Origin of the sequence: Streptomyces griseoruber, from assembly GCF_001514205.1 — a bacterium.
GTDB classification, from domain to species: Bacteria; Actinomycetota; Actinomycetes; order Streptomycetales; family Streptomycetaceae; genus Streptomyces; species Streptomyces griseoruber.
The window spans coordinates 179,433-234,249 of the sequence record NZ_KQ948777.1 but is presented as its reverse complement, the minus strand read 5'-3'; the positions used below and the strand labels follow the sequence as shown (position 1 = coordinate 234,249).

52 protein-coding genes and 1 pseudogene (1 of these 53 running past the window's edge) are annotated in these 54,817 nt (G+C 73.4%); 25 read left to right on the top strand and 28 right to left on the bottom strand.

The window, feature by feature from the left end; genetic code table 11:
* Positions 1 to 859 carry the 3' portion of a methionyl-tRNA formyltransferase gene (locus AQJ64_RS32830; RefSeq protein ID WP_055631263.1) on the top strand. 89 nt of this gene lie to the left of the window's left edge, so only the last 859 of its 948 coding nucleotides appear in the window; its start codon lies beyond the left edge, outside the window; the stop codon is at positions 857 to 859.
* A gap of 217 nt (positions 860 to 1,076) precedes the next feature.
* Complete coding sequence (locus AQJ64_RS32825) at positions 1,077 to 2,657, top strand: serine/threonine-protein kinase (protein ID WP_059203230.1); 1,581 nt, start codon at positions 1,077 to 1,079, stop codon at positions 2,655 to 2,657.
* Between the two features lie 244 nt (positions 2,658 to 2,901).
* On the opposite strand, the gene AQJ64_RS32820 is transcribed toward AQJ64_RS32825, so the two are convergent.
* A complete protein-coding gene (locus AQJ64_RS32820) occupies positions 2,902 to 3,381 on the bottom strand; it encodes an NUDIX hydrolase (protein ID WP_055636048.1) in 480 nt (159 codons plus the stop codon).
* Between the two features lie 35 nt (positions 3,382 to 3,416).
* Complete coding sequence (gene lnt, locus AQJ64_RS32815; RefSeq protein ID WP_055636049.1) at positions 3,417 to 5,033, bottom strand: apolipoprotein N-acyltransferase; 1,617 nt, start codon at positions 5,031 to 5,033, stop codon at positions 3,417 to 3,419.
* 218 nt (positions 5,034 to 5,251) lie between these two features.
* On the opposite strand from lnt, the gene AQJ64_RS32810 reads away from it, so the two are divergent.
* On the top strand, positions 5,252 to 6,322 hold the full coding sequence (locus tag AQJ64_RS32810) for an O-antigen ligase family protein (RefSeq protein ID WP_079062081.1): 1,071 nt from the start codon (positions 5,252 to 5,254) through the stop codon (positions 6,320 to 6,322).
* Between the two features lie 18 nt (positions 6,323 to 6,340).
* On the opposite strand, the gene AQJ64_RS32805 is transcribed toward AQJ64_RS32810, so the two are convergent.
* Both AQJ64_RS32805 and AQJ64_RS32800 read right to left on the bottom strand, forming a co-directional pair.
* Positions 6,341 to 6,898, bottom strand: a complete 558-nt coding sequence (locus tag AQJ64_RS32805; protein WP_055636050.1) for a hypothetical protein — start codon at positions 6,896 to 6,898, stop codon at positions 6,341 to 6,343.
* 108 nt (positions 6,899 to 7,006) lie between these two features.
* Positions 7,007 to 7,792: a glutamate racemase gene (locus tag AQJ64_RS32800; protein WP_055636051.1), complete on the bottom strand. Its 786-nt coding sequence runs from the start codon at positions 7,790 to 7,792 to the stop codon at positions 7,007 to 7,009.
* A 39-nt stretch (positions 7,793 to 7,831) separates the two neighbouring features.
* Between AQJ64_RS32800 and AQJ64_RS32795 the strand changes: the two genes are divergently transcribed.
* Positions 7,832 to 9,025, top strand: coding sequence for a glycosyltransferase (locus AQJ64_RS32795; RefSeq protein ID WP_059203238.1), 1,194 nt, complete (start codon positions 7,832 to 7,834; stop codon positions 9,023 to 9,025).
* A gap of 16 nt (positions 9,026 to 9,041) precedes the next feature.
* Here the strand turns inward: AQJ64_RS32795 and AQJ64_RS32790 are convergent, their stop codons facing one another.
* The gene (locus tag AQJ64_RS32790; RefSeq protein ID WP_059203237.1) at positions 9,042 to 10,367 is read right to left on the bottom strand and encodes a TerD family protein; all 1,326 of its coding nucleotides are present in this window, start codon (positions 10,365 to 10,367) and stop codon (positions 9,042 to 9,044) included.
* Positions 10,368 to 10,675: 308 nt separating this feature from the next.
* Between AQJ64_RS32790 and AQJ64_RS32785 the strand changes: the two genes are divergently transcribed.
* From AQJ64_RS32785 to AQJ64_RS32770, 4 genes are all read left to right on the top strand, one after another.
* On the top strand, positions 10,676 to 11,107 hold the full coding sequence (locus AQJ64_RS32785; protein ID WP_055639136.1) for a DUF6643 family protein: 432 nt from the start codon (positions 10,676 to 10,678) through the stop codon (positions 11,105 to 11,107).
* A gap of 42 nt (positions 11,108 to 11,149) precedes the next feature.
* Positions 11,150 to 11,974 carry an MOSC domain-containing protein gene (locus AQJ64_RS32780; protein WP_059203229.1) on the top strand — a complete coding sequence of 275 codons (825 nt, stop codon included), beginning with the start codon at positions 11,150 to 11,152 and terminating at the stop codon, positions 11,972 to 11,974.
* Between the two features lie 182 nt (positions 11,975 to 12,156).
* Positions 12,157 to 12,762, top strand: coding sequence for an Rv1733c family protein (locus tag AQJ64_RS32775; RefSeq protein ID WP_055634129.1), 606 nt, complete (start codon positions 12,157 to 12,159; stop codon positions 12,760 to 12,762).
* Positions 12,763 to 12,877: 115 nt separating this feature from the next.
* Positions 12,878 to 15,322, top strand: coding sequence for a right-handed parallel beta-helix repeat-containing protein (locus tag AQJ64_RS32770; RefSeq protein ID WP_055634130.1), 2,445 nt, complete (start codon positions 12,878 to 12,880; stop codon positions 15,320 to 15,322).
* 5 nt (positions 15,323 to 15,327) lie between these two features.
* Here AQJ64_RS32770 and AQJ64_RS51275 read toward each other — a convergent pair whose 3' ends face one another.
* Positions 15,328 to 17,856, bottom strand: a complete 2,529-nt coding sequence (locus AQJ64_RS51275) for an alpha/beta hydrolase family protein (RefSeq protein WP_055634131.1) — start codon at positions 17,854 to 17,856, stop codon at positions 15,328 to 15,330.
* 263 nt (positions 17,857 to 18,119) lie between these two features.
* Here AQJ64_RS51275 and AQJ64_RS32760 point away from each other — a divergent pair, with 263 nt between their 5' ends.
* Positions 18,120 to 18,950, top strand: coding sequence for a DeoR/GlpR family DNA-binding transcription regulator (locus AQJ64_RS32760; protein WP_055634132.1), 831 nt, complete (start codon positions 18,120 to 18,122; stop codon positions 18,948 to 18,950).
* A 52-nt stretch (positions 18,951 to 19,002) separates the two neighbouring features.
* Complete coding sequence (locus AQJ64_RS32755; protein WP_055634133.1) at positions 19,003 to 19,479, top strand: SRPBCC family protein; 477 nt, start codon at positions 19,003 to 19,005, stop codon at positions 19,477 to 19,479.
* 15 nt (positions 19,480 to 19,494) lie between these two features.
* Here the strand turns inward: AQJ64_RS32755 and cds1 are convergent, their stop codons facing one another.
* A complete protein-coding gene (gene cds1, locus AQJ64_RS32750; RefSeq protein ID WP_055634134.1) occupies positions 19,495 to 20,619 on the bottom strand; it encodes an L-cysteine desulfhydrase Cds1 in 1,125 nt (374 codons plus the stop codon).
* 366 nt (positions 20,620 to 20,985) lie between these two features.
* Between cds1 and AQJ64_RS32745 the strand changes: the two genes are divergently transcribed.
* Both AQJ64_RS32745 and AQJ64_RS32740 read left to right on the top strand, forming a co-directional pair.
* Positions 20,986 to 21,309, top strand: coding sequence for a hypothetical protein (locus AQJ64_RS32745; protein ID WP_055634135.1), 324 nt, complete (start codon positions 20,986 to 20,988; stop codon positions 21,307 to 21,309).
* A 208-nt stretch (positions 21,310 to 21,517) separates the two neighbouring features.
* Entirely contained in the window at positions 21,518 to 22,057 is a 540-nt protein-coding gene (locus AQJ64_RS32740; RefSeq protein ID WP_206189699.1) for an ATP-binding protein, read from the top strand.
* Between the two features lie 41 nt (positions 22,058 to 22,098).
* On the opposite strand, the gene AQJ64_RS32735 is transcribed toward AQJ64_RS32740, so the two are convergent.
* The 3 genes from AQJ64_RS32735 to AQJ64_RS32725 are packed head-to-tail and all read right to left on the bottom strand — an operon-like array spanning position 22,099 to position 25,684.
* On the bottom strand, positions 22,099 to 24,660 hold the full coding sequence (locus AQJ64_RS32735) for an ABC transporter permease (protein WP_055634136.1): 2,562 nt from the start codon (positions 24,658 to 24,660) through the stop codon (positions 22,099 to 22,101).
* On the bottom strand, positions 24,657 to 25,406 hold the full coding sequence (locus tag AQJ64_RS32730) for an ABC transporter ATP-binding protein (RefSeq protein WP_055634137.1): 750 nt from the start codon (positions 25,404 to 25,406) through the stop codon (positions 24,657 to 24,659). The genes AQJ64_RS32735 and AQJ64_RS32730 overlap by 4 nt, the downstream gene beginning before the upstream one ends.
* Positions 25,403 to 25,684 carry an SHOCT domain-containing protein gene (locus tag AQJ64_RS32725; protein WP_055634138.1) on the bottom strand — a complete coding sequence of 94 codons (282 nt, stop codon included), beginning with the start codon at positions 25,682 to 25,684 and terminating at the stop codon, positions 25,403 to 25,405. The genes AQJ64_RS32730 and AQJ64_RS32725 overlap by 4 nt, the downstream gene beginning before the upstream one ends.
* A 272-nt stretch (positions 25,685 to 25,956) precedes the next feature.
* Here AQJ64_RS32725 and AQJ64_RS46780 point away from each other — a divergent pair, with 272 nt between their 5' ends.
* Positions 25,957 to 26,142, top strand: coding sequence for a DUF1272 domain-containing protein (locus tag AQJ64_RS46780; RefSeq protein WP_079062080.1), 186 nt, complete (start codon positions 25,957 to 25,959; stop codon positions 26,140 to 26,142).
* A gap of 28 nt (positions 26,143 to 26,170) precedes the next feature.
* On the opposite strand, the gene AQJ64_RS32720 is transcribed toward AQJ64_RS46780, so the two are convergent.
* The 3 genes from AQJ64_RS32720 to AQJ64_RS32710 form a co-directional block, all read right to left on the bottom strand.
* Positions 26,171 to 27,061 (bottom strand): NAD(P)-dependent oxidoreductase, encoded by an 891-nt coding sequence (locus AQJ64_RS32720; protein WP_055634139.1) that lies wholly within the window; start codon positions 27,059 to 27,061, stop codon positions 26,171 to 26,173.
* 522 nt (positions 27,062 to 27,583) lie between these two features.
* Positions 27,584 to 28,828 carry an ROK family protein gene (locus AQJ64_RS32715; protein ID WP_055634140.1) on the bottom strand — a complete coding sequence of 415 codons (1,245 nt, stop codon included), beginning with the start codon at positions 28,826 to 28,828 and terminating at the stop codon, positions 27,584 to 27,586.
* A gap of 27 nt (positions 28,829 to 28,855) precedes the next feature.
* The gene (locus tag AQJ64_RS32710; protein ID WP_055634141.1) at positions 28,856 to 29,560 is read right to left on the bottom strand and encodes an alpha-ketoglutarate-dependent dioxygenase AlkB family protein; all 705 of its coding nucleotides are present in this window, start codon (positions 29,558 to 29,560) and stop codon (positions 28,856 to 28,858) included.
* 78 nt (positions 29,561 to 29,638) lie between these two features.
* Between AQJ64_RS32710 and AQJ64_RS32705 the strand changes: the two genes are divergently transcribed.
* A complete protein-coding gene (locus AQJ64_RS32705) occupies positions 29,639 to 30,775 on the top strand; it encodes a methyltransferase (protein WP_055634142.1) in 1,137 nt (378 codons plus the stop codon).
* Here the strand turns inward: AQJ64_RS32705 and AQJ64_RS32700 are convergent.
* Complete coding sequence (locus AQJ64_RS32700; RefSeq protein WP_055634143.1) at positions 30,762 to 31,598, bottom strand: class II fructose-bisphosphate aldolase; 837 nt, start codon at positions 31,596 to 31,598, stop codon at positions 30,762 to 30,764. The genes AQJ64_RS32705 and AQJ64_RS32700 overlap by 14 nt on opposite strands.
* Before the next feature lie 20 nt (positions 31,599 to 31,618).
* Entirely contained in the window at positions 31,619 to 32,494 is an 876-nt protein-coding gene (locus AQJ64_RS32695; RefSeq protein ID WP_055634144.1) for an SIS domain-containing protein, read from the bottom strand.
* An 84-nt stretch (positions 32,495 to 32,578) separates the two neighbouring features.
* On the opposite strand from AQJ64_RS32695, the gene AQJ64_RS32690 reads away from it, so the two are divergent.
* Positions 32,579 to 33,358: a DeoR/GlpR family DNA-binding transcription regulator gene (locus AQJ64_RS32690; RefSeq protein WP_055634145.1), complete on the top strand. Its 780-nt coding sequence runs from the start codon at positions 32,579 to 32,581 to the stop codon at positions 33,356 to 33,358.
* Positions 33,359 to 33,449: 91 nt separating this feature from the next.
* Here the strand turns inward: AQJ64_RS32690 and AQJ64_RS32685 are convergent, their stop codons facing one another.
* Both AQJ64_RS32685 and htpG read right to left on the bottom strand, forming a co-directional pair.
* Complete coding sequence (locus AQJ64_RS32685; RefSeq protein WP_055634146.1) at positions 33,450 to 35,798, bottom strand: MFS transporter; 2,349 nt, start codon at positions 35,796 to 35,798, stop codon at positions 33,450 to 33,452.
* A 159-nt stretch (positions 35,799 to 35,957) separates the two neighbouring features.
* Positions 35,958 to 37,856 carry a molecular chaperone HtpG gene (htpG, locus tag AQJ64_RS32680; RefSeq protein ID WP_055634147.1) on the bottom strand — a complete coding sequence of 633 codons (1,899 nt, stop codon included), beginning with the start codon at positions 37,854 to 37,856 and terminating at the stop codon, positions 35,958 to 35,960.
* Positions 37,857 to 38,125: 269 nt separating this feature from the next.
* Between htpG and AQJ64_RS51840 the strand changes: the two genes are divergently transcribed.
* A complete protein-coding gene (locus AQJ64_RS51840; RefSeq protein ID WP_055634148.1) occupies positions 38,126 to 38,566 on the top strand; it encodes an SDR family NAD(P)-dependent oxidoreductase in 441 nt (146 codons plus the stop codon).
* On the top strand, positions 38,563 to 38,898 hold the full coding sequence (locus AQJ64_RS51835) for an SDR family NAD(P)-dependent oxidoreductase (protein WP_276206655.1): 336 nt from the start codon (positions 38,563 to 38,565) through the stop codon (positions 38,896 to 38,898). Before AQJ64_RS51840 ends, AQJ64_RS51835 begins: the two co-directional genes overlap by 4 nt.
* A 17-nt stretch (positions 38,899 to 38,915) precedes the next feature.
* Here AQJ64_RS51835 and AQJ64_RS32665 read toward each other — a convergent pair whose 3' ends face one another.
* Positions 38,916 to 39,659, bottom strand: a complete 744-nt coding sequence (locus AQJ64_RS32665; protein ID WP_055634150.1) for a GntR family transcriptional regulator — start codon at positions 39,657 to 39,659, stop codon at positions 38,916 to 38,918.
* A gap of 310 nt (positions 39,660 to 39,969) precedes the next feature.
* Between AQJ64_RS32665 and AQJ64_RS32660 the strand changes: the two genes are divergently transcribed.
* Together AQJ64_RS32660 and AQJ64_RS32655 are read left to right on the top strand one after the other, a co-directional pair.
* Positions 39,970 to 40,341, top strand: coding sequence for an alpha/beta fold hydrolase (locus AQJ64_RS32660; protein WP_055634151.1), 372 nt, complete (start codon positions 39,970 to 39,972; stop codon positions 40,339 to 40,341).
* Positions 40,342 to 40,368: 27 nt separating this feature from the next.
* Positions 40,369 to 40,659, top strand: a complete 291-nt coding sequence (locus tag AQJ64_RS32655) for an alpha/beta fold hydrolase (RefSeq protein ID WP_059203228.1) — start codon at positions 40,369 to 40,371, stop codon at positions 40,657 to 40,659.
* Positions 40,660 to 40,820: 161 nt separating this feature from the next.
* Here the strand turns inward: AQJ64_RS32655 and AQJ64_RS32650 are convergent, their stop codons facing one another.
* Together AQJ64_RS32650 and AQJ64_RS51265 are read right to left on the bottom strand one after the other, a co-directional pair.
* Complete coding sequence (locus AQJ64_RS32650) at positions 40,821 to 41,312, bottom strand: carboxymuconolactone decarboxylase family protein (RefSeq protein WP_055634153.1); 492 nt, start codon at positions 41,310 to 41,312, stop codon at positions 40,821 to 40,823.
* Positions 41,313 to 41,323: 11 nt separating this feature from the next.
* Positions 41,324 to 41,500: a hypothetical protein gene (locus AQJ64_RS51265; protein WP_240512626.1), complete on the bottom strand. Its 177-nt coding sequence runs from the start codon at positions 41,498 to 41,500 to the stop codon at positions 41,324 to 41,326.
* 466 nt (positions 41,501 to 41,966) lie between these two features.
* Here AQJ64_RS51265 and AQJ64_RS32645 point away from each other — a divergent pair.
* Positions 41,967 to 42,401, top strand: a pseudogene (locus AQJ64_RS32645) (maleylpyruvate isomerase mycothiol-dependent enzyme family protein); the annotation flags it as partial.
* Between the two features lie 43 nt (positions 42,402 to 42,444).
* Here AQJ64_RS32645 and AQJ64_RS32640 read toward each other — a convergent pair.
* The gene (locus AQJ64_RS32640) at positions 42,445 to 42,861 is read right to left on the bottom strand and encodes a MarR family winged helix-turn-helix transcriptional regulator (protein WP_055634154.1); all 417 of its coding nucleotides are present in this window, start codon (positions 42,859 to 42,861) and stop codon (positions 42,445 to 42,447) included.
* Between the two features lie 86 nt (positions 42,862 to 42,947).
* Here AQJ64_RS32640 and AQJ64_RS32635 point away from each other — a divergent pair, with 86 nt between their 5' ends.
* Positions 42,948 to 44,438, top strand: a complete 1,491-nt coding sequence (locus AQJ64_RS32635) for an MFS transporter (protein WP_055634155.1) — start codon at positions 42,948 to 42,950, stop codon at positions 44,436 to 44,438.
* Between the two features lie 71 nt (positions 44,439 to 44,509).
* Positions 44,510 to 44,794, top strand: coding sequence for a DUF6332 family protein (locus tag AQJ64_RS32630; RefSeq protein WP_055634156.1), 285 nt, complete (start codon positions 44,510 to 44,512; stop codon positions 44,792 to 44,794).
* On the opposite strand, the gene AQJ64_RS32625 is transcribed toward AQJ64_RS32630, so the two are convergent.
* From AQJ64_RS32625 to AQJ64_RS32615, 3 genes are all read right to left on the bottom strand, one after another.
* Positions 44,755 to 45,420, bottom strand: a complete 666-nt coding sequence (locus tag AQJ64_RS32625; protein ID WP_055634157.1) for a response regulator transcription factor — start codon at positions 45,418 to 45,420, stop codon at positions 44,755 to 44,757. The two genes, AQJ64_RS32630 and AQJ64_RS32625, sit on opposite strands and share 40 nt — an antisense overlap.
* Positions 45,417 to 46,676, bottom strand: a complete 1,260-nt coding sequence (locus AQJ64_RS32620; RefSeq protein ID WP_107120633.1) for a sensor histidine kinase — start codon at positions 46,674 to 46,676, stop codon at positions 45,417 to 45,419. Before AQJ64_RS32620 ends, AQJ64_RS32625 begins: the two co-directional genes overlap by 4 nt.
* Before the next feature lie 111 nt (positions 46,677 to 46,787).
* Entirely contained in the window at positions 46,788 to 47,246 is a 459-nt protein-coding gene (locus AQJ64_RS32615) for a MarR family winged helix-turn-helix transcriptional regulator (RefSeq protein ID WP_063788783.1), read from the bottom strand.
* Positions 47,247 to 47,393: 147 nt separating this feature from the next.
* On the opposite strand from AQJ64_RS32615, the gene AQJ64_RS32610 reads away from it, so the two are divergent.
* A complete protein-coding gene (locus tag AQJ64_RS32610) occupies positions 47,394 to 47,906 on the top strand; it encodes a MarR family winged helix-turn-helix transcriptional regulator (protein WP_240512748.1) in 513 nt (170 codons plus the stop codon).
* On the opposite strand, the gene AQJ64_RS32605 is transcribed toward AQJ64_RS32610, so the two are convergent.
* Positions 47,903 to 48,595 carry a TetR/AcrR family transcriptional regulator gene (locus AQJ64_RS32605; RefSeq protein WP_055635884.1) on the bottom strand — a complete coding sequence of 231 codons (693 nt, stop codon included), beginning with the start codon at positions 48,593 to 48,595 and terminating at the stop codon, positions 47,903 to 47,905. The two genes, AQJ64_RS32610 and AQJ64_RS32605, sit on opposite strands and share 4 nt — an antisense overlap.
* 148 nt (positions 48,596 to 48,743) lie before the next feature.
* On the opposite strand from AQJ64_RS32605, the gene AQJ64_RS32600 reads away from it, so the two are divergent.
* Entirely contained in the window at positions 48,744 to 49,196 is a 453-nt protein-coding gene (locus tag AQJ64_RS32600; protein WP_055635885.1) for a nitroreductase/quinone reductase family protein, read from the top strand.
* A gap of 199 nt (positions 49,197 to 49,395) precedes the next feature.
* On the opposite strand, the gene AQJ64_RS32595 is transcribed toward AQJ64_RS32600, so the two are convergent.
* Complete coding sequence (locus AQJ64_RS32595; RefSeq protein ID WP_055635886.1) at positions 49,396 to 50,646, bottom strand: geranylgeranyl reductase family protein; 1,251 nt, start codon at positions 50,644 to 50,646, stop codon at positions 49,396 to 49,398.
* Positions 50,647 to 50,847: 201 nt separating this feature from the next.
* Here AQJ64_RS32595 and AQJ64_RS32590 point away from each other — a divergent pair, with 201 nt between their 5' ends.
* Positions 50,848 to 52,203 (top strand): dipeptidase, encoded by a 1,356-nt coding sequence (locus AQJ64_RS32590; protein WP_055635887.1) that lies wholly within the window; start codon positions 50,848 to 50,850, stop codon positions 52,201 to 52,203.
* A 1,082-nt stretch (positions 52,204 to 53,285) separates the two neighbouring features.
* On the opposite strand, the gene AQJ64_RS32580 is transcribed toward AQJ64_RS32590, so the two are convergent.
* Positions 53,286 to 54,329 (bottom strand): NUDIX hydrolase, encoded by a 1,044-nt coding sequence (locus tag AQJ64_RS32580; protein ID WP_055635888.1) that lies wholly within the window; start codon positions 54,327 to 54,329, stop codon positions 53,286 to 53,288.
* Between the two features lie 157 nt (positions 54,330 to 54,486).
* Positions 54,487 to 54,681, bottom strand: coding sequence for a hypothetical protein (locus tag AQJ64_RS32575; protein ID WP_055635889.1), 195 nt, complete (start codon positions 54,679 to 54,681; stop codon positions 54,487 to 54,489).
* Positions 54,682 to 54,817: the final 136 nt, after the last annotated feature.

Sequence of the window (54,817 nt, the reverse complement as noted above, 5' to 3'; positions counted from 1 at the left end):
GACCCACCCCAAGAGCGAGCACGCGTACGAGAAGATCTGGAGCGACTCGGTCGCCGACCTCGCCGAGGAGAACGGCGTACCGGTCGTCATCCGCAACCGGCCGGACGACGAGGAGCTGTTCGAGCGCCTGAAGGAGGCCGACCCGGACATCATCGTCGCCAACAACTGGCGTACCTGGATCCCTCCGCGCATCTTCGATCTGCCGCGGCACGGCACACTGAACGTGCACGACTCGCTGCTGCCGAAGTACGCCGGCTTCTCCCCGCTGATCTGGGCGCTGATCAACGGCGAGCCCGAGGTGGGCGTCACCGCGCACATGATGAACGACGAGCTCGACGCCGGCGACATCGTGCGGCAGGAGGCGGTGCCGGTCGGGCCGGCGGACACCGCCACCGACCTCTTCCACAAGACCGTCGACCTCATCGCGCCGGTCACCATCGGCGCGCTCGGCCTCATCGCCTCCGGGCAGACGGAGTTCACCCGGCAGGACCGCTCCCGGGCCAGCTTCTTCCACAAGCGGTCCCTCGAGGACAGCCGCATCGACTGGGGCTGGCCGGCCGAGGACCTGGAGCGCCTGATCCGCGCCCAGTCCGAGCCGTACCCCAGCGCGTTCACCTTCCACAGGGGCAGGCGGCTGGAGGTCCTGGCCGCCGTCGTCTCCGAGGGATGCTACGGCGGTACGCCCGGCCGCATCTTCTACCGCGAGGGCGACGGTGTGGTGATCGTCGCCGGAGCCGACGCCCGCACCGGCCGCAACCACGGCCTGGCGATCACCCGCGTCCGCACCGAGGACGGCCGCGAGCTGCCCGCGGCCGAGTACTTCACCTCCATGGGCGGCTACCTGACCAACCGCCCCTGACCTCCACGTCCGGCGCGGCACCGGCCATCGCTGTCGGGCGGATCGACGATCCGCCCGAACGGCCCGGCGCACCAAGGCGGGTCGGGGAGACCGGAGTCCCCCTTTTTCCCCTCTCGCCCCCACCCGACGGGAAGTAGACTGACATGACTTGATCGCGCATACGGCCCTCATGCGGCCCGGGTAGGACTCGGAGAGGTTCATGAGGAGTCTGGATCCCATGGATCCCCCGGCCATGGGCGGCTATGCCCTGCTGGCACGGCTCGGCGCCGGGGGCATGGGGCAGGTCTTCCTCTCCCGTACGGCGTCCGGCAGGCCGCTCGCGCTGAAGACCGTGCGCAGCGAGTTCGGCGCCGATCCGGGGTTCGAGGAGCGGTTCGCCCGAGAGATCACCAGCAGTGAGCAGGTGCGCTCCGCGTGGACGGTCGCGGTCGTCGACTACAGCCCCGCCGGGCACAGGCCGCAGTGGCTGGCCACGGAGTACGTCCCCGCTCCCTCCCTCGCCGACTGGGTGGAGCGGCACGGCCCGCTGCCCGAGCCCGCGGTCCGCGCCCTCGTGGCGGAACTCGCCGAGGGACTGCGGGCGGTGCACCGGGCGGGCCTCTCCCATCGCGACCTGAAGCCCTCCAACGTGCTGCTCGCCCGCCGCCACCCCCTGCTCATCGACTTCGGCATCGCCCGTGCCGTGGACGACACCCGGCACACCCGGACCGGCGGTGTCATCGGCTCACCCGGATACATGGCGCCGGAGCAGGTGACCGGAGGGATCTCGGCCGGGCCCGGCGACCTCTTCGCCCTGGGCGCCGTACTCGTCTACGCGGCCACCGGGAAGAGCCCCTTCCTGCACCCCGGCGAGGATCCGTCGGCAGCGCAACTCCTCTACCGGATCGTGCACGAGGAGCCCGTGCTGGACGGCGTACCCCCCGCCCTTCTGCCGCTGGCGGCCGCCTGCCTGCACAAGTCCCCGGAGGCCCGCCCCACGACGGACGACCTGCTGAAACAGCTCGGCGGTGACCAGCTCCCCTGGGCGGGGGCACTGCCGGCGGGCCTGGAGACGGAGATCACCGCGAAGGAGGCCGAGCTGCGGTCGGCGCTGGACCGGCCGGCCTCCTCCTCCCCTCCCGCACCGGCGGGATTCGGACCGCCCCTCGCCCACTTCCGCCCTCCGGCCCTGCCGCCCGTCCCCGCTGCGGGACCCCCGCCCTTCGCCCCTCCCGGCACGGCCTCCGGCCGCCTGCCCGGCCGGCGTTCCCCGTACGTCCGTACGGCCGCCGTCCTCGCGGGCATCGCGGCGACCGCGGCGGCCGTCGCGGCGATCACCTGGCCGGACGACGACAAGAACGCGTCTCCCTCCCCGTCCGCCTCTCCCTCCGCCTCCCCCTCCGCGGCCACGGCGCCGGACGCCCTGCCCGCGTCCTGGGTCGGCACATGGCAGGGCACCGGCCCCGGCAGCTCCTCCGGTGACGGCATCGTCAACGCCCGTACGACCAAGGTGTCCGTCACCGTCACGTTCCACGCGGCGGACCGAGGCCAGATCGCGGGCAGACAGATCAGCAACGTGACCGACGCGGCCAGTGGCCGGGACATCGGCTGCACCGAAACCCTCCGCCTGGAGGAGTCCCACGGAACGACCATGGTCTTCCAGGCGGCCACCAGCACCGCCACCGACCCCTCCACCGGCGTGCTCTGCACACCCGGCAACCTCTACACCCTGACGAAAACCGGCACCGACGCCCTCACCCTGGAGGACGAGGGCAGCCAGACAGCGGGCTCACCGTCCCACCTGACCCGGTCCCGCTGACTCACGGCAGCGCATCTCGACGCCGCGTCTTCTCCGCGAGCGGTGGGCGACCATGCACGTCACCGCCGTCGGCGTCCTCGTGCCCCGGCTTTCGGAGATCGTGCGACGGTGCTCGCCCGCCGCGTCGACGGGCTGGTCATCGGCGACGCGCATCCGGACGGGGCCGCTCTGCACCCGCCGGACCTGCGCAACACACCCTTCGTCAGCCGAACGGGCGTTCAGTGCGCGCCGTCGAGGCCGCACCTCACTCGGCCGGTGTGGTCTCGAACCACGCGGGTTCGTCGGAGAGCGCCTGCTTGATGCGGAACACCTGGCGTTCGTGCATCGGCGGCAGGGCGTCCACCTCGAACCAGCCGACCTGGACGGACTCGTCGTCGTTGACCCGCGCCTCGCCGCCGACGGCCCGGCAGCGGAAGGTGACGTCCATGAACTGGCACTGGTCGCCGTTGGGGTACTCGACCCGCCGCCCGGAGCGGATCAGGACGACGCGTTCGGGCACGCAGTGCACGCCCGTCTCCTCCTCCACCTCCCGCACCGCGCAGTCCGCGGGCTGCTCGCCCGGGTCCGGGATGCCGGTGATCACGGTCCACTGACCGTTGTCCGCGCGCTGTCCCAGCAGTACGCGTCCCCGGTCGTCGAAGACGACGGCGCTGACGCCGGGGAGCCACAGGAGCTGGTGACCGGCGGAGGCCCGGATCTCGGTGATGAACTCAGGAGTCGGCATGGGACCGACCCTAACCGGACCGGTCCCCCGCCGGACTACGCCTGGGCGCCGACACCCCGCCGGGCGCGTACGCCCGCGGCGGCCGCCCAGCCCAGACCGCCCGCGGCGACGAGCACCAGGGCGATCTCCGGGAGGATCCCGAGCCGGGTCGCGGGCGTCTCGGAGGACCGCAGCGGCACCTTCTGCACCAGGTTGTCCGCGACGAACATGCCGGTCTTCTGGGTGATCGTGCCGTCCGGCATGATGATCGCGCTGACGCCGCTGGTGACGGGCACGGTCACGGTGCGGCTGTGCTCGACGGCGCGGACGCGGGACATGGCGAGCTGCTGGTAGGTCATCTCGCTGCGGTCGAAGGTGGCGTTGTTGCTGGGCACGGAGATCAGCTGGGCGCCGTCGGTGACCTCGGAGCGCACCGCCCAGTCGAAGGCGGCCTCGTAGCAGGTGACCAGGCCCACCTTCGTGTCGTCCATGGTGAACACGCCCGGCTTGGTGCCCCGGCTGAAGTCCTGGCGGACCATCGAGGTCCAGTCGCTGTTGATCGCGCCGATCAGGGAGCGCAGCGGGAGGTACTCGCCGAACGGCTGGATCTGGCGCTTGTCGTAGGTCTGGGTGGGGCCCGTCTCGGGGTCCCAGAGGATCTGCTCGTTGTAGAGCTTGCCGTCGCGCTCGACGACTCCGCCGACCGAGATGGGCACACCGATGGCCTTGGCGGCCTTGTCGATGACGGCGGCCGCGTCCGCGTAGGCGAAGGGGTCGATGTCGGAGGAGTTCTCGGGCCACAGCACGAAGTCGGGCTGCGGCTTCTTGCCCGCCTTGACCTCGGCGGCCAGCCGTTCCGTCTCCCGCGCGTGGTAGTCGAGGACGGCGCGGCGCTGGGAGTTGAAGTCCAGGCCGAGGCGGGGCACGTTGCCCTGGATGACGGCGACCGTCGCGGTGCCGTCCTCCGCCTTGTCGCTCACCAGGGAGCGCGAGGCCAGGGCGGCGCCGACGGGAACGGCCAGGCTGAGCAGGGCCACCGCGGCGGCGGACCTGCGCACCTCACCCGTGCGCCGGCGGTCCAGGATCAGCCGGACCGTCTCGTAGAGACCGAAACCGCACAGGACGACGGCGAAACCGAGGACCGGGGTGCCGCCGAGCGCGGCGAGCGGCAGGAAGACACCGTCCGCCTGACCGAAGGCGATCTTGCCCCAGGGGAAGCCGTGGAACGGCACACGCGCGCGTGCCGCCTCGCCCGCCGTCCAGAGGGCCGCCGCCCACACCGGCCAGGCCGGCAGCTTCGAGACCCTGGCGATTCCGACACCGACCAGGGCGATGAAGACCGCCTCGATGGCCACCAGGGCGAGCCAGGGGCCGGGGCCGACCTCGACGCCGGTCCACACGAGGAGCGGCAGCAGGAAGCCCAGGCCGAACAGGTAGCCGAGGCCCAGCGCCGCCTTCCAGGTGCGGCCGCGCAGCACCCAGCCGAAGACCGCGAAGGCGGGCAGGGCCAGCCACCACACGGTCCGGGGCGGGAAGCTGACGTAGAGCAGCACTCCGGCGAGCGCCGCCGCGGCGGCGGGCAGGAGGCGCAGCAGCCGCGCGCGGCGGGAAACCGGCGTGGTCTGGGGCTCGAGCTGGTCGGGCTGGCCCACGGAAGTTGCGGTGACGGTCACTCCGGGAGTGTACGGCGGGTCACCTTTTGGCCGACAGCACGGTCCACGGCGGCACCCTGTGGACCGTGCGTCGCGCACGACCCCGGCACAGCTCATCCACAAACCGCCCATCAGCCGTTACGGTGTGCCAGAACCCCGTTCGCACAGACGTCCGGGGTGGTACTGGCCGGGGGCGACCGGGTTCGGGGGGTCTGGTGGGGTCCACGGGTTCCACGGGGATGACGTCGGCGGCGGGCGCGGACGCCGAAGGAGAGAGACGCAACGTCTCCGACGCGGCCGGGGTGGCCGTGCTGGGGGCCTGCGCCGTGTGGTCGCTGGTCAGCGCGGCCGTGGACGGCGGACGGCCCGAGGGCGTCCTTCTCGCGGTGCTGGCCGTCGCGGCCGGCTATGCGACGGGGCGGATCTGCGGAGTGCTGCTGCCGGTGGCCGCGCCGTGCGCCGCGGCGCTGACCGGGCTCACCCTGACCGTGGCACTGCCCCGGCTCGCGCCGGGACCGGAGATCGCCTCGCCACTGGGCCACGCGGGTGCCACCGCCGCGGTGCTCGCGCTGTCGGCGGGTGCCGCGTGCTGCGCCGCCTGGGCGACGCCCGTGCCGCTGCTGCGGCTCGCCCTGCGGCTGCTGGCCTGCGGTGTCGTGGTGGCCGGGGCCGCCCTGGGCTCGGTCGCGGCGGTGGTGGCGTGCTGTGCCGTCCTGTTGTGCTCACTGGCCGCGGGGCGGATGCGCCACCGGGGTCCGGCCCTCGCCGGGCTGGCCCTCGCCACGGCCGCGGTGACCGGTCTGACCTGGGCGGTCGCCGGGAACGCGCTGCCCGCCGACCTGGTCTCGTCCCTGGCGGACCAGCTCACACCGCGACGGGTCGCCCTCTGGCGTGACGCCCTGCACCTGGCCCACGGCCACGGCGGGCTCGGTGTGGGGCCCGGCCGCTTCGGGGAGCTGAGCGCCACGGCGGCGCAGTCGACGCTCTCCGACGGCAAGCCGCACTCGGCGCCCCTGCAGCTGGCGGCGGAACAGGGTGCCGTAGGAGTGCTGCTGCTCGCGGCGGCGTACGGCTGGGTGCTGTTCGCGCTGTGGCGCGCGCCCCGTCCCACGCCGGTGGTCCTCACGGCGGGAGCCGCGCTCACCGCCCTCGCGGCGCTCTCCGCCGTCGGCAACGCGCTGAGTTTCACGACGGTGTCGGTCGGTGCGGGCCTCCTGGCGGGCCTGGCGACGGCCCGGCCGCTGGCCGACGAGCCGGTGTCCGGGCTGTCGGCCGGATCGAGCAGGGAACGCGACAGGCCTGTCGTCTGACGTCCGGGAGAACCAGGGTCACAGGGCCGGGCCGGGCGTCCGCGACCGCAGCCGGGCTCTGATCGCCTCCACGGCGGACTCGGCCTCGTCCACGGTGATCGTGAACGTATGGCCGTCCCACAGCCGCAGCACCACGCCCTCGCCACGGCGTACGACGACGGCGGTGCCCTTCTCGGGGCGCCAGCGGTAGCCCCAGCCGCCCCAGTGGCGCGGGGTGACGCAGGGGTCGAAGTCGGCGCCGGCGACATGCGAGAGCGGGATCCGGCGGCGGGGCACACCGATGTGGCCGCAGCGCACCTCCACCGCGTCCTGGTCGAGCTTGAGGTCGACGTGGACGAAGGCGAGGGTGCCGAAGAGAACCAGCAGTCCGGCGGCGATGCAGCCGACGACGGACATGACGAGGGGAGCGGTGCCGGACGTCCAGGCGGAGTCGACGGCCAGCTCGATGCCGAGCGCCATGCAGGCGGCGCCGGCCAGCGCGAGCAGCCACTGGAACCGGTTCGTGGCGCGCCCGGTCCAGACGTCGGGAGCCGGAGTGTCCTCGCCCGGAGGGTGAACGTGGGAGTGGTCCCTCATATACATGAGGTTACTCAGGTTTCCCTGCGCGGCCAGGGCGTCGCACAGGGTGACTGTGCCGAGTGGCGGCGGCGCACGGGACCGGGTGCTACTGCCGGTGACCGCCGGTCACGGGGCGGGAGTGACGGTCTGGAGCAGCCGGCCTTCCGCGTACGCCAGGGCGGGCTGCGGGAGGCCGCCCTCGCGGCCGCTGAGCAGAACGGTCACGGAGCCGAGACCGGTCGTCCCGGGCTCGGGCGCCGCCCCGATGCGGCGCAGGGCCTGTGCGGCGACGGCACCGGCCGAACCGTGCAGGACCAGGGGCGGCCGGCCGGGGCGCTGGACGGCGGTACGGATGCGGTCGGCGACCAGCTCGTAATGGGTGCAGCCCAGGACGACGGTCGTGACGTCCCCGGGAGTGAGGGCGGCGGCCGCGGCGACAGCGGAGGCGATCGCCGTCTCGTCCGCGTGTTCGACGGCCTCGGCGAGGCCCCAGCACGGGACCTCGGCGACGGTGACCCCGCCGGCGTGGTCCTCGATCAGACCGCGCTGGTAGGGACTGCCGGTGGTGGCGGGGGTGGCCCAGATGGCGACAGGGCCGCCGCCGGCCGCGGCCGGCTTGATCGCGGGGACGGTGCCGATGACCGGGATGCCCGGTTCGAGGCGGGCGCGCAGAGCGGGCAGGGCGTGCACGGTCGCGGTGTTGCAGCCGACGATCAGGGCGTCGGGGCGGTGGGCGGCCGCGGCCTCGGCGACGGCCACCGCGCGCGCGGTGAGGTCCTGCGGGGTGCGCGGGCCCCAGGGCATGCCGTCGGGGTCGAGGGAGAGCACGAGATCGGCGTCGGGTCGCAGACGCCGTACCGCGGCGGTGGCCGCCAGCAGCCCGATTCCGGAGTCCATGAGCGCGATCTTCACCCGGCCACCATAGACGATGTGCTGCTGCGGACCGGCGGGGTGGGGCAGACTGCGCGGGTGAGCGCCGTCGTGTGGATCGCCGCCGTGTCCCTGGCCGCCTGGGTGTGGCTGTCGCTCTGTCAGGGCTTCTTCTGGCGCACGGATGTCAGGCTGCCGGCCCGGCGCGAGCCGGAGGAGTGGCCACCGGTGTGCGTGGTCGTCCCCGCGCGCGACGAGGCGGCGGTGCTGCCCGCGAGCCTGCCGTCGCTGCTCGCGCAGGACTATCCGGGGCGCGCCGAGGTGTTCCTCGTCGACGACGGCAGCTCGGACGGCACCGGGCACCTCGCACGCGAACTCGCGCGGCGGCACGGCGGACTGCCGCTGACCGTGGGCTCGCCGGGCGAACCGCCGGCGGGCTGGACGGGGAAGCTGTGGGCGGTGCGGCACGGCATCGCGCTGGCACGCGCGCGTGGGCCCGAGTATCTGCTGCTGACGGACGCCGACATCGCGCACGCGCCCGACAGCCTGCGGCAGCTGGTCGCGGCGGCACGCACCGGGGGCTTCGACGTCGTGTCGCAGATGGCGCGGCTGCGGGTGGAGAGCCTGTGGGAGCGGCTGGTCGTGCCGGCGTTCGTCTATTTCTTCGCCCAGCTGTATCCCTTCCGCCGGATCGGGCGGCGCGGGGCGCGGACGGCGGCCGCGGCGGGCGGCTGTGTGCTGCTGCGCGCCGAGGCGGCCGAGCGGGCGCGGATCCCGGAGGCCATCCGCCATGCGGTCATCGACGACGTGGCGCTCGCGCGCGCGGTGAAGCGTTCGGGCGGCCACATCTGGCTGGGGCTGGCCGAGCGGGTGGACAGCGTGCGCCCCTATCCGAGGCTGCACGACCTGTGGCGGATGGTCTCGCGCAGCGCCTACGCGCAACTGCGGCACAGTCCCCTGCTCCTGACCGGTACGGTGCTCGGCCTGGCGCTGGTGTATCTGGTGCCGCCGCTGGCCCTGGCCGCCGGGCTCGCCGTCGGCGCCACGCCCACCGCGCTGCTCGGCGGCCTGGCATGGCTGGTGATGACGGGGACGTACATGCCCATGCTCCGCCATTACGGGCAGCCGCTGTGGCTCGCGCCGCTGCTGCCGTTCACCGCGTTCCTGTACCTGCTGATGACGGTGGATTCCGCCGTGCAGCACTACCGGGGGCGGGGCGCGGCCTGGAAGGGCCGCACCTACGCCCGTCCGGACGCCGTGACCGACGAGGGCTGAGGGTCTCGGGAAGGGGCTATTTGCGGCCCGGTGTCCAGTTCATGCCCCAGTTGTAGACGCGGTCGACGGTCCGCTGCGGGCTGACCCCGCGGTCGGGCACGAGATAGCGGGCCTCCCGCTGGACGATGAGATCGCCGCCCTGGTGGGTGATCAGCGCGAGCGCGCACACGGTCGAGGGGACGGTGCACTCGTCGAGGGAGAAGTCGACCGCGGCGCCGAACTGGGGTTGCAGGGTGACCGTCGCATGCAGGTCGGCGAAGGAACGGGCTCCTTCGTAGATGGTGACGAAGACGAGGATGCGCCGGAAGTCGTTCCGGTGGTCGAGGTTGATGGTGAGGTTCTCGCCGCTGGCGACGGCCCCGGTGCGGTCGTCGCCGTCGAGGTGGATGTACGGCGGCTGGTGCAGCGCGCCGAAGGCGTTGCCGAGGGCCTGGACGACACCCTTGCGGCCGTCGGCGAGCTCGAACAGGGCGCACAGGTCGAGGTCGAGGTCGTTGTGGAGGGCGACGGCACGGCCGCGCTTGCTGCCCCAGCCCGAGAACTGTCTGCGCACCTCCCAGTTGAGGTTCACGCGCATGACCCCCGAGGTGCCGCCCTGTTTGGCGAGGGACACCGCGGGGGCGGCCTTGGTGAGCGTCACCTTGGTCAGCCGGACCGGGCCGGCGGGCGGGGCCGGCGGCGGGGGCGGCGGGGCCTGGTGGACGGGCGGGGGCACGGTGACCGGCAGCGCGGGCATGGTCGGCTGGGCCGACGGGGGCGGCGGGGCCGGGACCGTGGGCGGCACGGGCGGCGGCGACGGGGGAACCGGGGGTGCCGCGTGCTGCGGCTCGTCGACGGTGATACCGAAGTCCGTGGCCAGTCCCTCGAGGCCGGTCGCGTACCCCTGCCCGACGGCACGGAACTTCCAGGCACCCTGGCGCCGGTAGAACTCGCCCAGCACGAATGCGGTTTCGACCGTGGCGCCGGTGCTGTCGAACCGTGCGGCGACGGTGCCCTGCGCCGCGTCCCGTACCTCGATGTAGAGGTCGGGCAGCCGCGCGAAGCTGCCGCCGTCGGCGGAGGCGGCCAGCACGACGGTCTCGATCGAGGGCTCCACGCGCGCGAGGTCGACGAGCAGGGTGTCGGTCACCCGGCCGCCGGCCGTGCTCTTGCCCTCGTGGCGGACCGCCCCCGAGGAGTGGGCCGGCTGGTTGTAGAAGACGAAGTCGGCGTCGGACCGCACCTTCCCGCCCACCAGCAGCAGCGCCGAGGCGTCCGCGTCGGGCACCCCGGGCCCCGAGCGCCAGCCCAGCTCGACCCGCAGCGCCGTGGTCGGCACCGGGGTGTTGGAACCCTTCGGCATCGACATGTCCGCCCCCTCGACTTTCGCTTCGGCTTTCGCTGCGCCGGGCCGCGCGCCGACGCCTGACGGTTGTCTACCCGGTCAACCTATTCCGCAGGACGGCGCAGGCCCAGGAAAGGCACAGGAACGACCGGCCCCGACCCTCCGGTAACCCGCCCGGAACTCGGCTTTTACACGATCAGGCCACTGCCCGACGCCCCTTTTCCCCATGTTCGCTCGCATTGGGGATCGGAGGGCACTGCCGACACGGAAATCAACCCTCTTATCGGTCTCCCCAACCAGCACATCGTGGGCTTAACTTATGTGCCATGACCTCCCCCCGCTCCACCTATGGCGGCTACTACTCCGCCTTCCCGGACACCCCGATCTACGACTCGCTCGTGGCTGAGCGAGGCACCCCGCAGATCGCCCCGATCCGGGTCCCCGCCGCCTACGACACGCCGAGCAGCAGCAACCTGCCCGCGCTGCCGTCGGCACTGCCCGCCCTCCCGGCGGGCCCGTCGCAGGCGTCCTACGGCTACCCGCAGGCGCAGCAGCCCTCGCCGCTGCAGCAGGCGCCCGCGGCGTACATCCCGCCGCAGGCCGCCGCGCCCCGCGGTTACCCGGGTCCGCAGATGCCGCAGCAGCCGCGCCCGGCGGCGCCCGGAATGGGCTACGAGGCCATGCGCCCCGCCGCTCCCCGGCCGGCCGCGCCGCAGTACCAGGACCCGTACAACAACCAGCAGTACCGCGGCTACTGATCCGCCCCGGGGGTTGTCGGTGCCACCTGGCAGGATGGCCTCATGCGGAACGCGCAACTGCTGTCCATCCATCACTATCCGGTCAAGGCGTGCCGGGGCCAGGCGCCCCGGGAGGCCGTCGTGGAGCCCTGGGGGCTGGCCGGAGACCGACGCTGGGCGCTGATCGACGACGGGGGAAAGGTCGTCACGCAACGCCAGCAGCCGCGCCTGGCGCCGGTCGCCGCCGAGCTTCTGCCCGGCGGCGGCGTCCGGCTGTCCGCACCCGGTCTGGAGCCGCTGACCGTGGCGGTGCCCGAGCCGGTGGGCTCGGTCGCGCTGGAGATCTTCCGGGACAAGGTGGAGGGGGTCCTCGCCGACGCCGAGGCGCATGCCTGGTGCAGTGCGTATCTCGGCGTCGACGTCCGCCTGGTCCACATGGACGATCCCGCGACGCGCCGGCCCGTCGATCCCGAGTACGCGCTGCCCGGCGAGACCGTCAGCTTCGCCGACGGCTATCCGCTGCTGCTCACCACGGTCGCCTCGCTCGACGCCCTCAACACCCTGGTCGCCGACGGCGATCACGCCGCCGAGGGCCCGCTGCCGATGAACCGTTTCCGGCCGAACATGGTCGTCGCGGGCACCGAGCCCTGGGCGGAGGACGACTGGTCGCGGGTGGAGATCGGCGAAGTCGCCTTCCGGGTGGCCAAGTCCTGCGGACGGTGTGTCGTGACCACCACCGACCAGACCACGGCCGGCCGCGGCCGGGAACCCCTGCACACCCTCGGCCGGCACCGCCGGATCGGCGGCAAGCTCGTCTTCGGCCAGAACCTGGTCCCCCTCACCCGCGGCACCGTCCGGATCGGCGACCCGGTCCGGGTGATCGCCTAGTCCGGCCGCGTTCCGCTCCGCCTCGACGTGCGGGAACCTCCACCGGGTGCCGAAGCGTTGGGCTGTCGTGAGAAGTTCATGAGAGGTCCCGGGCGCGGGTGATTTCGCTCTCTCTTCGCCCGGGTTCCCGCGTGAACGGCTCCGGTGGGGGTTATCACGGAGCGGGAAGGGGGTGCGGGACGGTGCGAGCGATCGGTGGAATCTGGCGCTGGCGGCACAATCCGCTGCGCCGCGGGACGGATCTGGTCGAGGCATGGGTGGCGCTGTCCGCGCTGCTGCTGATCCTCCTCGTCGCCCCCGTCGTGGGCTCCCTGATCGGCGCGGTCGCCCAGGACTCCCTGCAACAGGCGGTCCGTGAGCAGCGGCAGGCCCGGCACGAGATCACGGCCACCGTCGTGCGCAAGGCGGCCGCCTCGCCGCTGCAGGCCGACCCCGAGGCCGCCTCCGGGCGGGAGACCCGCAGCCGGGTCGTCGCCGACTGGACCGCCCCGGACGGCACCGGACGGCACGGCACGGTGCTGGCCGCCCTGAAGACGCCGCACCGCGGCGACCACTTCGAGATATGGACGGACGCGCACGGCACTCTCGTGGCCCGGCCGCTGGACTCCGCCACCGCGACGACACACGCGGTGCTGGCCGGATTCGGCGCGGCCCTGCTGACCGCCGGCGCGGTCGAGGGCGGCAGACGGCTGATCGTCTGGCGCATGGTCCGCCGCCGGTACGCCCGCTGGGACCAGGCATGGGACCGCGCGGGTCCGGACTGGGGCCGTACAGGTACCGGTAGCTGACGTCGTTCGGTCAGTGGTCAACTCACCGCCCGCGCGCACGCTACGGTGGTCCGGCCGGATGATGCATGATTCGGCATCAAACCCGCGTACGACGAGGTGGGGGCACATCAACGCCATGGCACAGGGCACGGTCCAGGTGACGCACACCGGCACATCGAGGTGGCGCCGCCGCACGGGTGAGTACGCATCGCTCGCCGCCGCCCTGGAGGCCGCGGCCGAGGGCGATGTCCTCACCATCGCTCCCGGCACCTACCGGGAGAACCTCGTCGTGCAGCGGTCGGTGACCCTGCGCGGCCCCGAGGGCTCGCCCGGCTCCGTACGGATCGCTCCCGTCGACGGAGTGCCGCTGACGGTGTGCGCGTCGGCGGTGGTGCAGGACCTGCACGTGGAGGGCCAGGACGCGGCCGCCCCGGCGGTCCTCGTCGAGGAGGGCACGCCCGAACTGCTGGACATGCGGATCGTCACGCGGTCCGCCACGGGCATCGAGGTGCGCGGCAACGCCCGTCCCACGGTGCGGCGGTGCACGGTCGACAACCCGGCGGGCATCGGGATCGCCGTGGTCGACGGCGGCGGCGGTGTCTTCGAGGAGTGCGAGGTCGTCGCGGCCGGGCAGGCGGGCGTCCTGGTCCGCGGGGGCGCGCACCCCCGCCTCGAGCGCTCCCGGATTCATCACGCCTCCGGTACCGGGGTGAGCGTCACCGGTGACAACTCCGGTCTGGAAGCGGTGGGTTGCGAGATCTACGAGGTCCGGGGCAGCGGGGTGCAGATCACCGCGCGGGCCACCGCCCACCTCACCGACTGCGCCGTGCACCGCACCACCGCCGACGGGGTCACGCTCGACACCGACGCGGTGCTGACGCTGGCCGACTGCCGTATCCACGACATCCCGGAGAACGCGATCGACCTCAGGTCGCGCTCCGTGCTGACGCTGACCCGCACGACGGTGCGTCAGTTCGGGCGCAACGGGCTGTCGGTGTGGGACCCGGGCACCCGGGTGGACGCCAACCAGTGCGAGATCTTCGACAGCACCGGCGACTACCCGGCCGTATGGGTCAGCGACGGCGCGACCGCCGTACTCGACTCCTGCCGGGTGCACGACGTGCCGGACGCGCTGTTCGTCCTCGACCGCGGCTCGCGCGCGGACGTCATCGACAGCGATCTGGCCCAGGTGCGCAACACGGCCGTGTCGGTGAGCGACGGCGCGACCGCGCAGCTCGACGACTGCCGGATCCGGGAGGCCGCGACCGGCGCCTGGTTCCGCGACCACGGCAGCGGCGGCACCCTCAACAACTGCACGGTGGACGGCGTCCAGACCGGTGTGATCGTCACCAAGGGCGCCGACCCGACGGTCGAGCGCTGCACGGTCACCTCCCCCGCCGAGGCCGGTTTCTACGTCTCCGCCGGGGGCCGGGGCAGTTTCCTGAACTGCCGGGTGACCGACAGCGGCGGCTACGGCTTCCATGTGATAGACGGTTGCCGGGCCACCCTGCGCAGATGCCGTACCGAGCGCTGCGCCCGCGGGGGGTACGAGTTCGCGGAGACCGGGGCCGACGGGGCGCCCGGTGCGGGGGCCGTGGTCGAGGACTGCACCAGCGACGAGAGCGCCGGTCTGCGGACCGCGGCGAGCCGGGAGACGGCCGTGCAGACGACCCCCTCCGCGGTGGGTCTGCTCGGTCCGGTCCCCGAGCAGCGGGTGACCGTGCCGGAGCCGCAGGCGGCGCCGGACGAGGCCGGGACGGAGATGTCGGTGCGGACCTCGAAGGACGTACTGGGCGAACTCGACGCGCTGGTGGGCCTGGAGAGCGTCAAGCGCGAGGTGCGGGCGCTGACCGACATGATCGAGGTGGGCCGGCGCCGGCAGCGGGCGGGCCTGAAGGCGGCCTCGGTCAAGCGCCACCTGGTGTTCACGGGTTCCCCCGGCACCGGCAAGACGACGGTCGCACGCCTGTACGGCGAGATCCTCGCCGCCCTGGAGGTGCTGGAGAAGGGCCATCTCGTCGAGGTGTCCCGGGTCGACCTCGTCGGCGAGCACATCGGCTCCACCGCCATCCGTACGCAGGAGGCCTTTCAGCGGGCGCACGGCGGGGTGCTGTTCATCGACGAGGCGTACGCGCTGTCGCCGGAGGACGCGGGCCGGGACTTCGGCAAGGAGGCCATCGACACGCTGGTGAAGCTGATGGAGGACCACCGGGACTCCGTGGTGGTGATCGTGGCGGGCTACACGGCCGAGATGGAGCGGTTCCTGACGGTCAACCCGGGCGTGGCGTCCCGTTTCTCACGGACCATCACCTTCGGCGACTACGGCCCGGACGAGCTGCTGCGGATCGTGGAGCAGCAGGCCGAGGAGCACGAGTACCGGCTGGCGCCGGGCAGCGCCGAGGCCCTGCGGAAGTACTTCACCGAGATCCCCAAGGGTGCCGCCTTCGGCAACGGGCGTACAGCACGGCAGACGTTCGAGGCGATGGTGGAGCGGCATGCCAGCCGGGTCGCGCAGCTCGCGGAGCCCAGCACCGACGATCTGACCCTGCTGTTCGTGGAGGACCTGCCCGAGCTGCCCTGACCCGCTCAGCCGCGCTGCCCGCGCTGCCCGGGCAGCTCCGGGCTCAGCCGGGCCAGCAGGCGGGCGCGTTCCTCGGCGAAGGCCGGGTCCGCCTGGTAGTCGGAGTGGCCCAGGACGGGCGCGGGCAGCGGGTGTTCGGCGGTGCGGCCGTACGCCAGGGGGTCCGCGAGGGGGGCGCGGTCCACCTCGGGGCCGCAGTCGTCGCCGGTCAGGCGCACCGGGCCGCCGATGGGGTCGGTGAGCCGGTACAGGTTGCGCCAGCAGTCGATGTCCCGGTGCAGGGCGGCGAGGGCGGCCGGCCCGAAGTGGGCCGGGAACCAGCGGCCGTAGAGGCGCTCGATCGGGGAGCCGTAGGTCAGCAGGGCGACCCGTTTGCGGTCGGACGGTTTCAGCTGCCAGGCGGCGGCCGCGGCGAGGACACTGCCCTGGGAGTGCCCGGAGATGACGAGCCGGCCGCCGGTGGCCCGGGTCCAGCCGGTCATCCGCCAGGTGAGGTCGGGCACCGCGCGCTCGGCGTAGCAGGGCGGGGCGAAGGGGTGAGCGGCACGCGGCCAGAAGGTGCCCACGTCCCAGAGGATGCCGATGGTGCGCCGTGCGGAGGCGTCCTTGTAGGCGCGCCGGCCCCAGGTGACGAACAGTATGAAGCCGAGGCCGATCAGCCAGGAACCGAGCGCCTGCGCGGCCTGGGCGGCGCCCTGCACGAAGGGGCCGGCCGCCGCCGTGGCCCGGACCGGGGTCCTACCGCTCGCGAACGCTCCGACGAGGGCGCCCGCGCCGAGGAGCAGGGTCGAGGTGGCGGTGACGGCGACGAGGAGGGGTGCGCGGTCGGTGAGCGTGGCCATCGACCGTGTACGGGCGATTCGGCCGGTGCGGGCCGGGTCGCCGGGGTCGGCCCGGTACTCCCGGACCACCGCCGCCCGCTCGGCCCGGGTGAGCAGCCAGGTCCGCCGGCCGAGCAGAGCGCACAGCACCGCCAGGACGACGAGCAGCACGGGGATCATGGACGCCTGCCAGGTCAGCAGCACCGGCGGACCGTCGAGCGAGGTCCCGGTCCCGTCCAGCCAGTCCGAGACCCGCTGGGCCACCCCGCCGGACATCACCCCGCCGAGCGCACAGGCCAGCATCACGACGGCGGGCCCGCCCAGCCCCCGCAGCGCGGACCGCTCGCCGTCCGCGGACGCGGCCTCGGCGGACCGGCCTGCCGACGGCCTTGCCGGCCCCGGAACGGCCCCGGCAAGGCCGTCGGGCGCATCCGTTCCGTCCGCGCACGGGACGGCCGGGGCTGGGCGAGCGGCCGGAGGTACGGAGGAGTCGGCCGCCCCTCCCTGCGGAGGTACGGCAGGGACGGTGCTCCTCCCGCGTCCCGTGCCGTCCTTCGGGCTCCGGTGCAGGGAGCGGGCGACGGTGGCCAGACCGAGTACGAGGGCGCCCTGGGCCAGGGCGAGGGCGCCGAAGGCCGTGTCGCCGGCCAGACGGCCGGAGGAGTGCCAGTGCGGGCGGCTCCAGGCGGCGTAGACGAGGGTGAGGGCGAGGAGGGCGAGGGCGGTGAGCGGGAGGCGGTGGACCAGGTGGGCGTCGAGGGTGCGGTCGAGGCGGTTCTCGCTGCGGCCGCGCCGGCACACCACCCAGACCACGGCGAGCGCTCCGGCGGCCAGGGACACCTCCAGCAGCCGGCCGAGGGCGTCCAGGACGGCGGGGCCACCGGGGCGGTGGTCCTCGCGGGCCGCCGCCGTGCCGACCGCCGCGGCCACCGTGAACAGGCCCGCCGCGGTGTGGGCGGCCCGCAGGCGGGCGACGAGGCGGCGGCCGTACCAGAAGCCGGGGCGGCTGAGCGCGGTGTGGGCGGGGCCGTGCTCCGGCTCGGGACCGCGGTCGAGGGGCTCCTGGGACTCGTACGCCCGCCAGGTGCGGTGGGAGAGGTACCAGAGGAGGCCGGTCAGGGCGGTCGGGACCAGGGCCGCGAGGGCGAGGCGGCGGCCCGGCGGGCTCCACCAGCCGCCGTGCGAGCCGCTGGGGGACAGAAAGCCCAGCCAGGAGTGGCGCGCGGCGCACGCGCGGGTGCCCGCGCACTGCCAGGCCGTGAGGTCGAGGGCGACCTCGCAGGCCGCGGCGACGAGCAGGACGGTCAGACTGAGGCCGGCGAGCCGGACGAGCAGGCCGTAGAGCCGGACCGCGCGGGTTCCCTCGCGGGCGGCCGGGCGCATCCAGTGGGCCAGGTTGACCACCATGAACGGCAGCAGCAGCAGCCACAGGGCACGGGTGCCGTTGCCGGAGGTCAGGTTGGACCAGACGTACGCCTCCGGGACCGGCCGCCCGTGGTGATCGCCGGAGGGCGCGTTGGCGTCGGCGGCCGGGGCGTCCGCGTCGGCGTCCCCGGCGCGTCGGTAGACCGCCGCCGTCTCGTCGCCGGTGATCCGCACCGTGCGCGGATCGTTCAGCATCTTCTCGGGCGTGGCGCCGCCCACGCCGTGGACCAGGAGTTCCAGGGCCGCTCCGCCCGTCGAGGAACGTTCCACCGTTCGCACTTCCCCCATGACACGCCGCTTCCCTGTCTTCGTGCGGGCACAGGATCTCCGCTCCGGAGGGCGTCCACACCTCGGCACACCGAATCTGCCCGATCCGTGCGGCACAGGAACATCACAGCCCCTTGCTGGCATGCACGCGTCGGGGTGCTGGCACGGTCGGGGTCCTGTCGTGCGAGGATGGGACGCCCGCGCACCTGGGACTGGCGAGAATTCTCCCGTCGCAGCAGGTGAACGGGCCTGTCGAGCCGTTCGAGGAAAGGACCGGAGCGTACGTGAGCGAGAATCAGAACCTCCTCGCGGAGCAGCGCCGCTCCCTGATCCTGGACGAGGTGCGCCGCCGGGGCGGCGTCCGTGTCAACGAGCTGACCCGCAAGCTCGGCGTGTCGGACATGACGGTCCGCCGCGACCTGGACGCGCTGGCCCGCCAGGGCGTGCTGGAGAAGGTGCACGGCGGCGCGGTGCCGGTGGTGGAGGCGAGCACGCACGAGCCGGGCTTCGAGGCGAAGTCGGGACTGGAGCTGACCGCCAAGGAGGACATCGCGCGGGCCGCGGCGGAGCTGGTCGCGCCGGGGAGCGCGATCGCGCTGTCGGGCGGTACGACGACCTACGCGCTGGCGCACCAGCTGCTCGAGGTGCCGGACCTGACCGTGGTGACGAACTCGGTGCGGGTGGCCGATGTCTTCCACGTGGCGCAGCGCACCTCGGGTCCCCGGCAGGGCGCGGCGACGGTGGTGCTGACCGGTGGGGTGCGCACCCCGTCCGACTCGCTGGTGGGGCCGGTCGCCGACCAGGCCATCGCGGCGCTCCACTTCGATCTGCTGTTCCTCGGTGTGCACGGGATATCCACCGAGGCGGGCCTGTCCACGCCGAACCTGGCGGAGGCCGAGACCAACCGGCGTCTCGTGCAGTCGGCGCGCCGGGTCGTGGTGGTCGCCGACCACACCAAGTGGGGTGTGGTGGGGCTGAGTTCGTTCGCGGCCCTGGAGCAGGTCGACACCCTGGTCACGGACGCCGGGCTGCCGGGCGCGGCCCGCGCGGAGATCTCCGAGCATCTGCGGCGGCTGGTGGTGGCCGGCGAGAACGGTGCGGGGGAAGACATCTGACGGGGTGACGGCTAAGGTGGCGCGACCGTCGACCGAGGGGGTCCGTGTCGCCATGGTCCGTCGTCTGCGTGCCGAGGGCCTCGACTTCGTCGGGGCCGCTCCCGTACGGCTGGGTTTCACCCGTGACCTGTCCGCCTCGCCGGAGCGGGTCTTCCACGCGCTGGCCTCGGACGTCTCCGGCTGGGCCGAGTGGTTCCCGGCGGTCTCCTCGGCCGAGCCGTTCGGCGAAGGGGCGGGACGGGACGTACGGCTGCGGGGCGGCACCCGGTTCCGGGAGACCGTGCTCGCGGCGAAGGAGCCCGAACTGTACGCCTACCGGGTGGACGTCACCAACGTGCCGGGGGTGCGGGCGCTGGTCGAGGAGTGGCGCCTGGCACCGGCCGGGGCGGGGACTCGGGTGCGGTGGACGTTCGCCGCGGACGGGTCCGCACCGGTGCGGGGCGCGCTGCGGCTGGCGCGGCCGGGGCTCGGGTTCTCGTTCCGGGACGCGATGGCCCGGCTGGAACGGCGGCTCGCGACGGGCTCGTAGAGCGGCGCGCCCGGCTCATTCCGGCCAGACGCCGGTCGCCAGCAGTGACTCGATGGCCGCCGTGTAGGGCGCGATGTCCAGGCCCTGTTCGGCCAGCCAGACGTCGGAGTAGTACTTGTCGAGATAGCGGTCGCCGGGGTCGCACAGCAGGGTGACCACGCTGCCGCGCCGGCCGTCGGCGACCATCTCGGCGACGATCTTGAGCGCGCTCCAGAGTCCGGTGCCCGTGGAGCCGCCCGCCTTGCGGCCGATCGCCTGCTCCAGGGCCCGTACGGCGGCGACGCTGGCCGCGTCCGGGACCTTCATCATGCGGTCGATGGCACCCGGTACGAAGCTCGGCTCCATCCGGGGACGGCCGATGCCCTCGATGCGGGAGCCGCAGTCGTAGGTGACGTCCGGATCGCCGGTGGTCCAGCCCTCGAAGAAGCAGGAGTTCTCGGGGTCGGCGACACAGATGCGGGTGTCGCGCTGGGTGTAGTGGACGTACCGGGCGATGGTCGCGGAGGTGCCGCCGGTGCCGGCCGTGGCGACGATCCAGGCGGGCTCCGGGAATCGCTCCGACTCCAGCTGACGGAAGACGGATTCGGCGATGTTGTTGTTCCCGCGCCAGTCCGTGGCCCGCTCGGCGTAGGTGAACTGGTCCATGTAGTGGCCGCCGGTGTCCGCCGCGAGGCGGGCCGACTCCTCGTACATGGTGCGCGGGTCGTCGACGAAGTGGCAGCCGCCGCCGTGGAACTCGATGAGGCGGATCTTCTCGGCGCTCGTGGTGCGGGGCATGACGGCGATGAAGGGCACGCCGATCAGCTTGGCGAAGTACGCCTCGGACACGGCGGTGGAGCCGCTCGACGCCTCGATCACCGGGCGGTCCGGCCGGATCCAGCCGTTGCACAGGCCGTAGAGGAACAGCGAGCGGGCGAGGCGGTGCTTGAGGCTGCCGGTGGGGTGGGTCGACTCGTCCTTGAGATACAGGTCGACGCCCCAGCCGTCGGGGAGCGGAAAGCGGAGCAGATGGGTGTCGGCCGAGCGGTTGGCGTCGGCCTGGACCTTGCGGACGGCCTCTTTCAGCCAGTCGCGGTAGAAGACATCACTGTGGTCGACGTCGAGGGTGGCGCCGGTCCTGGTCTGCTGGGGGGTGGTCACGGCAGAAGCTCCTTACACGCGTCGCGCCGACGGGCGCCCGAGGCGGCCGACACACCGATCATAAGCACCTTCCGTACCGCTTCTCACCTGCATAAACACACCTTTGGGGGCCTCAAAGGCGGCCCTGGGGAGGCAGTGCGGGCGCACGGGGGGCGCATTCGCGCGAGTGCTCCTGAAGGCCGTGGTCGGCGCGTCGTACGTACTGGTGCTCGACGCCGGGCGCGGGCAGACTGCACCGGGCGGGGCGCGGCTCCCGGTCAGGGCGTACGCCCTCGGTGCGGCGCGGGTCCCGGACGGGGGCGCACACTGGATCACGGAGACGACGAGTTCGCTCACGCGAGGACGACCGCAAGGGGGCGGGGAGGCATGGCGGAGCCGGAGTTCACGGCGACGGGCGTGCGGATCGGGAAGAGACTGCGTTCGCTCACCCGGGCCGGGCAGGTCCGGATCAGCGGCGGCAGGCTGGAGTTGCTCACCAGCTACGGCAGCGAGATCGACAGCGCGCCGGTGCAGGCGGTCCGCGCCTCCCGGCCCTGGTTCGCCCCGGAGGACCGGGCGCTGGCGGACCTCAACGGCAACCGGTATCTGCTGACTCTCGGCGAGCACGACCCCGCGCCGGGCGAGCCGGGGCCGCCCGCGGCCCGCCGGTTCATCGAGGCCGTACGGAAGGCGGCGGGTCACTCCCGCTGAAGCGAAGCAGCCGAGCAGGCCCGGGCCGTGCGAGTTGCGCCGCGGGATCCCCTGAGTCACGCTGTTCTCACGTCACTCTGGGTTTACCGGCGATAACGCTGCGAACCAGCCCGCCGGCCACCGCAGCAGGCGGCCGCCTTGCGCAGCAGCTCTGCTCGATCGATCCGAACTCCGTGTTCTTCCGGACCTCAGTCGGGGAGTCGCAGCCGTGATCAGCAACCCAAGCAGGCACTGCACGGTGGAGCTCCAAGCCCTGCCGTCGCGGATCGGCCAGGTCCGCAGAATCGTATCGGCGCAGTTGCGCTACTGGCATCTCGATCCCCTCATAGACCGGGCCGCGCTCGGTGTGACGGAGCTGTTGACCAACGTCCACCTGCATGCCCGGCCCGACAAGACGTGTGTCGTGGAGATGGAGCTGCTGCTGGACCGGCTCACCGTCTCCGTGCGGGACCACGATCCGCGGCTTCCGGTGCCGGCGGACGTCCCGGAGACCGGGACCCTGACCACCTGCGGGCGCGGGCTCGCCATGGTGGCCGCGATGAGCGAGAGCTGGGGCGCGCGGCCGGACGGGGAGTCCGGCAAGGTCGTCTGGTTCACGCTGCCCGCGTCGGCCGTCGTGCCGGAGCGGTCGGCGCGTCCGCCGCGCCGTACGCCCCGGGAGCAGGTCGTGTCCCCGTTCCCGGAGGTGGTCGCGGTGGACGTCCACCGTGCCTCCCATGCTCCCGCCCGGTCCGCCGTCGTCGGCTGACCGGGCGGTGACCTGCCTTCACCGGGGGACCTCCCGTGAGGTCATTCGGTGGCGACGGCCCGCAGCACGTCCAGGCGGGCCGCGCGCCGGGCCGGGCGCACCCCGGCGAGGGCGCCCGCGGCGAGGCCCACGAGGGCGACGACGGTGAGCCGGGCGGGCGGCAGTGCGAAGGCGAAGGCGCTGTCGCTCGCCCCGTCGGAGGCCCGCACCAGCACCCAGCCGAGGAAGCTGCCGAGCACCAGGCCGCCCGCCGTGCCGAAGGCGGCGACCAGGACCGACTCCCAGCGGACCATGGCCCGCAGCTGGGACCGGGTCTGGCCGACGGCCCGCAACAGGCCGAGTTCGCGGGTGCGTTCGTGGATCGCCAGCGTCAGGGTGTTGGCGATGCCGAGGAGCGCGATCAGGACCGCGAGGGCGAGCAGGGCGTAGACGAGGGTGAGCATCATGTCGATGCCGCCGGCCGACGAGGCCGCGTAGGCGGCGCGGGTCTGCACCTCGGGGTTGCCGTAATGCGCGGCGACCCTCTCGACGGCCGCCTTGCCCCGGGCGGTGCTCACGCCGTCCTTGAAGGAGACGGCGATCAGGGTGTCGGCGTCCTGGGTGCGGTGCGGGGCCCAGGCGGCGCGGGTGATGACGTAGTCACCGGCGAGTTCCGACTGCCCGTAGACCGCGCGGACGGTGAAGGTCCGCCGCTCCCCGTCGGTGAAGGCGAGCCGGGCCGGGTCGCCGACGTGCAGCCCCTGGCGGTCGGCTTCCGCGCGGGTGACGGCGAGTCCGTCGGTACCGAGGGCGCGCAGGTCGCCGCGTACGGTGCCGAGGTCGAAGGTGCGGGCCAGGGCCGCCGGGTCGGTCACGGTCAACGCGCGTCCCTCGCCGCCGACTTCGGCCACTCCGCGGCCGAGCCCGACGGCGGTGTCGACCTCGGGCAGCGCGCCGATCGCGGGGGCCAGCCTCGGGCTCAGCCCGCTGCCGCCCGCGCCGAAGGACGGGGTGCTGACGGCGACGTCACCCGCGAAGGACCGGGAGACGGTCTGGTCCATGGTGGCCTTCAGCGAGGCCCCGAACACGGTGAACAGGGACACCACGGCCACGCCGATCATCAGGGCGCTCGCGGTGGCGGCCGTCCGCCCGGGGCTGCGCAGGGCGTTGCGCCGGGCGAGGCCTCCGGTGACACCGCGCAGCCGGTCCAGGGGGCCGCCGAGGACACGTACGGCCGGGCCGGAGGCGGCCGGGCCGAGGACGACGAAGGCGACCAGGGCGAGGACGGCGCCGAGGCCGGCCGGCCAGACGGAGGGGGAGACGAGCACTCCGGTCAGGGTCGCCGCGAGGGCCAGGACGAGCAGGGCGGCGCCGAGGAGGGCACGCGGCCGGGAGGCGCCCGAGGTGTCGACGGCGCTCTCGCGGAGCGCGGCCAGCGGGGCGGTGCGCCCGGCCCGCACGGCGGGCAGCAGGGCGGAGCCCAGACAGACCAGGACGCCGACCGCGAGGGGGATGCCCAAGGACAGGCCGCTGATCACCAGGTCGCCTTCGGGGAAGGGGAATCCGATGGCCGGGAACAGTGCCTGGAGACCGGCCGCGATCCCGATGCCGCCGGCCAGTCCGGCCGCGGAGCCGGTCACGGCGACGGCGCTCGCCTCGGTGAGGGCGGCCGCGGTGACCTGGCGGCGGGAGGCGCCGAGGGCACGCAACAGGGCGTTCTCACGGGTGCGTTGGGCGACGACGATGGCGAAGGTGTTGTGGATGGAGAAGGTGGCGACGAGCAGGGCGACCCCGGAGAACACCAGCAGGAACGTGGTGAAGACCGTGAGGAACCGGCTGGCGATCATGTCGGTGTTCTCGCGCGCCGACTCCTGCCCGGTGATGGCCTCGACGCCCTGGGGCAGGACGGGAGTCAGCCGGTGGACCAGCTCCGCCTGGCCCACTCCGGGGTCGGCGCGGACCACGATGCTCGTGGCCTCGCCGGGCCGGGCGGTGAGGTACCTCTCGGCGTCGGCGCGGGTCATGCCGGTGAAGGTCACCTGGGCCATGCCGTCCTCGCCGCCGAAGGTGGCGAGCCCGACGATCGTCACGCGCACCGGGTCGGGGGTGCGCAGGACGGTCGTGTCGCCGATCCTCAGTCCGCCCTTCTCGGCGGTGCCGCGGTTGACGACGACCTCACCGGACCGGGCGGGGGCACGGCCCTCGGCGAGCCGGTACGGATTGAGCTTCGGGTCGGCGATCCAGTTGCCGGCGAGGGTGGGCGGGCCCTGGCCCCCGATCGGCTTGCCGTCGCTGCCGAGGAGCTGGCCCGCGCCCTGGATGTCCGGGGCGGCGACCGCCACACCCGGCACCTTCTCGACGGCCGCGACGAGGGAGGTGCCGACCGGTCGGCGTACGCCCTGGCTCTCGCCGGGGGTGGTGATGACGTCGGCGCCGCGGACGACGGCGTCGGTGCCGGCGGTGGCACCGCCGAACATCGAGTCGAAGCTCGCGCGCAGGGTGTCGCCCATGACGAGCGTTCCGGCGAGGAAGGCCACGCCGAGGAAGACCGCGAGGAAGGTGCCGGCGAACCGCCGCCCGTGGGCGCGCAGCGAGGTGAGGCCGAGGCGCGGGGACGCGTTCATGACGGCACCTCGAAGGCTTTCATGCGGTCCAGGACGAGGTCGGCGGTCGGGGACTCCATCCGGTCGACGAGCCGTCCGTCGGCGAGGAAGACGACCTCGTCGGCGTGGGCGGCGGCCACCGGGTCGTGGGTGACCATGACGACCGTACGGCCGGTGCGACGGACGGTCCCGGCGAGGAGCCCGAGCACCTCTCCCCCGGTGCGGGAGTCGAGGTTGCCGGTGGGCTCGTCGGCGAAGACGACATCGGGACGGCCGGCGAACGCCCGGGCCACGGCGACCCGTTGCTGCTGTCCCCCGGAGAGCTGCGAGGGCCGGTGGTGCAGCCGGTCGCGCAGACCGACGGTGTCGACCAGCGCGTCGATCCACTCGGCCTCGCCCGCGGCGCCCGCGAGATCCAGCGGCAGCCGGATGTTCTCCTCGACGGTCAGGGTGGGCACCAGGTTGAACGACTGGAACACGAACCCGACCCGGTCACGGCGCAGGAGGGTGAGGCGGCGGTCGTCGAGGGCGCCCAGTTCGGTGTCGCCGATCCAGGCGGCGCCGGAGGTGAGCGTGTCCAGGCCCGCCGCGCAGTGCATCAGGGTGGACTTGCCGGAGCCCGACGGGCCCATGATCGCGGTGAAGCGTCCGGCCGGGAAGGCCACGCTCACCCCGTCCAGGGCCCGTACGGCGGTGTCTCCGACGCCGTACACCTTCACGGCGTCGGCGACCCGGGCGGCCGTCGTGAGGGCGGTCGCGGTGGTCACCGCGCACCCCCCTTCCGGCCGAACTGCTCGTCCAGGACGGACAGCCGGCGCCAGTACTCGTCCTCGTCGATCTCGCCGGCGGCGAAGCGCCGGCCGAGGACGGCGAGGGGCGAGTCGCCGGCGGGCCGGTCGACGGGATGCCAGGGGCCGCGTCGGCCGCGCCACACCGTGCGGCGCAGCAGGGTGACGACGCCGACCACGACGGCCGCCCAGATCAGCGGGAGGAACAGGATCCAGGGGCCGGGGCCGCCGCCGTCCCCGTTCGCCAGGGTGTTCATCTCGGGTCATCTCCTCGGTGGGGTTCCTCGGTGCTGCGATGCCTCGAGAATCCCGCCGGGAGGGGGCCCGGGTCGTCGTACGGCCAGCGGCAGTGCGGGTACCTCCCGGGGAGTACGCACGGGGTCCCGGGAGTGCTTCCCGCGTGCCACGGGAGGGGCGCTGGATGGCCCGATCGTGTCGGTACCTGTCCCGCCGGGACGCTGTCGGCCGGCGTACGGTCCGCGAGCATGGCCCGTGACGGAGAGACCCGCGGGTGAGGAGGGGTACGGCCATGGCCCTGGAGATGCGTGAGCGCTGCGAGCGCTGTACGACGGCCGCCCTGCCGCCCGACGGACCGGCGCTGATCTGCTCCTACGAGTGCACCTTCTGCCGGCCGTGCGGAGCGGCGCTGGGAGGTGTCTGCCCCAATTGCGGCGGCGAGTTGGTGGCCCGGCCGCGCCGAGCCGTCGGGGTGTGACGGCTCGGGTCGCGGGCCCGGGGGCGTTTCAGGCGGACGGCTTCTCGTCGAAGCTCGCGAAGTAGGCCGCCGCCATGTCCTCGTGGGCGTGTCCCTGCGCGGCCGCCCGCTCCAGGCGTTCCGCGCTCGCGGTCGCCACGTCGAGGCGGACGCCGCCCGCGCGGCCGGCCTCGACGATGAGACGGGCGTCCTTGGCCGCGGTGTCCACCGCGAACTGGGGCGGGGAGAGCCGGCCGTCGAGGATCATCCCGGCCTTGGCCCGCAGATAGCCCATGTCCAGCGGGCCGCCCTCGATCAGCCCGAAGAACGCCGCCGGGTCGACCTCCAGCGACCGGGCCAGCGCGAGCACCTCACCCGTCGCGGCGGTCGCGGCGATCACCCAGCTGTTGGCGACCAGTTTCAGCCGGGTGGCGCTGCCCGCGCCGCCGTCCTCGCCGGTCCACACCGTGCGCGCGCCGACCGCGTCGAAGACGGGGGCGACCGCGTCCCGGTGCCCGGCCGGGCCGGCCGCGAGGACCGTCAGCTGCCCGGCCTCGGCGGGCTGGCGGGTGCCCAGCACCGGCGCGTCGAAGAAGACGAGCCCGTGCTCCCGGGCGAAGGCGGCCAGGTCGCCGATCGCCTCGATGCCGGCGGTGGTCGACTGCACCCAGGCGACGCCCGGGCGCAGGGCGGGAGCGGCCTCGCGCATGACGTCCAGGGCGGCGGGACCGTCGTAGAGCATGGTCAGGACGACATCCGCGCCCCGGACGGCCTCGGCGGGGGTGTCGGTGACGGTGACGCCGTCGGCGGCCAGCGGCTCGGCCTTGGCGCGGGTGCGGTTCCAGGCGCGGACGGGGTGTCCGGCGCGGACGAGGTTGCGGGCCATGGCGGCACCCATGATGCCGGTGCCGAGGACACTCACGGTGGTCTTGTCGGTCATGCCGTCAACCTACTTCGCCGCGGCGCTCACCAGGCCGTCCAGCCGGGCCTGGTGACCGCTGGGCTTCGGGTCGGGGCGTTCCTGCGCCGGCGCCGCGGCGGGCCGGCCGTGCTGCGTCTCCTGGGTGAGGACGCGGCCCCGGCCCGCGGGCGGGTCCTCGACCAGCCAGGCGTGCAGGACGTGCAGCCGCTCCTCGGGGCCGCCGTCCTGCTGCGCGGTCCAGGACAGCGGGCCGGGGACGCCGTCGCCGGGAGCCCGGAACTCGACGACGTGCGCGTCGAGGGGCGGGAAAGCCGAAGGTGCCGAAGCGGAGGACCAGGTCGGCCTCGCGCCGCGGGCCGCCGCCCCGCGGGCAGGAGATGCCGGCGACGTTGTCGTAGTAGCCCTCCCACTCGCAGGTGTCGGTCGGGAAGTGCCGGACGCGGGCGGCCGTGAGGCCCTGGACGATCACCTCGTTGGAGACGAAGTCGTCGCCGGTGCCGGGCGGGTACCTCTCGGGCCAGGCCCTGAGGGAGACCGCGGTCAGGCCGCGCTCAGCGCCCCGAGGGGATCGTCGAGCACCGGCTGCCAGGCGAGCTCGGCCGCTCCGACCAGGCTGTTGTGGTCGAGGGTGCAGGCGAGGATGGGCACGCCGCCGCTGCGGCCCCAGAGGCTGCGGTCGGCGACGACGGCGCGCAGCCGGTCGGGGTCGGCGTCGAGGAGGGTGCGGTGCAGTCCGCCGAGGATGATCCGGTCGGGGTTGAGGATGTTCACCAGGCCCGCGAGTCCGAGGCCGAGCCGGTCGATGAGGGCTTCGGCGGCCGTGCGGACGACCGGGTCGCCGTACTCCTCGCGGATCAGCTCGTTGGCCTGGTGGAGCAGCGAGCCCTCGGGTCCGGGCTCGCGGCCGGCGGTCGTCAGCAGGGCCAGCGGGTCGGCCTCGACGTCGAGGCAGCCGCGGCCGCCGCAGTGGCAGGGGCCGCCCTCGGGGTTGACGGTGAGGTGCCCGACTTCGAGGGCGAGTCCCGAACTGCCCGTGTGCAGACGGCCGTCGAGGACGAGCGCGCCGCCGACGCCCCGGTGCCCGGTGGCCACGCACAGCAGGTCGCGGGCGCCGCGTCCGGCGCCGTGCCGGTGTTCGGCGAGGGCGGCGAGGTTGACGTCGTTGCCGACGAAGGCGGGGCCGCTGATCCCGGCGGCACGGACGCGTTCGGCGAAGACCTCCCGCACCGGGGCCCCCACCGGCCAGGCCAGGTGCAGGGGGTTGAGCGCCAGGCCTTCCGGTTCGGTGACCGCCGACGGCACGGCGAGCCCCGCGCCCACGCACCGGCGGCCGGTGCGGCGCAGCAGGTCGGCACCGGCGTCCATGGCGGCGCCGAGCACCTTCGCCGGATCGGCGTCGACGGCCTCACAGCTCGGGGTGGTGGCGACGATCCGGCCGCCGAGGCCGACCAGCGCGGCGCGGAACCCGTCGGCGTGCACCTGGGCGGCCAGGGCGACCGGGCCCTCCTCGGCGAGTTCGAGCCGGTGCGAGGGCCGGCCCTGGGAACCGGCGGCGGCACCGGGCCGCGCGTCGACCCGGATCAGCCCGAGTGCCTCGAGTTCGGCGGCGACCGCGCCGGCCGTGGCGCGGGTGACGCCGAGTTCCGCGGTGAGCACGGACCGGGTGGGCGCCCGCCCGGTGTGCACAAGCTCCAACGCGGGCCCGAGCGCACCGCGCCCCCGGTCCAATCGCGCCCTCGAGGTGGTCCCTTCCCCCGCCGGCCGGGGGTTCGCGTCGCCGCTCATGAGGGGGAGTCTCCCATGATCCGTTCGTCAGCCGCCGCCGGGGAAGCGGGCGGGTGCGTCGACCGACCGCGGGGGTGCGCCGGTGAAACCGCTCACCCTCAGGGTGACGTTCAGCCGCCCCGTCAGACCCAGCCCCGCCGGTGCCGTGCCCGGCAGGACGCGCGGCACTCCGTGGTAGGCGAGCCGGGACGCTCCGCCGAACACGAACAGATCGCCGCTGCGCAGCTCCACGTCGGTCCAGGGCCGGGTGCGGGTCTCGGTGTTGCCGAAGCGGAACACACAGGTGTCGCCGAGGCTCAGGGACACCACGGGCGCGTCGGACTGCTCGTCGGCGTCCCGGTGCAGGCCCATGCGGGCGTCGCCGTCGTAGAAGTTGATCAGCGCGATGTCGTAGCGGGCCTCGGTCGCCGCCCGGGGGCCCAGCGCGTCGGCCACCGCGCGCCGCCCCAGCTCGCCCAGCCAGTCCGGGAAGGGCTTCACCGGCGTCCCGTCGCCGTCGACGACCGTGCGGGCGTAGGCGTACGGATACCAGTGCCAGCCCAGACAGACCTGGCGCGCGGTCATCGTGCCGCCGCCGGGTGTGCGGACCGTGCGCAGGCCGGCCGGGGGGCTCGCCCACGCGCGGCAGGCTTCGAGGAGGCCGGCCTGGCGGTCCGCGTCGAGCCAGTCGGGCACGTGCACCGCGCCCGGCGCGATCCGGGCCCGCTCCCGGGGAAACAGCTCGCCGTCCATGAGGCCATCCTCCCCCACCGTACCGACACCGGGTCTGAGCTGCGGCTGGGCTAGCCTTGGGGCACCATGAACGACCGTATGACGACGCCGTGGGGCGAGGTCGCCCTGGCCCGCTTCCCCGAGGATCCGCGCGACCGGCTGCGTGCCTGGGACGCCTCCGACGCGTATCTGCTCCGGTATCTCGCGGAGCAGGCTGTACCCCTGTCCGGCACCGTCGTGGTGCTGGGCGACCGCTGGGGCGCGCTGGTCACGGCGCTCGCGGCGCACCAACCGGTGCAGATCACCGACTCCTGGCTGGGGCAGGAGGCGACCCGGGTGAACCTCGCGCGGGCCGGTGTCGGACCCGGCACGGTGCGGCTGCTCACCACCCAGGACCCGGTGCCCGACCGGATCGACCTGCTCCTGGTCAGGGTGCCGAAGAGCCTGGCACTGCTGGAGGACCAGCTGCTGCGGCTCGCGCCCGCCGTCCACCCGGGCACGGTGGTGATCGGCACCGGCATGGTCAAGGAGATCCACACCTCCACCCTGCGCCTGTTCGAGCGGATCCTCGGCCCGACCAGGACCTCGCTGGCCGAGCAGAAGGCGCGGCTGATCTTCTGCGCCCCGGATGCGTCGCTGCCGCGCCCCGCGAACCCGTGGCCGTACCTCTACGACCTTCCCGGCGACGTCGGTTCGCTCTCGGGCCGCCCGGTCGTCAACCACGCGGGGGTCTTCTGCGCCGACCGGCTGGACATCGGCACCCGGTTCTTCCTGAAGCACCTGCCGGAGACGGACGGCCCGCGCAGGGTCGTGGACCTGGGCTGCGGCAACGGGATCGTGGGGACGGCGGTGGCGCTGGCCAACCCGGAGACCGAGGTGCTGTTCACCGACGAGTCGTTCCAGGCGGTGGCCTCGGCGGAGGCGACCTTCAAGGCCAACGGGGTGCCGGGACACGCCGAGTTCCGGGTCGGGGACGGGCTGACCGGGGTGCCGGACGGCAGTGTGGACGTCGTCCTGAACAATCCGCCGTTCCACTCCCACCAGGCGACCACGGACGCGACGGCCCGGCGGATGTTCACGGGTGCCCGGCGCGTGCTGCGGCCGGGCGGGGAGCTGTGGGTGGTGGGCAACCGTCATCTGGGCTACCACATGACGCTGAAGCGGCTGTTCGGGAACTGCCGGCTGGTGGCCGGGGACCCGAAGTTCGTGGTGCTGAGGGCGGTCAGGCGCGGGTGAGCAGGCGCAGGGTCCGCTCCACCGTGCGGGCCATCGCCTCGCGTCCCGCCGTCAGGTAGCGGCGCGGGTCCACGACGGCCGGGTCGGTGTCCAGGAACTCCCGGATCGCACCGGTGAGGGCCTGGTTGAGGGCGGTGCCGATGTTGACCTTGGTGATCCCGCCCGCGACGGCCGCGGTGAGCTGGTCGTCGGGGACGCCGGACGAGCCGTGCAGGACCAGCGGCACGTCGACGGCCTCGGCGAGCCGCGCCAGCAGGGCGTGGTCGAGGGTGGCCGTGCGGGTGGTCATGGCGTGCACGCTGCCGACGGCGACGGCCAGGGCGTCCACGCCGGAGCCGTCGACGAAGGCGCGCGCCCGACCGGGGTCGGTGCGGGCCCCGGGGGCGTGCGCCCCCTTGCCGCCGATCTCCCCCAACTCGCCCTCGATCCACAGCCCTCGGGAGTGCGCCCAGTCGACGGCGGCGCGGGTCGCGGCGAGGTTCGCGGCGTACGGCAGCCGGGAGGCGTCGTACATCACGGAGCTGAACCCGGCGTCGGCGGCCTGGTGGAGCAGGGTGTCGCTCCGGACGTGGTCGAGGTGCAACGCGACCGGAACGGCGGCCTGTTCGGCGACGGTGACGGCGGCCCGGGCCAGCGGGAGCAGCCGGCCCCGGCGGAACGTGACGGCGTTCTCGCTGACCTGGAGGACGACGGGCGCGCCGGCGGCCTCGGCACCGGCGGCCACGGCCTCCACGTGCTCCAGCGTGATGATGTTGAAGGCGAGGACGGCGGTACGGGCCGCGCGGGCGCGGGCGACCAGCTCGCCGGTGGTGGTGAGGGGCACGGCAGCTCCTGGTCGGCCGGTCAGAGGATCACGGAGCGGGTGAGATGGCGGGGCCGGTCCGGGTCGAGCCCCCGGGCGGCGGCGACGGCCACGGCGAGCCGCTGGGCGCGGACCAGCTCGGCGAGGGGGTCCAGTGCTCCCCGCACCCACAGCGCGCCGGTGTCGCCGACCTGTCGGGCCAGCCCGTCGGGCGCCTCGCCGATCATCCAGGTGGCCGTGCCGGAGGTGCTGACGCTGATCGGGCCGTGCCGGTACTCCATGGCGGGGTACGCCTCCGCCCAGGCGAGCGCGGCCTCGCGCATCTTCAGGGCCGCCTCGTGCGCCAGGCCCACGGTCCAGCCGCGCCCGAGGAAGGTGAACTGCCCGCATTCCACGAGCCCTTCGGGCAGCGGCTCGGCGAGCGCGGTGCGGCAGTCGGCGACGGCGCTGTCGGGGTGCAGACCGAGGTGGGCGCGCAGGAGGGTGAGGGCGGTGGTCGCGAACCTGGTCTGCACGACGGAGAGTTCGTCGGCGTGGTCGAGCACGACGACCCGGTCGGCCGCCTCCCCGACCGGGGTGCTCGGGTCGGCGGTGACGGCGGTGGTGGGCGTACGGCCCCGGAGGCGGGCGAGGAGGTCGAGCACCTCGGTGGTGGTGCCGGAGCGGGTGAGGGCGAGGACCCGGTCGTAGGGGCGGTGACGGGGGAACTCGGAGGCGGCGAAGGCATCCGTCTCGCCCTGCCCGGCACCCTCCCGGAGGGCGGCGGCCGCCCGGGCCATGAAGGAGGAGGTGCCGCAGCCGACGATCGCCACCCGCTCCCCCGGCCGGGGCAGGTCCGGCGCCCACCGGCCGGCTTCGGCGGCGGCCCGTGCCCAGCACTCCGGCTGGCTCCTCAGCTCGTCCTCGACGTGGGTCATGCCCCACCTCCCGCTGACGGTGATTGTTCCTGCAAGATAGAGCCTGCTTTCGAACAACTTCAAGCATGCGAACGGAGACGGCCCATGTCACGCGACGCCCGCTGGAAGGCGCTGCTGGAGCTGCTGGTCGAGCGGGGCCGGCTGGACGTGGAGGAGGCCGCGGCGGAGCTGGGGGTGTCGGCGGCGACCATCCGCCGGGACCTCGACCAGCTCGCCGAGCAGCAGATGCTGGTCCGCACGCGGGGCGGCGCGGTGGTGCACGGGGTGTCGTACGAGCTGCCGTTGCGCTACAAGACGGCCCGGCGTGCCTCCGAGAAGCAGCGGATCGCGCGGGCGGTCGCGGATCTGGTCGGGCCGGGCGAGGCGGTCGGGCTGACCGGGGGCACGACGACGACGGAGGTGGCGCGGGCGCTGGCGGTGCGCGCCGATCTGGCGTCCGGCACCCCGGCGCTGACGGTGGTCACCAACGCCCTGAACATCGCGACCGAGCTGGCGGTGCGCCCCCAGTTCAAGATCGTGGTGACGGGCGGGGTGGCGCGGGCGCAGTCGTACGAGCTGGTCGGGCCGCTGGCCGACGGGGTGCTGGGGCAGATCACCCTGGATGTGGCGGTGCTCGGGGTGGTGGCCTTCGACACGAGGGACGGTGCCGCCGCGCACGACGAGGCCGAGGCGGCCGTCGACCGGATGCTGTGCGAGCGCGCCGGGCGGGTCGTGGTGGCCGCCGACTCCAGCAAGCTGGGGCGGCGGGCGTTCGCCCGGATCTGCGCGGCCGACGCGGTGGACACCCTGGTCACGGACACGGGGGCGGACGCGGAGACGGTCCGGCGGTGCGAGGAGGCGGGGATCCGGGTCGTCCTGGTGTGAGACGGCCGGTGCGGACGTCCGTGCCGGCCGGGGTGAAGGACCGGCACCCGAGTGGGGCGGATGCCGGTCCGCTCGTGAGGCGGCGCGGGGACTACTCTCCCGCGTGGGCGAGTTCGATGTCGTGGTCGTCCACGTCACCGCCGCCGAGGCTGATCCCGGTCGCACGGGCCGGGTAGCCGGTCGCGATCACCGTGTACTGGCCGCCGTCCAGGTCGGAGAAGGCGTACGCGCCGTCGCTGCCGGTCGTCGTGAAGGCGACGACGTTCCCGGCGGCGTCCACCAGTGTCACCCGGGCGTCGCCGAGCGGGGCGCCCGCACCGCGTACCGTTCCCCGGACCTGTGCGCCGAACCGCAGCTCGACGTCGACCCGGGTGAGACCGGTGGCGCCGATCTCCACGGGCAGCGCCAGGGGTCGGTGCTTGGGCGAGCTGACGGCGACGGTCACCGCTCCCGGCACCAGGTCGGTCACCGCGAACTCGCCCATGCCGTCGGTCCGCACGCTGGCCAGCACGTCTCCGCGCACATCCGTGACGATCACGACCGCCCCGGCGACCGGAGCACCGCTCTCGGCCGAGCGCACCGCTCCGGCGAGCCCGCTGCTGCCGACGAGGAGGACGTCGTACGTCACCGGCGCCGCCCCCGCCAGGACCGTCGCCGCCTGCGGCTGATGACCGTCGGCGGCGGTGATCAGCACATAGGTGCCCTCCCCCGGCGCACGGAGGGCGTAGGCGCCGTCGGCGGCGGTGACCGCGCGGCCCAGCTGCCGTCCGCCCAGCGAGATCAGGGTCACCGCGGCCCCGGCGACCGGCGCGCCCTCCGCGCCCCGCACCTGCCCGCGCACGGGGTGAGCGCCGGCGCCCGGCTCGCCGTCGTCGAGCCCCGGCACCGTGGCGACCAGTTCGGCGACGGCACGGGCCAGCGGGACGGCGACGGCCGCGCCCACGGCCCGCTCGTCGGGCCCGGCGGTCCCGGTCGTCACCGGGGCGGGCTCCGTCGCCGCGCGCCCCCGCCCGGGGATGAACGAGGCGACCAGCAGCGCCAGCACCGCCGCCCCCGACCCCACCGCCATGACCACCTTGAAGCCGTTCTCGGACGGCAGGGCGACGGTGCCGAAGGTGGTGGTCATCCGGGCCAGGATCACCCCGGCGACGGCGCTCGCGGTGGAGGTGCCGATGGACCGCATCAGCGTGTTGAGGCTGTTCGCGGCGGCCGTCTCGGAAGGGTCCACCGCCCCCATGACGAGCGCGGGCATGGCGCCGTAGGCGAAGCCGATGCCGGCGCCGACGACGCAGGAGACCAGGACGAGCTGCCAGACGGCGTCCGTCAGCACGATGCCCAGCCCGTACCCGGCGGCCACGATCACGGCACCGATCATCAGGGTCGTCTTGGGGCCGCGCGCCCCGGACACCAGCGCGGACAGCGGCGCGGTGGCCATCATGACCAGGCCCGTGGGGGCCATGACGAGTCCGGCGGCCAGCAGCGACCTGCCCAGACCGTAGCCCGTCGCCTCAGGCAACTGGAGCAGCTGGGGAAGGACCAGGGACATGGCGAACATGGAGAAACCGAAGGCCATGGAGGCGAGGTTGGTCACCAGCACCTGACGGCGGGCGGTGGTCCGCAGGTCCACCAGGGGCTGTGGGACGCGGAGTTCGAACAGGCCCCACAGGAGGAGCACCACGGCCGCCGCGCCGAACAGCCCGAGCGTGGTGGCGCTGCCCCAGCCCCAGTCGGCGCCCTTGGAGATGCCCAGCAGCAGACAGACCAGCCCGGCCGCCATGCCGAGGGCGCCCACGACGTCGAAGCGTCCGCCGGCGCGCACCGGCGACTCGGGCACGTACAGCGGGACGAGCAGCGCGGCGACCACGCCCAGCGCGGCGGACGTCCAGAACAGCGCATGCCAGTCGAACTGGTCCGCGATCAGCGCGGCGGCGGGCAGCCCGAGGGCGCCGCCGACGCCGAGGGAGGCGCTCATCAGCGCGGTGGCCGAGCCGAGCCGCTCGGCGGGGAGTTCGTCCCGCATGATGCTGATGCCGAGCGGGATGACACCCGAGGCGAGGCCCTGGAGCGCCCGGCCGACGACCATCGGGGCGAGGGTGTCGCTGAGGGCGGCCGTGACGGATCCGGCGACCAGCATGACCAGGCCGGCCAGCAGCATGCGGCGCTTGCCGTACATGTCGCCGAGCCGTCCCATGACGGGGGTGGCGACGGCGGCGGCGAGCAGGGTGGCGGTGACGGCCCAGGTCGCGTCCGAGGCCGACGCGCCCAGCAGCCCGGGCAGTTCGGGGACGATCGGGATGACCAGCGTCTGCATGAGCGAGACGACGATCCCGCCGAAGGCCAGCACCGCGACGACGAGACCCGGCCGCCGGGCGGCGGGCTGCCCCGGCTCCGCGGACGCCGAGGCCCCCGCTCGGGCGGGCGTGGGATGCGCGTGGGACATGGCGGGGGGCCTCCGTGGGGGGATGCGTTCCAGCACGAACTGCCCAGCATCGTAGGCCCAGTTGATTGACTCAACCAATCAGAATGTTCGGTGTGCGGGCCGTGAAGATTCCGGGCGGGGGCCTCTACACCGTCCCCGCCCGCAATCACCCGGCGACGACTAGAGCGCGCGCTCCAGACGTTCCGCCACGAGCTTCACGAACCGGCCGGGGTCCGTCGGCCGGCCGCCCTCGGCGAGCACCGCGAGGCCGTGCAGCAGTTCGGCGGTCCCGGCGAGCCCGGTACGGTCCTCGCGCTCCTGGTAGGCCTTGTTCAGCCCCTGCACCAGCGGGTGTCCGGGGTTGAGTTCGAGGATCCGCTGGGCCTTGGGCACCTCCTGGCCCATGGCGCGGTACATGTTCTCCAGCGCGGGGGTGAGGTCGCCGGTGTCGGAGACGAGGCAGGACGGGGAGACGGTGAGGCGCGCGGAGAGGCGCACCTCCTTGATGTCGTCGCCCAGTTGCTCCTTCATCCAGCCGAGCAGGGCGGCGTACTCCTCGCCCTGCTTCTCCCGCTCCCCGTCGGCCCGTTCCTCGCTCTCGCCGTCGAGGTCGACCTCGCCCTTGGCGACGGACCTGAGCCGCTTGCCCTCGAACTCGCCCACCACGTCGACCCAGACCTCGTCGACGGCGTCGGTGAGCAGCAGGACCTCGATGCCCTTGGCGCGGAACGCCTCCATGTGCGGGGAGTTCTCGATGCTCTCGCGGGACTCGCCGGTCAGGTAGTAGATGTCCTCCTGGCCGTCCTTCATCCGCTCCACGTACGCCGTGAGAGTGGTGAGTCCGTCCTCGGCGTGGGTGCTGGCGAACGACGCGGCGGCGAGCAGGGTCTCGCGGTTGTCGGAGTCGCTGAGCAGGCCCTCCTTGAGGACGGAGCCGAACTCCCGCCAGAACGTGGCGTACCGCTCCGGGGCGTTCTCCCTCATCTCCTTGACCGTGGACAGGAGCTTCTTGGTCAGCCGGCGCTGCATCATCCGGATGTGCCGGTCCTGCTGAAGGATCTCGCGGGAGACGTTCAGCGAGAGGTCCGCCGCGTCGACCACGCCCTTGACGAAGCGCAGATAGGACGGCAGCAGCGCCTCGCAGTCGTCCATGATGAAGACGCGCTTGACGTACAGCTGCACACCGCGCTTGTAGCCCTGGGTGTAGAGGTCGTGCGGGGCGTGCGAGGGCACGAACAGCAGGGCCTGGTACTCGAAGGTGCCCTCCGCCTGGAGCCTGATGGTCTCCAGCGGTTCGCGCCAGTCGTGGCTGATGTGCTTGTACAGCTCGTGGTACTCGTCGTCGGACACCTCCTCGCGCGAGCGCGCCCACAGCGCCTTCATCGAGTTGAGCGTCTCGGCCTCGGGCACGGTGCCGTCCTCGCCCTGCCGCGGGACGGTACGGATCGGCCAGGTGATGAAGTCCGAGTACCGCTTGACGATGTCCCTGATCGTCCAGGCGGAGGTGTAGTCGTGCAGCTTGTCCTCGTCGTCGGCGGGCTTGAGGTGCAGGGTGACCGAGGTGCCCTGCGGCGCGTCGTCGACGGTCTCCAGGCTGTACGTCCCCTCGCCGCGCGAGGACCAGCGGGTGCCGTGGCTCTCGCCGGCGTGCCGGGTCACGAGGGTCATCTCGTCGGCGACCATGAACCCGGAGTAGAAGCCGACGCCGAACTGACCGATGAGCCCCTCGGCGCTGTCCGCGTCCTGGGCCTCGCGCAGCTCCTTGGCGAACTCCGCGGTGCCGGAGTGGGCGATGGTGCCGATGAGTTGGCCGACCTCGTCGTACGACATCCCGATCCCGTTGTCCCGCACGGTGAGCGTACGGGCCTCGGCGTCGGTGTCGATCTCGATGTGCAGGTCGGAGACGTCGGCGTCGAGCGCGTCGTCCCGCAGCTTGGCGAGGCGCAGCTTGTCCAGCGCGTCGGAGGCGTTGGAGACGAGCTCGCGCAGGAAGACGTCCTTGTTCGAGTAGACCGAGTGGATCATCAACTGGAGAAGCTGACGGGCCTCTACCTGGAACTCAAACGTTTCGGTCGTCATGATTCGGGTGTACCTCACGGGTTGCGGGGACTCCTGGAACGGACTGACGAGGGCCACTTTACAAAGGACGGGTCGGGCGGCGTTCCGTGTTGGCCGAGGTCGCGCCCGGCGCCCGCGCTGTCGGAGCACGAGCCAGAGACCCTCGGCCAACTGTCGGCAGAATGGCCTCTTGAGAGGCTCACACCCCTTGACCCGCTCACACTGTCGACACTAAGAGGGGAGGGCGAGTCGCGCCGCGTCTCGTGCGGACATACGAGACGGGGGTCCATGTGACCGGCAGGCTCTCCGGGAAAGTCGCTCTCGTCACCGGTGCGGGGGCCGGGATCGGCCAGGGCTGCACCCTGCTCTTCGCGGAGCAGGGCGCGACCGTGGTCGGCTGTGACATCGACGCGGCCGCGGCCGAACGCACCCGCGAGGAGGCCGCCGACCGGGGGCTGAGCGTCGAGATGCTCGCCCCGTTCGACATGACGGACCCGGCCCACGCCCGGCGCTACGCCGACGAGGCCTACGAGCGGCACGGACGGATCGACGTCCTGGTGACCGCCGGCGCGATCGCCCCGCACATGGCGACGACCGCCGAGATGGACTTCGGCGCCCAGGGGACGCCGACCATCCGCGGCGAGGTCGACGTCGTCTTCCTGCCCGTGCGGGCCGCGTGGCGCACCTGGCGGCCTCGGGCGGCGGCTCGATCGTCAGCTTCGCCTCGGTGAACGCCTTCCGGGGCAGCGGGACCTTCGGGATGGTCGCGCACTGCGCGGGCAAGTCGGCGGTGCTCGGTCTGACCCGTCAACTCGCCGTCGAGGGCGGGCCGTCGGACATCCGCGCGAACACGATCTCACCGGGCATGGTGCGCACCCCCGCCACGGAGTCCGCCGGCGCCCATGACGGCGCGGCCCGCGAGACCCTGCTCGCCCGGATCCCGCTGGGCCGGGTCGGAACCCCGCGGGACATCGCCTGGTGCGCGGTGTACCTGGCGTCGGACGAGTCGGCGTGGGTGACCGGCGGCAACTTCCCCGTGGACGGCGGAGTGCTCGCCAGGTGACGTGCGGTCACCGGCCGTCAGGAGGCCGTGCGCCGCCGTCGTGCGGGCCCCCGCACGCGTCCCGCCGCGTCCTGCTCCAGCTGCTCCTCCACCGCCCGCTGCGCCCGTACCGTCGCACCCGCGATCAGCGCGGCGGCCAGTTCCCCGTCGCGCTCCTCGACGGCCCGGAGCAGCCGTTCCTGGTCGTCCACGCTGTAGGCGAGGCGGCCGGCGCGGGTGAGGCTGAGGTGCCGCAGCATCAGGGTGCGCAGCGCGAGGGAGTCCAGGATCTGCTTGAGCGTGGCGTTGCCGACGATCTCCGTCATCCGTTCCTGGAGCGTCACATGGCTCCAGAAGTACCCGTCCACGTCACCGTCGTCGGCCAGTTTCCGCATCCGCTCGACGCGGGTGCGCAGCTCGGCGATCTCCTCGTCGCCCGCCCGCTCGACGAGCAGGGCCGCGAGCATCGACAGGAGGTTCTTGCGCACCTGGTAGATGTCCCGGATGTCCTGTGGGGAGGGTGCGGCGACCCGGGGCCGGCGGCGCGCCTTCATCTCGACCAGGCCCTCCTGCTCGAGGAGCATCAGCGCCTCGCGCACCGGGGTCCGGCTGGTGTCGAACCGGCGTGACAGATCGACGCTGTTGAGGTCCTGCCCGGGCTCGAGCCGCCCCTCGATGATGCCCGCGCCGACCCATTCGGCGATCTGCGCGACCAGCGGCTCACGCCGGTCCCGCAGCCGCAGGAGGCGCTCCAGCACGAGGTGCGTGTCCTGATCGGTCATGCGGCACTTCTCCCTGCCTGGTCCGGACTCACAGCCGGTTCAACGGTGTCGACACCATCTCACCCCGTATCACGTCCGATACGGGATACCCCGCCTCCTGTCGACTTCCAACATTCCTGTCAACATCCTGGGGCCCCTTGTCCACCGGAGGAATCATGCAGCCGGTCCCCCACGGCCCCGCCGACCCCACGGGGCCCAGCGGACGGGCGGTGGTCGGCGGCGCCGCACCGGCCGCTCTCGCGACGACCGGGTCCCGCAGGGTGCGGCCTTCGCGAGCGCCGCCGGGGAGCCGTCCGGGCCGTGGGAGCCCGTGCCGGCCCCCGCGCGGGTACCGGTCACCGAGTACCAGGTGCCGGTCTCCGGGGGCGGCAGTCCGTGGTGCTGGGACACCGGCGGCGACGGGGAGGCGATCGTCCTGCTGCATCCGTGCCCGGGCAGCGGCGAGAGCCGGCCGTACCAGCAGCCGGGGCCGGCCGGGGCCGGCTGCTGGGTGATCGGCTACTCGCGGCGCGGGGCCCATCGCTCGGTCGCCGGCACCAGGGCGGAGGTCGACACCGCCTCGGGCGACCTCGACACCCTCGCCGACCGTCTGGGCCTGGACCGCTTCCCCCTGTCCGGCTCCGCGGCCTCACGGTGTCGGGCAGTGTCATGGGCATCCAGGACACCGCGTACCAGGAGCTGACCTCGGCGCTCCAGCCCGACCCGTTCGGTGACACGCCGGTGGACTCCAAGGAGCTGGGCCCCTCCCACCGCCTTCGCCCGGTCCCTCACCCGCACGATCACCTGGGCGGCCCTGGAGAGGCTCACCCTGCCGGTCCAACCGATCACCGGGGACGCCGACTTGTACAACCCGCCGTCGGTGATGCGCCTCGACTCCGGCCATCTGGCGGACGTGCAGACCCATGTCGTCCGCGAGGCGGGCCACCATCCGCACGGGGAGCAGCCCGCCGCCTGGAACCGCCTGCTGATCCGCTTCCTCCGGCGGCACGGTGGCTCCTAGTGCCGCGGCAGGCAACGTTTGCCCGTCAAGGAGCGGCGTCCGGTGCGTGCTCTCGGCGTGCCGGCCGGAAGTCCTCGTACTGGACGTACTTGGGCTTTCGGCCGGTGCGGCGAGAGTGCGTGCCGGGCGTCGCGACGGGGCGAACGTCGCCTGCCGCGGCACTAGACGTCCAGGGCGACCAGGAAGCGGGACACCATGTTGTACGCCGCGACGGTCGCCGTCAGTTCGACCAGCTCCGCGTCGGTGAAGTCGGCGCGCAGGGCGTCGAACAGGGCGTCGGGAACGTGGAGGTCGCGGGTCATCGCGTCGGTGTAGGCGATGACCCGGGACATCCGGGCGTCGAGCTCGGGCTTCTCGCGTCGCAGCTCGGCCAGTTCGGCGTCGCCGAGCCCGGCCCGCCGCGCCTCGGGCTCGTGGGCGGTCCATTCGTACGGGGCGCGGTTGAGGACGGCGATCCTCAGGATCACCGACTCGCGGAGGTCCGCGCCCAGCCTCAGCCTGCCCCGGATGGCGCCCAGGAGGCTGTTCCAGCCGTCGGCGAGCTGGGGGCTGTGCAGCAGCATCCGGTCGAGGGGGCGCAGTTCGCCGCCCCGGCGGTCGCGGACGCGGGCGGCGATCTCACCGGTGCCTTCGGTGTCGGGGAGTCGTGCCATGGGAGGTCCTTTCACAGGGGGCGGGGGCAGTCCGCCAACAGTCGCATCGCCGCCGGGCGTTCGACGCCTCCGAGAGCGACCTGCTCGTCGAAGACCATCGCCTCGTCCTCGGCGAAGGCGGGCCAGGCGGGCAGCCCGCCGCCGTTGGGGTCGGCCTTCTCCACGAAGCGCGCCCAGGTGTCGGCCATGGTGCGGGCCAGGCGCGGTCGGCCTCGGTCCGGGGCCAGGGGCGGCAGTCCAAGGTGTCGAGGGCGTAGCGGAGTTCGGCGGTGTGATGGACGCCGTATCCCGGCAGCCCGTCCCGCGGAGGTGCGAGGACCAGGTCGTCGGGCAGCGGGGGTCTCCGGGTGAAGCGGTACAGCCAGGTCGGCGTGGTCCGCCGGTGGGCCGTGGCCCAGTACCGGACGGGGTAGGTGAAGCGGCTCTCCCCGGTGAACCGCCGGGCCGTCCGGCGGGCCTCGTCCGTGTCCCGTACGGGGTACACCTCGTCGGTGCCCGGTTCCACGGGGAGCCGGCGCAGCACGTCCAGGGTCGTGTACACGGAGCCCTCGACGAGGAGCGGTACCGGATGCTGCCGTCCGGCGGCGAAGACCGTGTCGGTGGGCTCGGTGAGGACCCGGCCGTCGACGACCGGCCCGAAGCGGCCCCGGAGCACCGGTTCCGTCACCGCTGGCGTTCTGGGCCCGACGGCAGGCGCACGAGACGGCCGTCCACCGCGTGGACGCCGACTCGGCGCGGGGCCGCGCCCCGGAGGAGAGCGCGCGGAGTCTGCCCGCCGCCTTCGCCGCCGACGGCATCGACGAGCTGCTGAGCGGATTCCACGCCCGCGACAGGAGCAGGGTGCGCACCGAGAAACCCCGGGTGCTCCGGATACGGGCGACCGATCTCGAGGAGGACGCCGTGTGGACCGTACGGCTGTCCCCCGAGCCGCCCCTGACGGAGCGCACCGCCGACGGCGACGCGGACTGCGAGCTCACCGGACCGGCGGCGCGGCTCTATCTGGCCCTGTGGAACCGCCTGCCGTTCCCCGCCGTCACCGGCGACGCGGAACTCGCGACCCTGTGGCGGGAGAAGTCCGCCGTCATCTGAAGCCAGGGGACGCGCCCCAGGGGAGCCCTACCCTAGGGGAGCCCTAGGAGGCGTCCGGCTGCGCCAGCATGCGGGTGAGCACCGCTCGCTGCACCGGCAGGACATCGCCGTGCAGCGCCCGCCCCTTTCCCGTGAGCGCGACCCGGACGCCTCGTCGGTCCTCGGCGCACAGGCCGCGTTCGACGAGGCCGTCCTTCTCCAGCCGCGCGATCAGCCGGGACAGCGCGCTCTGGGTGAGATGGACGCGCTCGGCGATCTCCTGGACGCGGTAGCTGCACGCCGCGTTCGCGGTCGACTCGGCGAGGACGTCGAGCACCTCGAAGTCACTGGCGCACAGGCCGTGCCGGTGCAGCACCCGGTCGAGTTCGCACTGAGTCCGGGCGTGCAGGGCCAGCATGTCCCGCCACTGCGCGACCAGCGCCCGCTCGGCTCTGTCCGCCTCGCCGTTCTTCGCCGCCATGGCCCGCACCGTAGCAGAGAAACGGTTTTGTTGCGCCGGAATTAAATGCACTTGCATTCGATGCATGCGCATGTACTGTCGTCGTCATGACCTCTCCGCTCACCTCACCCGTCCCCGGCGTGCCCGAGGGACGCTGGACCTCCCGGTTGTGGGGCACCCTGCTGGTGCTGTGCGCCGCGATGTTCCTGGATGCGCTCGATGTGTCGATGGTCGGCGTCGCCCTGCCGTCCATAGGCTCCGACCTGGGCCTCTCCACCTCGACGCTGCAATGGATCGTCAGCGGCTACATCCTCGGCTACGGCGGACTGCTGCTCCTGGGCGGCCGGGCCGCCGACCTGCTGGGCCGGCGCCAGGTCTTCCTGGTCGCCCTGGGGGTCTTCGCCCTCGCCTCGCTGCTGGGCGGGCTCGTCGACTCGGGCCCGCTGCTGATCGCCAGCCGCTTCATCAAGGGGCTGAGCGCGGCGTTCACCGCGCCGGCCGGACTGTCGATCATCACGACGACGTTCCCGGAGGGGCCGCTGCGCAACCGGGCCCTGTCCATCTACACCACCTGCGCCGCCACCGGCTTCTCCATGGGCCTGGTCCTCTCCGGCCTGCTCACGGAGGCCAGTTGGCGCCTGACCATGCTGCTGCCCGCACCGATCGCCCTCATCGCGCTGTTCGCGGGGATGCGGCTGCTGCCGCGCAGCGAGCGCGAACGGGAGCACAACGGCTACGACGTCCCGGGCGCCGTCCTCGGCACCCTGTCGATGCTGCTGCTGGTGTTCACGGTCGTCCAGGCACCGGAGGCGGGCTGGACGTCCGCGCGCACACTGCTCTCGTTCCTCGCGGTAGCCGTCCTGCTGACCGCGTTCGTGCGGGTCGAGCAGCGCTCCGCCGGACCGCTCATCCGGCTCGGTGTGCTGCGCTCCGGCAACCAGGTCCGCGCCCAGCTCGGCGCGATGGCCTTCTTCGGGTCGTACGTCGGCTTCCAGTTCCTGGCCACGCTCTACATGCAGTCGCTGCTCGGCTGGTCGGCGCTGCACACGGCGCTCGCGTTCCTACCGGCGGGTGCGCTGGTGGCGGTGTCCTCGACCAAGGTCGGCGCGATCGTGGACCGGTTCGGCACACCCCGGCTGATCGCGGCCGGCTTCGCCCTGATGGTCGCCGGGTACGCGCTGTTCCTGCGCGTCGACCTCGACCCGGTCTACGCGGCCGTGATCCTGCCGACCATGCTGCTGATCGGCGCGGCCTGCGCGCTGGTCTTCCCCTCGCTCAACATCCAGGCCACCAACGGGGTGGCGGACCATGAGCAGGGCATGGTGTCCGGTCTGCTCAACACGTCCGTGCAGGTCGGTGGCGCGATCTTCCTCGCCGTGGTGACGGCCGTGGTGACCGCGGGCGCCCCGGCGGACCCCACCCCGCAGGGCGTCCTCGACAGCTACCGCCCCGGCCTCGCGGTGGTGACGGCCATCGCCGCCGCGGGCCTCCTCATCACCCTCCCCGGCCTGCGCACCCGCCGCGCCCGCGGCTCGGTCGTCGTCGCGGGTTCCACGGCGGAGGCGGCACAGCCGGACCGCGTACCGGTCGGTGACTGAGGGATCTCCTCCCCGCGTGCGCCCGGCGGGGGCGGTTGCCCCGGCGGGCGCACGGCGGTGAGAATCGGGGGATGAGCGGTCACGGGGGACGGCGGAGTCCGGCCGAGCGGGATGCGATCACCGTGGAGATCGGATACGCGCTGTTCAGTGCCGCGTTCGCGGCGGTGGTCGTCTTCTGCGCGGTCACCGGCCCGGTGCTGCTGTTCGAACTGCCGGAGTCTGTCGTCCGGTTGCTGCTGGGTGCGGGGCTGGTGCTCGCCGCCGTGCTGTTCGTGGTCCGTGTGGTGAGCGTGCTGCGGCGCTTCTCCCGGGCGGTTCAGCCCAGCCAGCCCGGTCGCACCAGGCCCGACTCATAGGCCAGGACGACCAGTTGGGCGCGGTCACGGACGCCCAGTTTCACCATGGTGCGGCTGACGTGGGTCTTGGCGGTGAGGGGGCTGACGACCAGGCGGCGGGCGATCTCCTCATTGGACAGGCCGATGCCGACCAGCGCCATCACCTCCCGCTCGCGTTCCGTGAGCCGGCCCAACTCCTCCGCCACGGCGGGCTCCTTGGAGCGGGCGGCGAACTCGGCGATGAGCCGGCGCGTCACGCCGGGCGAGAGCAGCGCGTCACCGGCCACCACCGCCCGTACGGCACGCAGGAGTTCATCGGGCTCGGTGTCCTTGACCAGGAAGCCGGAGGCCCCGGAACGGATCGCCTCGAAGACGTACTCGTCGAGTTCGAACGTGCTCAGCATGACCACCCTGACCTGTGCGAGCGCCTGGTCCCCGGTGATACGGCGCGTGGCCGCGAGGCCGTCCAGCCGGGGCATGCGGATGTCCATCAGGACGACGTCCGGGCCCAGTTCGGCGGCCTGGCGCACGGCCTCCTCGCCGTCGGCGGCCTCCGCGCACACCTCGATGTCCGGCTGCGCGTCGAGCAGCGCCCGGAATCCCGCACGGACCAGGGACTGGTCGTCGGCGAGCAGTACGCGGATCACCGGTCCTCCCCACGCTCAGCCGTCGTCACTCTCGCCGCCGCCCGCACCGGCAGTACGACGAGCACCCGGAAGCCGCCGTCGGCGCGCGGCCCCGCCTCGATCGTGCCACCCAGCGCCGCGGCACGCTCCCGCATCCCGGCGAGACCGTTGCCGCTGCCACCCGCGTCCGCGCCGGTCGCCGGCCCGTCGTCGTCGATACGCAGCCGTAGCGTCGCACCGTCCTCGTCGAGCCGTACGCGCGCGTGCCGTGAACCGGAGTGGCGTACGACATTGGTGAGGGCCTCCTGGAGGATGCGGAACGCGGCGAGATCGGTGCCGGGCGACAGCCGGGGCGGCTCCCCCGCCACCTCGACCGTGAGCCCGGCGCGTGCCGCCTGCTCGACCAGTTCGGGGAGCCGGTCCAGGCCGGGTGCCGGGGCGCGCGGCGCGTCTCCCGGCGTACGGAGGGTGTCGAGCACCTGGCGCACCTCGCCGAGCGCCTCCTTGCTGGCGGACTTGATGGTGGTGAGCGCGGTGCGCGCCTGATCCGGGTCGGCGTCGAGGAGGGCGAGGCCGACACCCGCCTGGACGTTGATCACGGAGAGGCTGTGCGCGAGGACGTCGTGCAGTTCACGGGCGATCCGCAGCCGTTCCTCGTCGGCGCGGCGCCGGGCGGCCTGTGCGCGCTCGGCCCGCTCCCGTGACCACTGCTCTCGCCGGGCCCTCGCCAGTTCCGCGACCGCCACGATCGCGACGACCCAGCCGGTGACCACGATCTCCTGCCCGAGGGACGCGGGCTCGTCCCCGGACGGCGGCAGCCACCGGTACAACCAGTACGCGACCAGCAGATGTACGGCGCACAGCAGCCCGAGCGCGCTCCACGCGGCCCGCCGGTGCCCGGCGACGACGGCGGAGAAACAGGCCACGGCCACCGTGAAGAACACCGGGCCGTAGGCATAGCCCGCCCCCAGATAGAGCGCGACCACGACCGCCGTACCGAACACGACGGCCACCGGACACCGGAGCCGCCACAGCAGGAGCGCGCAGGCGGCGAGCAGCAGGACGCGGGCGAAGACGTCCAGCCCGGCCCGCTCGCCCTGCTGCACCTGGGCGGCGACGTTCGAGCCGACGAGGACGAAGGCGGTCAGCAGCAGGGTGGACCGCCACGGCCAACGGCCGCCGTCCGCGCCCTCCCCCGCCCACCTGCGGGTCCACGGCGGGCCGTGCCCCCGCCACCACCCCGGGCCGCCGCCCCCGCGCGCCTGCTCTCCGTCCATGTCGGCCACGCTAGACGTCGGGAGCCACGCCGGACGTCCGCCGGGCGAGGTGATCAGCCGTACTCCCCTGGAAGTAGGACCGCTCCCGGTGCCCCCACGCGGACCGCCTCTTCAGCGGGCCGCGAGCGCCGCCTCCACGTTGCCCGCCATCACGGACAGCACGCGCACCGTCTCCGCGTACTGCTCGCCGCTCAGGCCGGTGAGGAGGGCGGCGCGGGTGGTCTCGACACCGGCCCGCACCTGCGTGTGCGCCGCGCGGCCCACGTCCGTGAGGGCGAGGCCCTCGTCCGCGCCGGCCGGGATCCATCCCCGTTCGGTGAGCCGCGCGAGCACCTCGTCCAGGGTGGGGCCGTCCTCCGTCCAGAACGGGGCGAGGGCATCGGTGAGCCCGGGACGGCCGACAGGGCCGCCGCCGGCGAGGGTGTTGAGCACCTGCCACTCGCGACGGCTCACGCCGAGGCCGGAGAGCGTGGCTTCGAAGTGCCGCTCCAGCAGGTTGTCGAGGTGCTTGAGCCAGTAGCCGAGGGGACGGGCAGGGGCGGACACGGAGGCCTCCGGAAGAGATCGCATGCTCATGTCCTTTCCAGGTCCAGGGCCGGTTTCATGGAGACGGTTCCGCGGAGACGGCTTCGTGGAAACGGCTTCGTGGAGACGGTTCCGTGGACAGCTCCATGTAATATGACATGTGATTGTCTTCCACTATGCACAGGAGAGCTCGTGAGCGGCAAGCCGATTCCGGGTGCGGACAAGGAGACGGCGGCGATCGAGCGGGCCGTCGTGGCCCTGCGCCGGGCGCAGCGGCGCCGGAACCTGGCCCGGCTGTCGGAGCGGCGCGGTGAGCGCCGCGGCGAGCACGCCGCTCTGCCCGACGGCGTCTTCGATCTGCTGGACGCGGTCGAGTCCGCGACGGAACGGGGCGAGCCCCTGACGGTGACCGAGGCGGCGGCCGCACTGGCCGTCGACCAGCCCCGCGCCAGCCGCCTCGCCGCCCAGGCACTGGAGGCCGGACTGCTGCGCCGCGAGGCCGACCAGCGCGACGGCCGCCGGTCCTTGCTGACCCTCACCGCCGACGGGCGCACCGCCCTCGCCCGCCTCCACGACTTCCGCCACCGCGTGGTCACGGAGACGGTCGCCGACTGGCCGGCCGAGGACCGCGAGGCACTGGCCCGGCTGCTGACCCGGTTCGTCCGGGACTTCACCCACCTGACCGAGCGCCCCGAAAGGGACTAACGCAGCCCCACCCCGTACGCCAGCCGTGTCACCGCATGCCGGAAGAACGGCTCGCGCTCCTCCACCATGCGGTTGAACTGGCCGAACAGTTCGAAGCCGACCAGCCCGTACAGCTGCGCCCAGGCCGCGACCAGCGCCGCGACCGCTCCCGGGGGCAGGTCCGGGGCGAAGTCGCCCGCCATGCGCACGGCCTCCGGAACGAGTTCGTCGCTGAGCAACGGCACCTCCAGGACCTGCAACCGGTGTGCGTCCCGGACGATGCCGATGAGGAGCAGGCCGACCCGGGACGCGGCCGGCACCGTGGTCTGCGGGGCGCTGTATCCGGGGACGGGCGTGCCGTAGATCAGCGCGTACTCATGCGGATGCGCCTGCGCCCACCCGCGCACCGCCTCGCACACCGCCACCCAGCGCCGCACCGGGTCCGCCCCGGCGACGGCGGCGTGCGCGACCTCCGCGCGCTCGCCGAGGGAGTCGTACGCGTCGATGATGAGTGCGGTGAGCAGGTCGTCGCGGCTCGGGAAGTACCGGTACAGCGCGGAGGAGACCATGCCCAGCTCACGCGCCACCGCCCGCAGCGAGAGCTTGGCGGCGCCCTCGGCGGCCAGTTGTCTGCGCGCCTCCTCCTTGATGGCGGCGGTGACTTCGATCCGGGCGCGGGCGCGGGCCCCCTGGGCGGCGTTGCTGCTCATGGTTCCCAGTCTCCCACGCGAGCAGATCAGTGCACACATTCGAGAGCGACGCAAAAATTCGAGAGCACTGCTCTTGCATTGGATCGCCGATCTCCGGCACACTCGAATCAAGCGAGAGCACCGCTCTCTCACATGACTGGGGTCACCGATGTCGTCGCAGCCGTACTACCTCAAGGGCAGCCCGATCAACGTCCGCTTCAACCGTGTCATCGGCTGGCTGGCCCGGCACGGGCTGAGCCTCATGGGCTCGGCGGAGATGTCCGTGCGGGGCCGCAAGAGCGGGCAGATGCAGCGCATCCCCGTCAACCCGCACACGTACGAGGGTGCGCAGTTCCTGGTCTCGGCGCGCGGGCACTCGCAGTGGGTGCGCAACATGCGGGTGGCCGGCGGCGGGGAGCTGCGGGTGGGGCGCAAGGTGCGGACGTTCACCGCGGTGGAGGTCCCCGACGAGGAGAGGCTCCCGATCCTGCGGGCCTACCTGGAGAAGTGGGGCTGGGAGGTCAACCAGTACTTCGACGGGGTCACGGCGAAGTCCACCGACGCGGAGATCGTGGCGGCGGCCCCCGACCACCCGGTGTTCCGGATCACGGTCGAGGGCTGACCACGGCAGACGGACACCTCATCGGCGACGGGCTCGGGGGCAGCCCGCTCGGCCGCGCACCGCTCGGCCGCGGGTTCGGCCGCGGGTTCGGCCGTCGGTTCGGGTCGCGAGTGTCCCTGGCACGCCCGCAAACCGCGGCCGCCTGCCGTACAGGCACAACCATCCGCCGGGCCACCCGCCGGCCCCCGCGCCCCCCGGCTCAGGCGTCCTCGGTCTCCTCGGTCGGTGTCGCGACCGGCTCCTGCCTGCGGTCCATCAGGGTCAGCGCGCGCTGGGCCATCGGATGCGAACGGACGAGCTCACCGAGGGTCGTGCGGCCGCGGGTGATGTCGGCGAACGCCCGCCAGGCCGGGCGGAAGCCGGTGAGGGCCGCGTGGAAGAGGCCCGGGCGGCGCTCGAAGGCCGCCAGCATCCGCTTGCCGACGGCCATCTCCACACCGAGGCCCGCCTTGATCGCGAACGCGTAGTTCAGGGCCTGGCGGCGGGTGTCCACCGCGTCGTGCGCCTCCGCGATGCGGACCGCCCACTCGCCCGCGAGGCGGCCCGAGCGCAGCGCGAAGGAGATGCCCTCACGGGTCCACGGCTCCAGCAGGCCCGCCGCGTCCCCGCAGACCAGCACGCGCCCGCGGGAGAGCGGCGAGTCGTCGGCGCGGCAGCGGGTGAGGTGGCCGGAGGAGATGCTCGGCTCGAAGCCGGCCAGGCCCAGCCGTCCGATGAAGTCCTCGAGATACCGCTTGGTGGCGGCGCCCTCGCCGCGCGCGGAGATCACACCGACCGTCAGCGTGTCGTCCTTGGGGAACACCCAGCCGTAGCTGCCGGGCATCGGGCCCCAGTCGATGAGGACACGGCCCTTCCAGTCCTCGGCGACGGTGTCCGGCACCGGGATCTCCGCCTCCAGGCCGAGGTCGACCTGGTCGAGCTTCACGCCGACGTGCGCCCCTATGCGGCTGGCACTGCCGTCCGCGCCCACCACCGCGTGCGCCAGCAGGGTCTCGCCGCCCTGGAGGACGATCGCGACCGTGCGCCGGTCGGGGACCGCCGAGCCGTGCTGCTCGACGCGGGTGACCGTGACGCCCGTCCGCAGTTCGGCGCCCGCCTTCTGGGCGTGCTCGACCAGCTGCTGGTCGAACTCGGGCCGGTTGATCAGCCCGAACAGCATCTGCCGCGAGCGGCGGGTACGGGTGAAGCGCCCGTTGTTGGAGAAGGTCACCGCGTGCACCCGGTCGCGGAAGGGCAGTTCGAAACCGGGTGGCAGCGCGTCCCGCGAAGGTCCGATGATGCCGCCGCCGCACGTCTTGTAGCGGGGCAGCTCCGCCTTCTCCAGCAACAGGACGCGCCGTCCCGTGACCGCCGCCGCGTAGGCGGCCGAAGCCCCCGCGGGTCCCGCGCCCACCACGACGACGTCCCACACCTGCCGCACGTCGTCCGCCGAAGAGTTCTCGCTGCTCACGATGGTCTACTGCTCCCGATCAAGCCGCCTGCCGCACCTGTCCCCCGCATCCTACGGCGGAGATCGTCACGACCCGATGACAGTCCGCTGTGGAAAGATCGGCGAGGTACGCGACCCCATCCCGGCAGCGCGTACGCTCGCACGGTCCCCGAACGGACCAGTGCCACCCTGTACAACGTCGCACCCACAAGGAGCGTGCCCATGTCGTCGCATCCGGTCGCCGAGACCGTCGCCTCGCTGATGCCCAGGGCGAAGGCGGAGCTCACCGAGCTGGTGGCCTTCAAGTCGGTGGCGGACTTCGACCAGTTCCCCCGCAGCGAGAGCGAGGCCGCCGCGAGCTGGATCACGGCCGCGCTGCGCGCCGAGGGCTTCGAGGACGTGGCCGTGCTCGAGACCCCCGACGGCACCCAGTCGGTGTACGGCCGTCTGGCGGGCCCGGAGGGCGCGAGAACGGTTCTGCTCTACGCGCACTACGACGTGCAGCCGCCGCTGGACGAGGCAGGCTGGACCACTCCGCCGTTCGAGCTGACCGAGCGCGAGGGCCGCTGGTACGGCCGCGGCACCGCCGACTGCAAGGGCGGCTTCGTCATGCATCTGCTCGCGCTGCGCGCCCTGAAGGCGAACGGCGGTGTGCCGGTGCACGTGAAGGTGATCGTGGAGGGCTCGGAGGAGCAGGGCACCGGCGGTCTGGAGCGGTACGCCGAGCAGCACCCGGAGCTGCTGGCCGCCGACGCGATCGTGATCGGCGACTCGGGCAACTTCCGTGTCGGCCTGCCCACGGCCACCTCCACGCTGCGCGGCATGACGATGCTGCGCGTGAAGATCGACACACTCGAGGGCAACCTGCACTCGGGCCAGTTCGGCGGCGCGGCCCCCGACGCGCTGGGCGCCCTGATCCGCGTACTGGACTCGCTGCGGGCCGAGGACGGCTCGACGACGGTCGACGGGCTGACCGGTGACGAGCGGTGGCAGGGCCTGCAATACGACGAGGAGCAGTTCCGCCTGGACGCCAAGGTGCTGGACGGCGTCGGGCTGATCGGCTCCGGCACGGTCGCGGACCGTATCTGGGCCCGGCCGGCCGTCACCGTCCTCGGCATCGACTGCCCCCCGGTGGTCGGCGCCACGCCGTCCGTGCAGGCGAGCGCCCGTGCGCTGATCAGCCTGCGGGTGCCGCCGGGCATGGACGCGGCCGAGGCGACGAAGCTGCTCCAGGCGCACCTGGAGGCGCACACGCCGTGGGGTGCGCGGGTGAGCACCGAGCAGATCGGCCAGGGCCAGCCGTTCAGCGCCGACACCACCAGCCCGGCGTACGCGGCGATGGCCGAGGCGATGGCCGTCGCCTACCCGGGCCAGGAGATGCAGTACGCAGGCCAGGGCGGCTCCATCCCGCTGTGCAACACCCTCGGGGCCCTGTACCCGGCCGCGGAGATCCTCCTCATCGGTCTGAGCGAGCCGGAGGCCCAGATCCACGCGGTCAACGAGAGCGTGTCGCCGGAGGAGTTGGAGCGGCTGTCCGTGGCGGAAGCACTGTTCCTGCGGAACTACGCGGCCGGATGAGCGGACAAGTGCCCCTGCGCTGACGGAGGATGGGTCCGTGCCACCCAGCCGGATCGTCGCCCACGACGCCGTCGCCGCGTCCCTGGAGCGGCTGGACGACGGTGAGATCACCGCTCTCCTGGCCGGTGGAGTTCCGCTCGGGACGGGTATCGGGGGTCAGGTCCTGCGGGTCGAGGTGGGCGGGCGGACCGTGTTCGTGAAGCGGATCCGGATGTCCGGCGCCGAACTGCGGCCCGGGCGGCGGCAGTCCACGGCCGATCCGTTCGGGCTGCCGCCCGCCTGTCACTACGGCATCGGCAGCCCGGGGTTCGGCGGGTGGCGTGAGCTGGCCGTTCAGGTGATGACGTCCCGCTGGGCGCTGTCCGGGCGGTTCACCGGATTCCCGCTGCTGCACCACTGGCGGTTGCTGCCCGACGAGCCGCGTCCGCTGCCGCCCGAACTGGCGGACGTGGAGCGGACGGTGGCGTACTGGGGCGGCGGCCGGGGTGTGCGCGAGCGGGTGGAGGGGCTGCGGACGGCGACGACGGCCCTGACGCTGTTCCTGGAGTACGTCCCGGACACCCTCCACGGCTGGCTGAGCGCGCGGTTGCGCATGTCGGACGCGGCGGCGGACGCGGCGTGCGCGCTGGTGGACCGGGAACTGTCGGCCCTGACGCCCTTCCTCCGCGCGCGCCGGCTCCTCCACTTCGACGCGCACTTCCACAACGTCCTCACGGACGGGCGACGGCTCTACCTCGCCGATCACGGGCTCGCCGTCTCCGCCCGGTTCCGCCTCGGTCCCGGGGAACGGGAGTTCCTCGCCGTACACCAGGACTACGACCGCGCCTACACCCGCTGCTATCTGGTGAAGTGGCTGGTCACCGACCTGTACGGGTATGTCGGCGAGGAACGTGCGGCCTTCGTGCGCGCCTGCGCGCACGGGCTGGGGCCGGAGGGGATCCCCGGGGGCGCGGCCGCGCTGCTGCGCCGCCACGCCCCGGTCGCCGTCGTGATGGAGGAGTTCCAGCGCCGGCTGGTGGAGGAGAGCCGCTCGACTGCGTTCCCGGCGCGGGACGTGCGGCGTGCGCTCGGCCGAGGTGCGCTCAGCCGACCGGAACCCCGGCCTCCAGGTACAGGGCGGCGCCGCGCTCCCGCGCCCTCAGCGCCCAGCGCAGCCGCTCGTAGCGGACCGGCGGCAGGAGATCGGCCGCCTCCGCCTCGGTGACGAACCGCCATCCGCGCAGTTCGGGGCCGGGCAGCAGCAGCCCCTCGGCGGCCGCCGCGTCGAGCCGGCCGCCGTCGAAGAGGAGGCGCAGTCCGCCGTAGCCGGGGGGTGCGGGCCGTTCCCAGTCGACGACGAGCAGTCGGGGTACGTCGTCCAGGTGGACGCCGGTCTCCTCCTCGACCTCGCGCATCCCGGCGCGGGCGGGTGCCTCGCCGGGTTCCACGACCCCGCCGGGAAACTCCCAGCCGGGTTTGTACGTCGGGTCGACGAGCAGCACCCGGTCGTGCTCGTCGAAGAGCAGCACCCCGGAGGCGAGGGTCTCACCGGTGGGTTCGGGGGTCTGGACGATGTCGCAGGGGGCCACGGCCCCGGTGCCGACCGCGTCGGCTATGCGGACGGCGGTCTCGTACGGGGTGAGGTGGCTGGTGTCGACGAGGTGGGCGTCGGCCGTGAGCCAGGAGGCGAGGGCGGCGCGGTAGGGCTCGATGTGGTCGTAGGACCACTGGCGGACGCGTATCTCGCCGTCGGGGACGTCGGGCGGGACCTCCCGGCCGGCTATACGCCCGCGCAGGATCGTTTCCGCCGGGGCGAGGAGAACGTGGCGGACCGGTATCCGGCGGGCGGCGAGAGCACCGAAGATCTCGTCGCGGTACTCCTGGCGCAGCAGGGTCATGGGGACGACGAGGGTGCCGCCGACCTCGGACAGGAGCGCGGCCGCGGTGTCGATCACGAGCCGGCGCCAGATCGGCAGGTCCTGGTAGTCGCCGACCTCGGCGAGGTGCTTGGGCGGCAGCAGGTGCGGGAGCGCTCCGCCGATCACCTCGGGGTCGAAGAGCGTGCTGTTCGGGATCAGGTCGATCAGTTCCCGTGCGGTCGTGGTCTTGCCCGCACCGAACGCGCCGTTGATCCAAACGACGGTCACATTTCCCCCTCTTCTGGTGGCCCCCTGTGGCTTGCCCGCTCCACCCTGCCATGGAAACCACCTCCGCGAAGAGGGCGCACGAAGGCCGTGGCACCGGTGCTCCCGCGAAGGGGCACCGGCGCCACGGCCCGATGCGTCCGGCGTGCCGCGCCCGCCGTCAGTCGCTCTGGCCCAGGGCGTTGTCGTCGATCGCCAGGCTGTCACTGGCGATGGTGTGGTCGAGGCTGCCGACGGTGTCGCGGACGTTCAGGTCGTCGAGGTCGTCGGCGCCCAGGCCGTGGGAGGGGGTGATGGCCGCGACGACGAACCCGGTGGCGAGGGAGGCGATGGCGAGCATGCTGCGCTTCTTCATGCCCACTCCAACGGCAGGACACGGCAGAGGTCACGCCCCGACCACACTCGCCCCCGCCCCCGGAGCACGATCCGGCCGCTACTCGCCTCCGGACCACGACCCGGCCCTCCCCGTCAGCGCACGACCCGGCCCGCAG

Excerpts from the sequence above, each read along its gene's own strand:
- AQJ64_RS32635 (WP_055634155.1), top strand. The coding sequence starts at position 42,948 with ATGACCTCTCCGCTCACCTCACCCGTCCCCGGCGTGCCCGAGGGACGC.
- AQJ64_RS46780 (WP_079062080.1), top strand. The coding sequence starts at position 25,957 with ATGGCCCTGGAGATGCGTGAGCGCTGCGAGCGCTGTACGACGGCCGCC.
- AQJ64_RS32755 (WP_055634133.1), top strand. The coding sequence starts at position 19,003 with ATGGTCCGTCGTCTGCGTGCCGAGGGCCTCGACTTCGTCGGGGCCGCT.
- AQJ64_RS32820 (WP_055636048.1), bottom strand. The coding sequence starts at position 3,381 with ATGCCGACTCCTGAGTTCATCACCGAGATCCGGGCCTCCGCCGGTCAC.
- AQJ64_RS32605 (WP_055635884.1), bottom strand. The coding sequence starts at position 48,595 with ATGAGCAGCAACGCCGCCCAGGGGGCCCGCGCCCGCGCCCGGATCGAA.
- AQJ64_RS51275 (WP_055634131.1), bottom strand. The coding sequence starts at position 17,856 with ATGGGGGAAGTGCGAACGGTGGAACGTTCCTCGACGGGCGGAGCGGCC.
- AQJ64_RS32695 (WP_055634144.1), bottom strand. The coding sequence starts at position 32,494 with ATGACCCACGTCGAGGACGAGCTGAGGAGCCAGCCGGAGTGCTGGGCA.
- AQJ64_RS32785 (WP_055639136.1), top strand. The coding sequence starts at position 10,676 with ATGACCTCCCCCCGCTCCACCTATGGCGGCTACTACTCCGCCTTCCCG.
- AQJ64_RS51265 (WP_240512626.1), bottom strand. The coding sequence starts at position 41,500 with ATGGCCGACACCTGGGCGCGCTTCGTGGAGAAGGCCGACCCCAACGGC.
- AQJ64_RS32620 (WP_107120633.1), bottom strand. The coding sequence starts at position 46,676 with ATGGACGGAGAGCAGGCGCGCGGGGGCGGCGGCCCGGGGTGGTGGCGG.
- htpG (WP_055634147.1), bottom strand. The coding sequence starts at position 37,856 with ATGACGACCGAAACGTTTGAGTTCCAGGTAGAGGCCCGTCAGCTTCTC.
- AQJ64_RS32690 (WP_055634145.1), top strand. The coding sequence starts at position 32,579 with ATGTCACGCGACGCCCGCTGGAAGGCGCTGCTGGAGCTGCTGGTCGAG.
- AQJ64_RS32720 (WP_055634139.1), bottom strand. The coding sequence starts at position 27,061 with ATGACCGACAAGACCACCGTGAGTGTCCTCGGCACCGGCATCATGGGT.
- AQJ64_RS32805 (WP_055636050.1), bottom strand. The coding sequence starts at position 6,898 with ATGAGGGACCACTCCCACGTTCACCCTCCGGGCGAGGACACTCCGGCT.
- AQJ64_RS32600 (WP_055635885.1), top strand. The coding sequence starts at position 48,744 with ATGTCGTCGCAGCCGTACTACCTCAAGGGCAGCCCGATCAACGTCCGC.
- AQJ64_RS32665 (WP_055634150.1), bottom strand. The coding sequence starts at position 39,659 with ATGACCGATCAGGACACGCACCTCGTGCTGGAGCGCCTCCTGCGGCTG.
- AQJ64_RS32710 (WP_055634141.1), bottom strand. The coding sequence starts at position 29,560 with ATGGACGGCGAGCTGTTTCCCCGGGAGCGGGCCCGGATCGCGCCGGGC.
- AQJ64_RS32725 (WP_055634138.1), bottom strand. The coding sequence starts at position 25,684 with ATGAACACCCTGGCGAACGGGGACGGCGGCGGCCCCGGCCCCTGGATC.
- AQJ64_RS32630 (WP_055634156.1), top strand. The coding sequence starts at position 44,510 with ATGAGCGGTCACGGGGGACGGCGGAGTCCGGCCGAGCGGGATGCGATC.
- AQJ64_RS32745 (WP_055634135.1), top strand. The coding sequence starts at position 20,986 with ATGGCGGAGCCGGAGTTCACGGCGACGGGCGTGCGGATCGGGAAGAGA.
- AQJ64_RS32790 (WP_059203237.1), bottom strand. The coding sequence starts at position 10,367 with ATGCCGAAGGGTTCCAACACCCCGGTGCCGACCACGGCGCTGCGGGTC.
- AQJ64_RS32810 (WP_079062081.1), top strand. The coding sequence starts at position 5,252 with ATGACGTCGGCGGCGGGCGCGGACGCCGAAGGAGAGAGACGCAACGTC.
- AQJ64_RS32770 (WP_055634130.1), top strand. The coding sequence starts at position 12,878 with ATGGCACAGGGCACGGTCCAGGTGACGCACACCGGCACATCGAGGTGG.
- AQJ64_RS32735 (WP_055634136.1), bottom strand. The coding sequence starts at position 24,660 with ATGAACGCGTCCCCGCGCCTCGGCCTCACCTCGCTGCGCGCCCACGGG.
- AQJ64_RS32705 (WP_055634142.1), top strand. The coding sequence starts at position 29,639 with ATGACGACGCCGTGGGGCGAGGTCGCCCTGGCCCGCTTCCCCGAGGAT.
- AQJ64_RS32615 (WP_063788783.1), bottom strand. The coding sequence starts at position 47,246 with ATGCGATCTCTTCCGGAGGCCTCCGTGTCCGCCCCTGCCCGTCCCCTC.
- AQJ64_RS32590 (WP_055635887.1), top strand. The coding sequence starts at position 50,848 with ATGTCGTCGCATCCGGTCGCCGAGACCGTCGCCTCGCTGATGCCCAGG.
- AQJ64_RS32650 (WP_055634153.1), bottom strand. The coding sequence starts at position 41,312 with ATGGCACGACTCCCCGACACCGAAGGCACCGGTGAGATCGCCGCCCGC.
- AQJ64_RS32825 (WP_059203230.1), top strand. The coding sequence starts at position 1,077 with ATGGATCCCCCGGCCATGGGCGGCTATGCCCTGCTGGCACGGCTCGGC.
- AQJ64_RS32715 (WP_055634140.1), bottom strand. The coding sequence starts at position 28,828 with ATGAGCGGCGACGCGAACCCCCGGCCGGCGGGGGAAGGGACCACCTCG.
- AQJ64_RS32640 (WP_055634154.1), bottom strand. The coding sequence starts at position 42,861 with ATGGCGGCGAAGAACGGCGAGGCGGACAGAGCCGAGCGGGCGCTGGTC.
- AQJ64_RS32780 (WP_059203229.1), top strand. The coding sequence starts at position 11,150 with ATGCGGAACGCGCAACTGCTGTCCATCCATCACTATCCGGTCAAGGCG.
- AQJ64_RS32685 (WP_055634146.1), bottom strand. The coding sequence starts at position 35,798 with ATGTCCCACGCGCATCCCACGCCCGCCCGAGCGGGGGCCTCGGCGTCC.
- AQJ64_RS32575 (WP_055635889.1), bottom strand. The coding sequence starts at position 54,681 with ATGAAGAAGCGCAGCATGCTCGCCATCGCCTCCCTCGCCACCGGGTTC.